At 39.6% G+C, this 57,671-nt stretch carries 51 protein-coding genes and 4 pseudogenes (1 of these 55 running past the window's edge); 18 read left to right on the forward strand and 37 right to left on the reverse strand.

What is annotated here, in order from left to right:
* Positions 1-54 precede the first annotated feature (54 nt).
* The 5 genes and pseudogenes from HT698_RS03410 to HT698_RS03430 all read left to right on the forward strand — a co-directional run bounded on the left by HT698_RS03410 (position 55) and on the right by HT698_RS03430 (position 12,689).
* Positions 55-5,760, forward strand: coding sequence for a ZmpA/ZmpB/ZmpC family metallo-endopeptidase (locus HT698_RS03410; protein ID WP_240147374.1), 5,706 nt, complete (start codon positions 55-57; stop codon positions 5,758-5,760).
* Positions 5,761-5,904: 144 nt separating this feature from the next.
* Positions 5,905-6,597, forward strand: coding sequence for a phosphoglycerate mutase (locus HT698_RS03415; RefSeq protein ID WP_000240129.1), 693 nt, complete (start codon positions 5,905-5,907; stop codon positions 6,595-6,597).
* Between the two features lie 52 nt (positions 6,598-6,649).
* Positions 6,650-9,061 (forward strand): annotated as a pseudogene (locus tag HT698_RS03420) (glycoside hydrolase family 95 protein).
* Between the two features lie 216 nt (positions 9,062-9,277).
* A complete protein-coding gene (locus HT698_RS03425; protein ID WP_049494632.1) occupies positions 9,278-9,979 on the forward strand; it encodes an ABC transporter ATP-binding protein in 702 nt (233 codons plus the stop codon).
* Between the two features lies 1 nt (position 9,980).
* Positions 9,981-12,689, forward strand: a complete 2,709-nt coding sequence (locus tag HT698_RS03430; RefSeq protein WP_173219867.1) for an ABC transporter permease — start codon at positions 9,981-9,983, stop codon at positions 12,687-12,689.
* A 209-nt stretch (positions 12,690-12,898) separates the two neighbouring features.
* On the opposite strand, the gene tpx is transcribed toward HT698_RS03430, so the two are convergent.
* The 4 genes from tpx to HT698_RS03450 all read right to left on the reverse strand — a co-directional run bounded on the left by tpx (position 12,899) and on the right by HT698_RS03450 (position 16,343).
* Complete coding sequence (tpx, locus tag HT698_RS03435; protein ID WP_000256026.1) at positions 12,899-13,390, reverse strand: thiol peroxidase; 492 nt, start codon at positions 13,388-13,390, stop codon at positions 12,899-12,901.
* Between the two features lie 421 nt (positions 13,391-13,811).
* A complete protein-coding gene (psaA, locus tag HT698_RS03440; RefSeq protein WP_023933209.1) occupies positions 13,812-14,741 on the reverse strand; it encodes a metal ABC transporter substrate-binding lipoprotein/adhesin PsaA in 930 nt (309 codons plus the stop codon).
* A 34-nt stretch (positions 14,742-14,775) separates the two neighbouring features.
* Entirely contained in the window at positions 14,776-15,624 is an 849-nt protein-coding gene (locus tag HT698_RS03445; RefSeq protein WP_000559787.1) for a metal ABC transporter permease, read from the reverse strand.
* Positions 15,621-16,343 carry a metal ABC transporter ATP-binding protein gene (locus tag HT698_RS03450; protein WP_000619146.1) on the reverse strand — a complete coding sequence of 241 codons (723 nt, stop codon included), beginning with the start codon at positions 16,341-16,343 and terminating at the stop codon, positions 15,621-15,623. The genes HT698_RS03445 and HT698_RS03450 overlap by 4 nt, the downstream gene beginning before the upstream one ends.
* A 176-nt stretch (positions 16,344-16,519) precedes the next feature.
* On the opposite strand from HT698_RS03450, the gene pepO reads away from it, so the two are divergent.
* A complete protein-coding gene (gene pepO, locus HT698_RS03455; RefSeq protein ID WP_173219870.1) occupies positions 16,520-18,412 on the forward strand; it encodes an endopeptidase PepO in 1,893 nt (630 codons plus the stop codon).
* A gap of 127 nt (positions 18,413-18,539) precedes the next feature.
* Here the strand turns inward: pepO and HT698_RS03460 are convergent, their stop codons facing one another.
* The 3 genes from HT698_RS03460 to HT698_RS03470 form a co-directional block, all read right to left on the reverse strand.
* Positions 18,540-19,169: an MBL fold metallo-hydrolase gene (locus HT698_RS03460; protein WP_173219873.1), complete on the reverse strand. Its 630-nt coding sequence runs from the start codon at positions 19,167-19,169 to the stop codon at positions 18,540-18,542.
* Positions 19,170-19,291: 122 nt separating this feature from the next.
* Entirely contained in the window at positions 19,292-19,519 is a 228-nt protein-coding gene (locus HT698_RS03465) for a hypothetical protein (protein ID WP_316043872.1), read from the reverse strand.
* Between the two features lie 86 nt (positions 19,520-19,605).
* Positions 19,606-19,920, reverse strand: a complete 315-nt coding sequence (locus HT698_RS03470) for a hypothetical protein (protein ID WP_016397434.1) — start codon at positions 19,918-19,920, stop codon at positions 19,606-19,608.
* Positions 19,921-20,199: 279 nt separating this feature from the next.
* Between HT698_RS03470 and HT698_RS03475 the strand changes: the two genes are divergently transcribed.
* Positions 20,200-22,422 carry a bifunctional (p)ppGpp synthetase/guanosine-3',5'-bis(diphosphate) 3'-pyrophosphohydrolase gene (locus HT698_RS03475; protein ID WP_173219876.1) on the forward strand — a complete coding sequence of 741 codons (2,223 nt, stop codon included), beginning with the start codon at positions 20,200-20,202 and terminating at the stop codon, positions 22,420-22,422.
* 29 nt (positions 22,423-22,451) lie between these two features.
* Positions 22,452-22,895 (forward strand): D-aminoacyl-tRNA deacylase, encoded by a 444-nt coding sequence (gene dtd, locus HT698_RS03480; protein ID WP_173219879.1) that lies wholly within the window; start codon positions 22,452-22,454, stop codon positions 22,893-22,895.
* Positions 22,896-22,933: 38 nt separating this feature from the next.
* Here the strand turns inward: dtd and HT698_RS03485 are convergent, their stop codons facing one another.
* From HT698_RS03485 to HT698_RS03495, 3 genes are all read right to left on the reverse strand, one after another.
* On the reverse strand, positions 22,934-23,347 hold the full coding sequence (locus tag HT698_RS03485) for a hypothetical protein (protein ID WP_173264377.1): 414 nt from the start codon (positions 23,345-23,347) through the stop codon (positions 22,934-22,936).
* Between the two features lie 276 nt (positions 23,348-23,623).
* Positions 23,624-24,841, reverse strand: a complete 1,218-nt coding sequence (locus tag HT698_RS03490) for a tyrosine-type recombinase/integrase (RefSeq protein WP_001291561.1) — start codon at positions 24,839-24,841, stop codon at positions 23,624-23,626.
* A gap of 81 nt (positions 24,842-24,922) precedes the next feature.
* On the reverse strand, positions 24,923-25,126 hold the full coding sequence (locus tag HT698_RS03495; RefSeq protein ID WP_000814511.1) for an excisionase: 204 nt from the start codon (positions 25,124-25,126) through the stop codon (positions 24,923-24,925).
* On the opposite strand from HT698_RS03495, the gene HT698_RS10280 reads away from it, so the two are divergent.
* Positions 25,110-25,361, forward strand: coding sequence for a hypothetical protein (locus HT698_RS10280; RefSeq protein WP_001845478.1), 252 nt, complete (start codon positions 25,110-25,112; stop codon positions 25,359-25,361). The genes HT698_RS03495 and HT698_RS10280 overlap by 17 nt on opposite strands.
* 225 nt (positions 25,362-25,586) lie before the next feature.
* Here HT698_RS10280 and HT698_RS03500 read toward each other — a convergent pair whose 3' ends face one another.
* Positions 25,587-25,817: a helix-turn-helix domain-containing protein gene (locus HT698_RS03500; RefSeq protein ID WP_000857133.1), complete on the reverse strand. Its 231-nt coding sequence runs from the start codon at positions 25,815-25,817 to the stop codon at positions 25,587-25,589.
* Entirely contained in the window at positions 25,814-26,236 is a 423-nt protein-coding gene (locus HT698_RS03505; RefSeq protein WP_000804885.1) for a sigma-70 family RNA polymerase sigma factor, read from the reverse strand. Before HT698_RS03505 ends, HT698_RS03500 begins: the two co-directional genes overlap by 4 nt.
* A 504-nt stretch (positions 26,237-26,740) precedes the next feature.
* Here HT698_RS03505 and HT698_RS03510 point away from each other — a divergent pair.
* A pseudogene (locus HT698_RS03510) lies at positions 26,741-26,962 on the forward strand (helix-turn-helix transcriptional regulator); the annotation flags it as partial.
* 73 nt (positions 26,963-27,035) lie between these two features.
* On the opposite strand, the gene HT698_RS03515 reads toward HT698_RS03510, so the two are convergent.
* From HT698_RS03515 to HT698_RS10475, 5 genes and pseudogenes are all read right to left on the reverse strand, one after another.
* On the reverse strand, positions 27,036-29,954 hold the full coding sequence (locus HT698_RS03515; protein ID WP_001240982.1) for a Tn3 family transposase: 2,919 nt from the start codon (positions 29,952-29,954) through the stop codon (positions 27,036-27,038).
* 3 nt (positions 29,955-29,957) lie between these two features.
* Positions 29,958-30,512: a recombinase family protein gene (locus HT698_RS03520; protein ID WP_000576156.1), complete on the reverse strand. Its 555-nt coding sequence runs from the start codon at positions 30,510-30,512 to the stop codon at positions 29,958-29,960.
* Between the two features lie 354 nt (positions 30,513-30,866).
* A complete protein-coding gene (erm(B), locus tag HT698_RS03525; RefSeq protein WP_001038790.1) occupies positions 30,867-31,604 on the reverse strand; it encodes a 23S rRNA (adenine(2058)-N(6))-methyltransferase Erm(B) in 738 nt (245 codons plus the stop codon).
* Between the two features lie 124 nt (positions 31,605-31,728).
* The gene (locus HT698_RS03530) at positions 31,729-31,812 is read right to left on the reverse strand and encodes a 23S rRNA methyltransferase attenuation leader peptide (protein WP_001814874.1); all 84 of its coding nucleotides are present in this window, start codon (positions 31,810-31,812) and stop codon (positions 31,729-31,731) included.
* Positions 31,813-31,860: 48 nt separating this feature from the next.
* Positions 31,861-31,944, reverse strand: a pseudogene (locus HT698_RS10475) (MLS leader peptide); the annotation flags it as partial.
* 283 nt (positions 31,945-32,227) lie between these two features.
* Between HT698_RS10475 and HT698_RS03535 the strand changes: the two are divergent.
* Positions 32,228-32,365: pseudogene (locus HT698_RS03535) on the forward strand (XRE family transcriptional regulator); the annotation flags it as partial.
* A 59-nt stretch (positions 32,366-32,424) separates the two neighbouring features.
* Here HT698_RS03535 and HT698_RS03540 read toward each other — a convergent pair.
* The 16 genes from HT698_RS03540 to HT698_RS03615 form a co-directional block, all read right to left on the reverse strand.
* Complete coding sequence (locus tag HT698_RS03540) at positions 32,425-32,592, reverse strand: cysteine-rich KTR domain-containing protein (protein WP_000336323.1); 168 nt, start codon at positions 32,590-32,592, stop codon at positions 32,425-32,427.
* A gap of 118 nt (positions 32,593-32,710) precedes the next feature.
* Entirely contained in the window at positions 32,711-34,630 is a 1,920-nt protein-coding gene (gene tet(M), locus HT698_RS03545) for a tetracycline resistance ribosomal protection protein Tet(M) (protein WP_002843300.1), read from the reverse strand.
* A gap of 15 nt (positions 34,631-34,645) precedes the next feature.
* Positions 34,646-34,762: a tetracycline resistance determinant leader peptide gene (locus HT698_RS03550; protein ID WP_001814923.1), complete on the reverse strand. Its 117-nt coding sequence runs from the start codon at positions 34,760-34,762 to the stop codon at positions 34,646-34,648.
* A gap of 244 nt (positions 34,763-35,006) precedes the next feature.
* Complete coding sequence (locus HT698_RS03555) at positions 35,007-35,942, reverse strand: conjugal transfer protein (protein ID WP_001224320.1); 936 nt, start codon at positions 35,940-35,942, stop codon at positions 35,007-35,009.
* The gene (locus tag HT698_RS03560) at positions 35,939-36,940 is read right to left on the reverse strand and encodes a bifunctional lysozyme/C40 family peptidase (RefSeq protein ID WP_000769868.1); all 1,002 of its coding nucleotides are present in this window, start codon (positions 36,938-36,940) and stop codon (positions 35,939-35,941) included. The genes HT698_RS03555 and HT698_RS03560 overlap by 4 nt, the downstream gene beginning before the upstream one ends.
* On the reverse strand, positions 36,937-39,114 hold the full coding sequence (locus tag HT698_RS03565) for a hypothetical protein (protein ID WP_050199214.1): 2,178 nt from the start codon (positions 39,112-39,114) through the stop codon (positions 36,937-36,939). The genes HT698_RS03560 and HT698_RS03565 overlap by 4 nt, the downstream gene beginning before the upstream one ends.
* Before the next feature lie 2 nt (positions 39,115-39,116).
* Entirely contained in the window at positions 39,117-41,564 is a 2,448-nt protein-coding gene (locus HT698_RS03570; protein ID WP_000331160.1) for an ATP-binding protein, read from the reverse strand.
* Entirely contained in the window at positions 41,548-41,940 is a 393-nt protein-coding gene (locus HT698_RS03575; RefSeq protein ID WP_000723888.1) for a conjugal transfer protein, read from the reverse strand. The genes HT698_RS03570 and HT698_RS03575 overlap by 17 nt, the downstream gene beginning before the upstream one ends.
* Positions 41,941-42,028: 88 nt before the next feature.
* A complete protein-coding gene (locus HT698_RS03580; RefSeq protein WP_000342539.1) occupies positions 42,029-42,526 on the reverse strand; it encodes an antirestriction protein ArdA in 498 nt (165 codons plus the stop codon).
* Positions 42,527-42,642: 116 nt separating this feature from the next.
* Positions 42,643-42,864, reverse strand: coding sequence for a hypothetical protein (locus tag HT698_RS03585; protein WP_001009056.1), 222 nt, complete (start codon positions 42,862-42,864; stop codon positions 42,643-42,645).
* A gap of 42 nt (positions 42,865-42,906) precedes the next feature.
* Positions 42,907-44,112: a MobT family relaxase gene (gene mobT / locus HT698_RS03590; protein ID WP_000398284.1), complete on the reverse strand. Its 1,206-nt coding sequence runs from the start codon at positions 44,110-44,112 to the stop codon at positions 42,907-42,909.
* A gap of 22 nt (positions 44,113-44,134) precedes the next feature.
* Positions 44,135-44,287, reverse strand: coding sequence for a hypothetical protein (locus HT698_RS03595; protein WP_000879507.1), 153 nt, complete (start codon positions 44,285-44,287; stop codon positions 44,135-44,137).
* A gap of 2 nt (positions 44,288-44,289) precedes the next feature.
* Positions 44,290-45,675: an FtsK/SpoIIIE domain-containing protein gene (locus HT698_RS03600; protein ID WP_000813488.1), complete on the reverse strand. Its 1,386-nt coding sequence runs from the start codon at positions 45,673-45,675 to the stop codon at positions 44,290-44,292.
* 28 nt (positions 45,676-45,703) lie between these two features.
* On the reverse strand, positions 45,704-46,090 hold the full coding sequence (locus HT698_RS03605; protein WP_000985015.1) for a YdcP family protein: 387 nt from the start codon (positions 46,088-46,090) through the stop codon (positions 45,704-45,706).
* 15 nt (positions 46,091-46,105) lie between these two features.
* The gene (locus HT698_RS03610) at positions 46,106-46,420 is read right to left on the reverse strand and encodes a YdcP family protein (protein ID WP_000420682.1); all 315 of its coding nucleotides are present in this window, start codon (positions 46,418-46,420) and stop codon (positions 46,106-46,108) included.
* Positions 46,421-46,822: 402 nt separating this feature from the next.
* Positions 46,823-47,473 (reverse strand): metal-dependent transcriptional regulator, encoded by a 651-nt coding sequence (locus HT698_RS03615; protein WP_054384446.1) that lies wholly within the window; start codon positions 47,471-47,473, stop codon positions 46,823-46,825.
* A gap of 111 nt (positions 47,474-47,584) precedes the next feature.
* Between HT698_RS03615 and HT698_RS03620 the strand changes: the two genes are divergently transcribed.
* Together HT698_RS03620 and HT698_RS03625 are read left to right on the forward strand one after the other, a co-directional pair.
* Positions 47,585-48,427 (forward strand): metallophosphoesterase family protein, encoded by an 843-nt coding sequence (locus HT698_RS03620; RefSeq protein ID WP_164226489.1) that lies wholly within the window; start codon positions 47,585-47,587, stop codon positions 48,425-48,427.
* A 75-nt stretch (positions 48,428-48,502) separates the two neighbouring features.
* The gene (locus tag HT698_RS03625; protein ID WP_001166796.1) at positions 48,503-48,940 is read left to right on the forward strand and encodes an Rrf2 family transcriptional regulator; all 438 of its coding nucleotides are present in this window, start codon (positions 48,503-48,505) and stop codon (positions 48,938-48,940) included.
* A 170-nt stretch (positions 48,941-49,110) separates the two neighbouring features.
* On the opposite strand, the gene HT698_RS03630 is transcribed toward HT698_RS03625, so the two are convergent.
* On the reverse strand, positions 49,111-50,184 hold the full coding sequence (locus HT698_RS03630) for a DUF2974 domain-containing protein (RefSeq protein WP_001273811.1): 1,074 nt from the start codon (positions 50,182-50,184) through the stop codon (positions 49,111-49,113).
* 154 nt (positions 50,185-50,338) lie between these two features.
* Between HT698_RS03630 and HT698_RS03635 the strand changes: the two genes are divergently transcribed.
* Positions 50,339-51,016, forward strand: coding sequence for a response regulator transcription factor (locus HT698_RS03635; RefSeq protein WP_173218535.1), 678 nt, complete (start codon positions 50,339-50,341; stop codon positions 51,014-51,016).
* Entirely contained in the window at positions 51,009-51,983 is a 975-nt protein-coding gene (locus HT698_RS03640) for a sensor histidine kinase (RefSeq protein ID WP_173218537.1), read from the forward strand. Before HT698_RS03635 ends, HT698_RS03640 begins: the two co-directional genes overlap by 8 nt.
* A gap of 46 nt (positions 51,984-52,029) precedes the next feature.
* Here the strand turns inward: HT698_RS03640 and thrS are convergent, their stop codons facing one another.
* The 3 genes from thrS to HT698_RS03655 all read right to left on the reverse strand — a co-directional run bounded on the left by thrS (position 52,030) and on the right by HT698_RS03655 (position 54,980).
* A complete protein-coding gene (gene thrS / locus HT698_RS03645) occupies positions 52,030-53,973 on the reverse strand; it encodes a threonine--tRNA ligase (RefSeq protein WP_000608345.1) in 1,944 nt (647 codons plus the stop codon).
* 53 nt (positions 53,974-54,026) lie between these two features.
* Complete coding sequence (locus tag HT698_RS03650) at positions 54,027-54,350, reverse strand: MazG-like protein (RefSeq protein WP_173218539.1); 324 nt, start codon at positions 54,348-54,350, stop codon at positions 54,027-54,029.
* Positions 54,351-54,635: 285 nt separating this feature from the next.
* Complete coding sequence (locus HT698_RS03655) at positions 54,636-54,980, reverse strand: hypothetical protein (RefSeq protein ID WP_173218541.1); 345 nt, start codon at positions 54,978-54,980, stop codon at positions 54,636-54,638.
* A gap of 202 nt (positions 54,981-55,182) precedes the next feature.
* Between HT698_RS03655 and rpsO the strand changes: the two genes are divergently transcribed.
* The 3 genes from rpsO to HT698_RS03670 all read left to right on the forward strand — a co-directional run.
* Positions 55,183-55,452 (forward strand): 30S ribosomal protein S15, encoded by a 270-nt coding sequence (rpsO, locus tag HT698_RS03660; RefSeq protein ID WP_001018251.1) that lies wholly within the window; start codon positions 55,183-55,185, stop codon positions 55,450-55,452.
* 753 nt (positions 55,453-56,205) lie between these two features.
* Complete coding sequence (locus HT698_RS03665) at positions 56,206-56,826, forward strand: CadD family cadmium resistance transporter (protein WP_045611205.1); 621 nt, start codon at positions 56,206-56,208, stop codon at positions 56,824-56,826.
* 233 nt (positions 56,827-57,059) lie between these two features.
* Positions 57,060-57,671, forward strand: the 5' portion of a protein-coding gene (locus tag HT698_RS03670; RefSeq protein WP_173218543.1) for an iron ABC transporter permease. Its footprint extends 435 nt past the window's final position; the window shows 612 of its 1,047 coding nt (coding positions 1-612); its start codon is at positions 57,060-57,062; the stop codon falls past the right edge of the window.

The raw sequence follows: 57,671 nt of genomic DNA on the forward strand, positions 1-57,671 counted from the left end.
AAGATTGTCATCAAAGAAAGTGGTGCAAGTGGCGAAGTTCGCACTTACGAAGTCTTGCTCAAGAAAGATCAGGAAACAAAAGCTGTTACCTTTGAATTAACAGATGTCACTGAGAAAGTTGAAAAAATGACTGTGAACTATAGCCTAGTTTATCAGCCTGTATCAGCACCAGTAGTGGAAAGAGCGGAAGAATCGGGTGAAGAACCTGCTTCAGAAGCACCAGCAGAGACAAGCCCAGAAGTTAAAGAAGAAACAGAAGCTCCAGTAGCACCAAAAGCAGAAGAGCCAACTGTAACAACGCCAAAAGCAGAAAAACCAGTGTCTCCAGCACCAACAGAATCAGCGCCAGAGGTAGAAAAACCAGCTGAGCCTAAAGAAGCAGAATCAACACCTGAAGGAACATTTACAGGAACAGCAGAATCAGCACCAGATTCAACAGAATTAGTGGCAAATGGAGCTTCAGGAAGAACAGAAGGGGCTTCAGAAGTAACTCCAGGAGTAACAGGAAAAGAAACTGAAGAATCAGGAACAGAAGCACCTACAACTCCAAAAGAAGATACACCTGAAGGAACAGTTTCAGAAGGAGAAACAGGAACAGAGTCAGCAGAATTGGCTGAACCAAAAACAGAAGCACCTACAACTCCAGAAAATAAAGAAGAACAACCAGGTGCAACAGAAGCACCGGAACCAAAAGTAACAGAGTCCGAGGCAGCGAAACCAGCTCCAAAAGAAGCAGGAACAACAGCAGGAAATGAAGTAAAAGAAACTGAAGAAGCAGGAACAGGTTCAGAAGTAGCTACAACAGGTGCACCAGCAGCGGAAGGAAGTTCAGAAGCGACTCTAGGTTCAACAGAAGAAGCTTCAGGAACAACACCAAAAGCAGAAGTTTCAGAAGCACCAGTGGTAGAGGCTACAACTTCAGGAGAACAAAGCCAACCAGCAGAAGAAACTCCAGCACCATCAAAACCAGAAACCCCAGCTTCAACAGAAGCAGCTACAGAGGCTACAACTTCAAGTGAAGTAGGCAATGCAGAAGAAACCTCTGTTGAGGAGACAGGAAAACAAGATAGCGCAACAAATACACCGTCAGCTGAGTCTAAAGAAGAAGCGGTAACAACACCAGAAGCAACAGAAAAAGAAGCAAAAGCAGAAGAGTCAGCAGAACCAGGAACATCTGCAACTGTGGAATCAACACCAGCAGGAGAAGAAGGTAAAGCCGAAGCAACGGAAGAAGCTGAAGAACCAGGAATAATAGCAGAAGCAACCCCAGCACCAAAAGAATCAGGAGAAGAAGGTAAAGCGGAGGATTCAGTTTCTTCAACTGAATCTTCATCAACTGCTTCTGAAGGGGAGTCAACAGCTACGCAGCCAGCTGTAGAAGAAGAAACAGATTCAACATCGGAAGCTGAAGAACTTGCAACTACGGAAACAGCAACAGCACCAAAAGCGGAAGAGCCAGAGGCGGCAACCCCAGCTTCAGAAGTACCATCAGAATCAGAGTCGAAAGAAGAAGATTCATCTGCAGGGGATACAACAGTTACAGAAGAACAGCCGGCTTCAGAAACTGTCTCTGAAGGTGGGTTACCAGCTACACAACCAGCTGGAGAAGAAAATAAATCCGAACCAACGTCAGAAACTTCAACTATTCCATCTGTAGATGCTACAAATGATTCAGGTAATTCAGAGTCATCACCTTCAGTAACAGAAGGCAATAAAGAAGAAACAAATTCACAAAATACTGAAGCTTCGACTGTGAACGAAAACTCAGAATCATCTAATTCAGATTCAGAAAAACCACAGGGTGATGAACCAGCTGTACAAGTAGGATCAGACCCAACAGCGTCAACAGAAGGAACATCTACAGGAAAAGAAGAATCAGCACCAAAAGCAGAAGAAAAACAAGTCGACAAGAAACTAGAGCTTAGGAATATTTCAAATGTGGAATTATTTACAGTAGAAAATAATAAATATCGACATGTAACCTCATTTGATACGGTTCCAAATAATCCTAGCAACTACTTTATGAAAGTAAAATCAGAGAAGTTTAAAGATGTGATGTTACCTGTCTCAAGTATTACAAGTGTCAGAAGAGATAATCAAGAAGTATATAAAATTGTTGGTCGAGCAAATGATTTAATTCAACATGAAAATGATAGTACTGTAGAAAATTATACTTATTATTTACCAAAAACTATTAATAGTGAAAACGAAGTTTATACATCATTTAAAAATCTAGTAGAAGCAATGAATAGAAATTTACATGGTACGTTTCGTTTAGGAGCAACTATGGATGCTCGTGAAGTAGAACTTTCGGATGGTCAAGAAAGTTATATAAATCAAGAATTTAGTGGTACATTAATAGGTACAAACAATGATAAGAACTATGCTATATATAACTTGAAAAAACCGTTATTTAAAGTTTTAAATCATGCTGCTATTCAAGATCTTTCAATAAAAGAAGCTAATGTTTCTTTGAAAGAAGATGCTGCTACAATAGCGAAAGAGGCGAATAATGGTACTACAATTACAAATGTTCATTCATCAGGTGTAATTGCTGGTGAGCGTAGCATTGGTGGTTTGGTTTCAAAAGTAACTGACTCTACAATTTCTAATAGTAGTTTTACAGGTAGAATAACAAATACTTATAATACAAATGCTACTTATCAAATAGGTGGTTTAGTTGGCAAACTTTCAGGTGTTGGTGCTTTAATAGAAAACTCAATTTCATCTATCGATATGGCGACAAACGCTAATCAAGGGGACCAAACAGTTGGTGGTATAGCTGGGGTTGTTGATAGAAGTGCTAGAATTAGTAATAGTTACGTTGAAGGAAATCTTAACAATGTGAAGCCTTTTGGTAAAGTAGGAGGAGTTGTAGGTAATCTTTGGGATAATTCAGGTGAAGTTGAAAATTCAGGTCGACTATCTGATGTATTAAGCGATGTCAATGTTACTAACGGTAATGCTATTGCTGGTTATGATTTTAATGGTATAAAAGCAACTAACACTTATAGTAATAAAAATAATAAGGTGGTAAAAGTAGTTCAAGTAGATGACGAAGTACTTAGTAAAGATTCTGAAGAGCAAAGAGGAACTGTGCTAGAAGCGGATGAGATTAATGTGAAAAAAGCTCAACTTGTTCCTAAAAATAATATTAAAACTGAGGACTTTAATTTCTCTTCTAAATATGGAACGGATTATAGTAAATTAAAAGATGTTGATGTTTCTAGGTTAAGGGTATATAAAAATATAGAAAAATTACTGCCATTTTATAACAGAGAGACTATTGTTAAGTATGGTAATTTAGTGGATACTAATAATGCTTTATATACTAAGGATCTTGTGTCTGTAGTTTCAATGCATGACAAAGAAGTAATTTCTGATATTAATAAACATAAAGCTAGTATTAATAAGTTGTTACTACATTATTCAGATAATACTTCTCAAACATTAGATATAAAATATCTACAAGATTTCTCTAAAGTAGCAGAATACGAAATAACTAATACAAAATTAATATACACACCTAATACGTTATTACATAATTACAATAATATTGTAAAATCTGTTTTAAATGATCTGAAATCTGTTCAATATAATTCAGCTGATGTTAGAAAAGTATTAGATATTTCTAATGATATAAAATTAACAGAATTATATCTAGATGAACAGTTCGATAAAACAAAAGCAAATATTGAAGATACTTTATCAAAACTTCTTTCTGCAGATGCGGCAATAGCTGTAAATAATAATTCGATAATAGATAATTATGTAGTAGAAAAAATTAAGAATAATAAAGAGGCGTTGCTTTTAGGTTTAACATATCTTGAACGTTGGTATAATTTTAAATATGATAATGCAAGTGCAAAAGATTTAGTATTATATCATTTAGATTTCTTTGGTAAATCAAATAGTTCAGCTCTAGATAATGTTATTGAGCTAGGTAAATCAGGATTTAACAATTTATTAGCTAAAAATAATGTAATTACTTATAATGTATTATTATCAAAAAATTATGGAACTAAGAGTTTATTTGAGGCATTGGAAAAATATAGAAAAGTTTTAGTGCCGAATAAAACAAATAACGAATGGTTTAAAGAACAATCTAAAGCTTATATAGTAGAAGAAAAATCTACAATTCCTGAAGTAAGCGAAAAACAATCTAAGGAAGGGACGAAGTATTCTATTGGAGTATATGATAGATTAACTAGCCCTTCTTGGAAATATCAAAGTATGGTGTTACCGTTATTAACACTACCTGAAAAATCAGTGTTTATGATAGCGAATATTTCAACTATAGGATTTGGAGCCTATGACAGATATAGAAGTTCAGAATATCCTAAGGGAGAAAAATTAAATAAATTTGTAGAAGATAATGCAAAAGAAGCGGCTAAACGCTTTAGAGATCATTATGATTATTGGTACAAAATACTAGATACGAAAAATAAAGACAAATTGTTTAGAAGTATTTTGGTATATGATTCTTTCAGATTTGGTAATGATAAAGATAAAAATACTAGTCAAGCAGATTTTGAAACTGATCATCCAGCAATAAAACATTTCTTCGGTCCTGCGGGGAATAATGTTGTTCATAATGGACACGGAGCATATGCTACGGGAGATGCGTTCTACTATATGGCTTATCGTATGCTTGATAAGGCTGGCGCAGTAACATATACTCATGAAATGACACATAACTCAGATAGAGAAATTTATCTTGGAGGATATGGAAGAAGAAATGGGCTTGGACCAGAGTTTTATGCAAAAGGATTATTACAAGCTCCCGATCATCCAGATGATGCAACAATCACGATAAACTCTGTATTGAAATATGATGAAGCGGAAAATGCTAATAGACTACAAGTGAAAAATCCAACTCAACGATTTAATAATGCAGAAGACTTGCGTAAATATATGCATAACTTATTCGATTTAGTTTATACACTTGAAAAATTAGAAGGAGAAGCAGTAGTTAACTTAGGTGCCAATGAGAAAGGTGAGCTATTAAGGAAAATAGAGAATGAGTATAAACCTGATCCTGATGGAAATGATGTTTATGCAACGAATGTAGTCCGTAGATTAAAACCTGATGAGCTTAATAAGTTAACCTCTTTCAATAGTTTAATAGAAAACGATATAATCACAAGAAGAGGGTATATTGATGAAGGTGAGTATAAACGAAATGGATACTACACAATCAATCTTTTCTCGCCAATATATTCTGCCTTAAGTAGTGATAAAGGGACTCCGGGTGATTTAATGGCTCGTCGTATGGCATTTGAACTATTAGCTGCAAAAGGATATAAAGAAGGTATGGTACCATATATTTCTAACCAATATGAAAATGAAGTGAAAGCTAATGGAAGTAAAATTAATTCATACGGTAAAGAAGTAGGATTGGTAACTGATAAATTAGTGCTTAATAAGATATTTAATAACCAGTATTCATCTTGGGCTGATTTTAAAAAAGCTATGTATAAAGAACGAGAAAATAAATTTAATAACTTAACAAATATTAGCTTTATAAATCCTAATAATTGGGGACGTCAAGAGACGATAACTATTGATAGTATTGCTAAGTTAAGAAATATAATTAAAGAAGCGGTTCAGGCGGATGCTACTAATTATGCTTCAATATTATATCCAAAAGAAAGTAGTAAAGTTTACAAACTTAAAAAAGCTATTTTCAAAGCTTATCTAGATAAAACTGATGATTTTAGAAGTTCAATTTTTGATGAGGAAAATAAATTTACTAATTAGGGTAGCACATGAAGATAGGTTTCGTTTCTTCATGTGTGAAACTCTTTCCTTTTTGGTTTTGACTAGCTTTTTTGTGAAAAATTGTGTAAAATAGAATAGATAAACGAGGGGAAACCTCGGAAAATTTAAAGGAGAATCCATCTAATGGTAAAATTGGTTTTTGCTCGCCACGGTGAGTCTGAATGGAACAAAGCTAACCTTTTCACTGGTTGGGCTGATGTTGATTTGTCTGAAAAAGGTACACAACAAGCGATTGACGCTGGTAAATTGATCAAAGAAGCTGGTATCGAATTTGACCAAGCTTACACTTCAGTATTGAAACGTGCGATCAAAACAACTAACTTGGCTCTTGAAGCTTCTGACCAATTGTGGGTTCCAGTTGAAAAATCATGGCGCTTGAACGAACGTCACTACGGTGGTTTGACTGGTAAAAACAAAGCTGAAGCTGCTGAACAATTTGGTGATGAGCAAGTTCACATCTGGCGTCGTTCATACGATGTATTGCCTCCAAACATGGACCGTGATGATGAGCACTCAGCTCACACTGACCGTCGTTACGCTTCACTTGACGACTCAGTTATCCCAGATGCTGAAAACTTGAAAGTGACTTTGGAACGTGCCCTTCCATTCTGGGAAGATAAAATCGCTCCAGCTCTTAAAGATGGTAAAAACGTATTCGTAGGAGCTCACGGTAACTCAATCCGTGCCCTTGTAAAACATATCAAAGGTTTGTCAGATGACGAAATCATGGACGTGGAAATCCCTAACTTCCCACCATTGGTATTCGAATTTGACGAAAAATTGAACGTAGTTTCTGAATACTACCTTGGAAAATAAAAAATTGTAAGTCTAGAATTGATTTCTAGGCTTTTTATGTTAGTATGGTAGTATGATAAGGAATAAAAAACAAGATTATGTACTGGCCTACAAGCAACCAGCGTCAACAACATATAAGGGCTGGGAAGAAGAGGCCTTACCGATAGGAAATGGTTCTTTAGGGGCAAAAGTATTTGGGCTTATAGGGGCTGAGCGGATTCAATTCAATGAAAAAAGTCTCTGGTCTGGATGTCCACTTCCTGATAGTTCAGATTATCAGGGTGGAAATCTTCAAGAACAGCATAACTTTTTAGCTGAGATTCGGCAGGCTTTGGAAAAGAGAGATTACAATCGGGCTAAGGAACTGGCTGAACAGCACCTGGTCGGGCCCAAAACGAGTCAATATGGGACCTATCTGTCCTTTGGGGATATTTTCATTGAGTTCAGCCAGCAAGGTACGACTTTGTCTCAGGTGACGAACTATCAGAGACAGCTGAATATTAGTAAGGCACTTGCGACGACTTCTTATGTCTATAAGGGAACGAAATTTGAACGTGAAGCCTTTGCCAGTTTTCCAGATGATCTCTTGGTTCAGCGCTTTACTCAGGAAGGGTTGGAAACTCTAGATTTTACTATAGAACTATCCTTGACCCGTGATTTGGCTTCTGATGGAAAGTATGAACAGGAAAAATCTGATTACAAGGAATGCAAGTTGGATATTACTGATTCTCATATTTTGATGAAGGGGAGGGTTAAGGACAATGACCTGCGGTTTGCTAGCTGTTTAGCTTGGGAAACGGATGGAGACATTAGAGTCTGGTCAGATAAGATTCAGATATCAGGAGCCAGTTATGCCAATCTCTTCTTGGCGGCTAAGACAGATTTTGCCCAAAATCCTGCTAGTAATTATCGCAAGAAACTAGATTTAGAGCAACAGGTGATAGACTTGGTGGACACAGCTAAAGAAAAGGGCTATGCCCAATTGAAATCAAGGCATATTGAGGACTACCAAGCATTATTCCAGCGTGTTCAATTGGATTTGGGAGCTGATGTAGACACATCCACTACAGATGATTTGTTAAAAAATTATAAGCCACAAGAGGGGCAGGCTTTGGAGGAGTTGTTCTTCCAGTATGGACGGTATTTATTGATTAGTTCTTCTAGAGACTGTCCGGATGCTCTACCAGCTAACCTACAGGGAGTCTGGAATGCGGTCGATAATCCTCCTTGGAATTCGGACTATCACCTGAATATCAACCTGCAGATGAATTATTGGCCAGCCTATGTTACCAATCTCCTAGAGACGGCCTTTCCGGTTATCAACTATATCGATGTTTTGCGTGTCTATGGTCGCATAGCGGCTGCAAGGTATGCAGGAATCGTCTCTCGGGAAGGAGAGGAGAATGGTTGGTTGGTTCATACTCAAGCGACTCCTTTTGGCTGGACGGCACCTGGTTGGGATTACTATTGGGGTTGGTCACCAGCTGCCAATGCGTGGATGATGCAAACTGTTTATGAAGCCTATTCATTTTATAGGGACCAAGACTATCTCAGGGAGAAAATTTATCCCATGTTGAGGGAAACGGTTCGTTTTTGGAATGCCTTTTTACATAAGGATCAGCAGGCGCAGCGTTGGGTGTCTTCTCCGTCTTATTCGCCAGAACATGGGCCGATTTCGATTGGCAATACCTATGACCAATCTCTGATTTGGCAGTTATTTCATGATTTTATTCAGGCTGCTCAAGAATTGGGACTGGATGGGGCTTTGTTGACTGAGGTCAAGCAGAAGTTTGACTTGCTTAATCCTCTTCAAATCAATCAATCTAGTCGAATCAGGGAGTGGTATGAGGAGGAAGAGCAGTATTTTCAAAATGAGAAAGTGGAGGCCCAACATCGGCATGCTTCCCATCTGGTGGGACTCTATCCTGGCAATCTCTTTAGCTATAAGGGGCAGGAGTATCTTGAAGCCGCGCGTGCTAGTCTCAATGATCGTGGAGATGGGGGCACAGGTTGGTCCAAGGCTAATAAGATCAATCTCTGGGCGCGTTTGGGAGATGGCAATCGAGCCCATAAATTATTAGCAGAGCAGTTAAAGTCATCCACCTTGCCAAATCTTTGGTGTAGCCATCCTCCTTTTCAGATAGATGGTAATTTTGGTGCTACTAGTGGCATGGCAGAAATGTTGCTCCAGTCTCATACAGCTTATCTGGTACCTCTAGCTGCCCTACCTGATGCATGGTCAACAGGTTCCGTTTCAGGCTTAATGGCACGTGGACATTTTGAAGTGAGCATGAGGTAGGAGGATAAAAAACTCTTACAGATGACCATTTTATCAAGAAGTGGAGGAGAATTGAGAGTCTCTTATCCAGGTATTGAGAAGAGTGTGATTAAATTGGATAAAGAAACAATAAAAGCGAAATGCATAGAGAAAGATTGTATTTCGGTAGCAACAGCAGAAGGCAATCTGGTTCAATTTTATTTTTAAGAAGATGTTAGAAGGCAGTGGTTTGAGACTGCCTTTTAATAAGGATTTGAGAATGTAAGCAGTTTCCAACTAGTTGAAAAAGCGTTATAATGGTAATAGGAAGTAATACTCAATGAAAATCAAAGAGCAAACTAGAAAGCTAACCGCAGGTTGCTCAAAACAGTGTTTTGAAGAGATTTTCGAGGAGTATAATTTGTTTAAGAGAGGGTGGGTCTGATGGCTTATATTGAGATGAAACACTGTTACAAGCGTTATCAGGTTGGGGACACGGAGATTGTGGCCAATCGTGATGTGAATTTTGAGATTGAGAAGGGTGAATTGGTTATTATCCTTGGTGCATCTGGTGCAGGTAAGTCAACAGTTCTCAATCTCCTAGGGGGAATGGATACCAATGATGAGGGGGAAATCTGGATTGATGGTGCCAATATTGCAGACTATAGTTCCCACCAGCGAACCAATTACCGCCGCAATGATGTCGGTTTTGTTTTTCAGTTTTATAACCTAGTTTCCAATTTGACTGCTAAGGAAAATGTGGAACTGGCTTCTGAAATCGTGACGGATGCCTTGGATCCTGAACAGGTCTTGACAGATGTAGGTCTGGCTCATCGTCTCAATAACTTTCCAGCTCAGCTTTCTGGAGGGGAGCAACAGCGAGTCTCCATTGCACGCGCGGTAGCCAAAAATCCTAAAATTCTCCTTTGTGACGAACCGACAGGTGCCTTGGATTATCAGACGGGCAAGCAGGTTTTGAAAATCCTCCAAGATATGTCTCGTCAAAAGGGAGCGACGGTGATTATCGTGACTCACAATGGAGCTTTGGCGCCCATTGCTGATCGCGTGATTCATATGCACGATGCCAGTGTCAAGGATGTGGTGATCAACCAGCATCCTCAGGATATCGATAGTTTGGAGTACTAGCATGATCAAGCGAAAAACCTATTGGAAGGACTTAATTCAGTCCTTCACAGGCTCCAAGGGGCGTTTTTTATCCATCTTGACCTTGATGATGTTGGGTTCTTTAGCCCTAGTAGGCCTCAAAGTGACTAGCCCCAACATGGAGGCGACAGCTAATGCTTATTTAAGAGCTGCTCAAACCTTGGATTTGGCAGTTATGTCTAATTATGGTTTGGATCAAGAAGATCAAGAAGAACTAAAACAGACGCAGGGCGCAGAGGTTGAGTTTGGCTATTTGACAGATGTGACTATGGATAATGGGCAGGATGCCATTCGGCTGTACTCCAAACCAGATCGAATTTCAACCTTTCAGCTAAGAAAGGGACGACTTCCGCAGTCAGATAAGGAAATCGCCTTGGCAAGTCATTTGCAAGGTCAATATCGTGTGGGACAGGAGATTAGCTTTAAAGAAAAAGAAGGTGGTCATTCCTCTTTAAAAAATCATACATATACCATTACTGGTTTTGTGGATTCAGCTGAAATCCTCTCCCAGCGAGATATGGGCTACGCAGCAAGTGGAAGTGGGACTCTGACAGCCTATGGAGTGATTTTACCTAGTCAGTTTGATCAGAAAGTTTACAATATAGCTCGTTTGAAATATCAAGATTTGGCAGGTTTAAATGTTTTTTCAGAAGCTTATGAAGAGAAATCCAAGCAACATCAGGAAGAGCTTGAACAAGCTTTGTCAGATAATGGCAAGGCACGTCTGCAAGTGTTGAAAAAAGAAGGGCAAGAGTCTCTCGATAAGGGGCAAGAGACCCTTGACAAGGCTGAGACTAATTTGCAGGAAGGCAAGCGTCGTTTAGCAGCTACTCAAGCTCGTATACAGGCTCAAGAAAGTCAACTAGCCTTGCTTCCTCAAGCCCAGAGAGAGCAGGCCAGTGCTCAACTTACCCAAGCCAAGCAGGAATTGAGCAAGGAAGAGGATAGGCTAAAGCAGGCTGAACAAAATCTAGACCAAGAAAAGGAAAAATTAGAAAAACATCAGCAAGTCTTGGATGATTTGGTGGAGCCAAGGTATCAGGTCTATAATCGTCAGACCATGCCAGGTGGTCAGGGCTATCTCATGTATAGCAATGCTTCATCCAGTATTCGAGCAGTGGGCAATATCTTTCCTGTGGTGCTTTATGCCGTAGCAGCCATGGTGACCTTTACGACCATGACTCGCTTTGTGGATGAAGAGCGAACACATGCTGGGATTTTTAAGGCCTTGGGTTATCGTAGCAAGGATATTATCGCCAAGTTTCTCCTCTACGGCCTAGTAGCTGGGACTGTCGGAACAGCTCTAGGTAGTATACTTGGCCATTATTTACTAGCCAGTGTGATTTCAAGTGTCATTACAAAAGGCATGGTGGTGGGAGAAACCCAGATTCAGTTCTATTGGACCTATAGCTTACTGGCTCTTGTCTTAAGTTGGTTGGCGAGTGTGTTACCAGCCTACTTGGTAGCTCGGAGGGAACTTCATGACGAAGCAGCCCAGCTTTTACTGCCTAAACCTCCTGTTAAAGGAGCTAAAATCTTACTGGAGCGCATCGGTTTTATCTGGCGCCGTCTCAGTTTTACTCATAAGGTAACAGCCCGCAATATCTTCCGTTATAAGCAGCGGATGTTGATGACGATCTTTGGTGTGGCAGGTTCTGTAGCCCTTCTCTTTGCAGGTTTGGGAATCCAATCCTCTGTGGCAGGAGTTCCGTCCAGACAGTTTCAACAAATCCAACAGTATCAGATGATTGTTTCTGAAAATCCTAGTGCGACCAATCAGGACAAGAAAGAGCTAGAAGGAGTGTTGAAAGGGCAGGACATCAAAGCCTATCAGAAAATCTATTCTAAAACGCTAGACAAGGATTTCAAAGGTAAGGCTGGTCTTCAAACCATTACGCTTATGATGACAGAGAAGGAGGATTTGACTCCCTTTATTCATCTGCAAGACCATCAGCAAGAGTTGACATTAAAAGATGGAGTTGTCATCACAGCTAAACTCGCCCAGTTGGCAGGTGTCAAGCTTGGACAAACTTTAGAAATTGAAGGTAAGGGGCTAAAGGTCGCTGCTATTACTGAGAACTACGTTGGTCACTTTATTTATATGAGTCAGGCTAGCTATGAGCAACTTTACGGACAGCTACCCCAAGCCAACACTTATTTGGTCTCGCTAAGGGATACCAGTGCTACTAGTATCGAAAGGCAGGCAGGCTTGCTTATGAATCAATCTGCGGTGTCCAGCGTTGTCCAAAATGCTTCAGCCATTCGACTCTTTGACTCGGTCGCAAGTTCACTCAATCAGACCATGACCATCTTGGTCATCGTATCGGTTCTGTTGGCTATTGTTATCCTCTACAATCTGACTAACATCAACGTAGCTGAGAGAATCCGTGAACTCTCTACTATCAAGGTTCTCGGTTTTCATAATAAAGAAGTCACTCTCTACATTTACCGTGAGACGATTGTGCTGTCCCTTGTGGGAATCGTACTTGGTCTGGTAGCTGGTTTCTATTTACACCAATTTTTGATTCAAATGATTTCGCCTGCGACTATTCTCTTTTATCCGCAGGTAGGTTGGGAAGTCTATGTAATTCCAGTGGCAGCAGTAAGCACCATTCTGACCTTGCTTGGTTTCTTTGTCAATCGCCATCTGAGAAAGATTGATATGCTTGAAGCCTTGAAATCTGTAGAGTAATACTCAATGAAAATCAAAGAGCAAACTAGGAAGCAAGCCGTAGGTTGCTCAAAGCACCGCTTTGAGGTTGCAGATAAAGCTGACATGGTTTGAAGAGATTTTCGAAGAGTATAAGGTAGTTGTTTTTAGCTGATTGATCTTGTATTTACTTGTAAACAAAAATCCTCCGCTTCAAAGAGCAGAAAACTCTTTGTGACAGAGGATTTTTTCTATAGGGCTTTAGCAGCTGCAATTGCGGCTTCGAAGTTTGGTTCAGAGTTGATATTGTCCACGTATTCAACGTAGCGAATTGTATTGTCAGTATCGAGGACAAAAACTGCGCGTGCCAATAGATGCCACTCATTGATTAAGAGGGCATAATCACGTCCAAAGGAATGGTCGAAATAGTCTGAGAGCATGATGGCATTTTCAATACCTTCAGCACCGCACCAACGTTTTTGGGCAAAAGGGAGGTCCATGGAAACAGTCAAGACAACCGTATTATCCAGTCCAGCCAGTTCTTCATTAAAACGACGTGTTTGAGTTGAGCAGATACCTGTATCGATAGAAGGCACGACACTCAAGACTTTTTTCTTGCCATCAAAATCAGCCAGAGATTTTTTAGAAAGGTCTGTTGTAGTGAGTGAAAAATCAAGCGCCTTGTCGCCGACTTGTAGTTGTTTACCTGTAAAGCTCACAGGATTTCCGAGAAAAGTTACCATAGGATACTCCAATCTTTTTTCTTCCATTGTAGCTGAAACAGTCGAAATTTTCCAATGATTTGACCGGAAATGTGGGCATAGAAAAAACGCCAGCTCATGTGAGAATGACGTTTTTCAGATTTTTTATCTATTTGATATTTCTCGAAGGTAGTGCGGACGGGAGCAACTTCCTTCGGAATTTCATCCCTAATTTTTGAGCCCTAGGTCTCAAAAATTCCGTCCTAGATAAGATCAAAGTTCTTATCTAGGATACCACTACAGTGAGAAATATCTGGTAAAAACTCACTTCGTTCGTACTGATTTAAGAAATCTTTATTCTTATAAACGCTGTTTTGTAGCTAGAGATAGAACTAACAAAGCTAATATTAGAAGTAATGTAAAGAGAGACAAGAACCTAGTAATAGATAAACTAATATCTAGATTATTTAGCCAATCCTTCAGCAATCTTGTCAAGGTTGTATTTCATCATGCTGTAGTAGCTGTCGCCTTCTTTACCTTGTTCTGCGATAGAGTCAGTAAAGATTTGTGCGTAGATTGGGATGTTTGTGTCTTGAGAAACAGTTTTCATTGGACGGTCATCCACACTTGATTCTACAAAGAGTGATGGAACTTTTGTTTGGCGAAGTTTTTCAACCAAGGTCTTGATTTGTTCAGGTGTTCCTTCTTCTTCAGTGTTGATTTCCCAGATGTAAGCACTTGGGACACCATAGGCTTTAGAGAAGTATTTGAATGCTCCTTCGCTGGTTACAATGAGTTTCTTTTCAGCAGGGATATTATTAAATTTATCCTTACTTTCTTTATCAAGTTTGTCTAACTTATCAGTATATTCTTTGAGATTTTTTTCATAGAATTCCTTGTTGTTAGGATCTTTAGCGCTCAATTGTTTGGCGATATTTTTAGCAAAGATAATTCCATTTTCAAGGTTAAGCCAAGCGTGTGGGTCTTCTTTACCTTTTTCATTTTTTCCTTCAAGGTAGATAACTTCAACACCTTCACTGACTGCAAAGTAGTCTTTGTTTTCAGTTTTCTTAGCATTTTCTACCAATTTGGTGAACCAAGCATTACCACCTGTTTCAAGGTTGATACCGTTATAGAAAATGAGGTCTGCCTCAGAAGTTTTCTTAACATCTTCAGGAAGTGGTTCGTATTCGTGTGGGTCTTGCCCAATCGGAACGATACTATGAAGATCAATTTTGTCACCAGCAATATTTTTAGTAATATCAGCGATGATTGAGTTTGTAGCAACAACTTTTAGTTTTTGACCAGAAGCTGCATCTTTTTTTCCACTAGCACATGCTACAAGAGCAATGACGGAAAGAAAGAGAACGAGTAATGTACCTAATTTTTTCATTAGATCCTCCAATTTATTATTGGGGCTTTGCCCCTTATTTTAACAAATGTTTATTTTTTAGTTTCAAATATCGTTGTTTTGGAGCGATAAAGAAGCTAATGAGAAAGAAACTAGCAGCTGTGAGCACGATACTAGAACCTGCCGCAACGTTAAAGCTATAACCGATAAAGAGTCCCAAAACTGAAGCAGTAGCTCCAAAGGTTGAGGAAAGGAAAATCATACTTTTCAGGCTATTAGCATACAGATAAGCAGTTGCAGCTGGGGTAATCAGCATGGCTACAATCAGGATAGTTCCGACACTTTGCATGGCTGTCACAGACACGAGAGTCAAGAGTACCATGAGAAGGTAGTGATAGAAATTGACAGGCATTCCCATGGCTTTAGCCAAGAGTTCATCAAAGGATGTTATCAAGAGTTGCTTGAAGAAAATCCAGATTAACAAGAGAATGACTGCCCCAACACCCATAGTAATAAACATATCCGTATCTTGGACGGCTAGGATATTACCAAAAAGGATATGGAAAAGGTCAGTTGAACTTTTAGCGACACTAATCAAGATGATACCGAGGGCTAAGAAAGAAGAAAAGGTAATGCCGATGGCGGTATCGCTTTTGATAATCGAGTTCCCCTTGATGTAGGTAATGATGATGGCAGCTAGCAGTCCAAAGACAATGGCTCCGATAAAGAAGTCAAGGCCCAAGATAAAGGAGAGGGCTACACCTGGCAAGACAGCATGTGAAATAGCATCTCCCATGAGTGACATCCCGCGTAGAATGATGAAACATCCTACAGCTCCAGCTACGACCCCGACGACAATGGCTGTTATCAAGGCATTTTGTAAGAAATGGAATTTTTGCAATCCATCGATAAATTCTGCAATCATAGGTCACCTCCATTGAAAAAGAGTCGATTACCGTAAGCTTCTTTGAGATTGGCTTCGGTAAAGGTTTCTTTGGTTGGACCAAAGGCAATCACTTCTCGATTGACAAGCAAGACTTGATCGAAGTAGTGGGGAACCTTGCTGAGGTCGTGGTGGACGATGAGAACCGTCTTCCCAGCTTTTTTCAGATCTCTCAGCGTATTCATGATGATTTCCTCACTGACAGAGTCAATCCCAACAAAGGGTTCATCCAAGAGGATATAGTCGGCTTCCTGTACCAAACATCTGGCAATCAAGACCCGCTGGAATTGACCTCCAGACAGTTGACTGATTTGCCGTTCAGCATAGTCAGCTAGACCGACGATTTCAAGGGCTTCTTGCACTTTCTTCCAATGTTTAGCCTTTAAACTTCGAAAGAGAGGGATAGAGGGAAAGAGTCCTAACGAGACACATTCCTTGACCTTGATGGGAAAGTTGTAGTCGATATTGATTTTTTGTTCGACATAGGCGATTCGATGTAAGGATTTTTTAACTTCCTTGTCATCGAGAAATGCCTGACCTTGATGTGGGATAATGCCCAGCATACCTTTTAATAATGTTGATTTTCCAGCACCGTTTGGGCCAATGATACCTGTAATTGTCGGTCCATGGAGCACTAGTGAAATATCCTTAAGTGCCAACGTTTCTTTGTAGGAGACACTGAGGTTTTCGATACGTATCATAAACTTATATTCCTCCTGTCTCTTAATATACATTAAAAAAAAAATTAAGTCAAGTTAATTTTTAAAAAAATTAAAATAATAACTGAAAAATGATGGAAACATCCATTCATTTTTAATTGCATTCCCAAGCAATTTTTGTTAAGCTAAAAACAAGTACAAATGAAAGCGAGAACAAGATGACACGTTATCAAGACGATTTTTATGATGCTATCAATGGAGAATGGCAGAAAACAGCTGAAATCCCAGCAGATAAGTCTCAAACAGGAGGTTTTGTTGATTTAGACCAGGAAATTGAAGACCTGATGCTGGCGACAACAGACAAGTGGTTGGCAGGAGAAGAGGTGCCTGAGGATGCTATCTTGGCAAACTTTGTCAAATACCACCGCCTAGTTCGTGATTTTGACAAGAGAGAAGCTGATGGTATCACACCTGTCTTACCACTTCTTAAAGAGTTCCAAGAATTAGAGACTTTTGCGGATTTTACAGCTAGACTAGCAGAGTTTGAACTTGCAGGAAAACCTAACTTCCTTCCTTTTGGTGTATCGCCAGACTTTATGGATGCTAGAATCAATGTTCTATGGGCTAGCGCTCCAAGCACGATCCTGCCAGACACAACCTACTATGCAGAAGACCATCCTCAGCGAGAAGAGCTCTTGACTCTTTGGAAAGAAAGCAGCGCAAATCTTCTCAAGGCTTATGATTTCTCTGATGAAGAAATTGAAGACTTGTTAGAGAAAAGACTAGAATTGGACCGTCGAGTTGCGTCAGTAGTGCTCTCTAATGAAGAAAGTTCAGAGTATGCTAAACTCTACCATCCATATGCTTACGAAGATTTCAAGAAATTTGCGCCTGCCCTACCTTTGGATGACTTCTTCCAAGCCGTTCTTGGACAAGTGCCAGACAAGGTTATCGTAGACGAAGAACGTTTCTGGCAATCCGCAGACCAATTCTATAGTGAAGAGGCCTGGCCTCTTCTCAAGGCAACCTTGATTTTGAGTGTTGTCAATCTTTCAACCAGCTATTTAACAGAAGAAATACGTGTCTTGTCAGGTGCCTATAGCCGTGCGCTTTCAGGAGTTCCAGAAGCTAAAGACAAGGTCAAGGCAGCCTACCAGCTAGCACAAGGTCCTTTCAAACAAGCCTTGGGTCTCTGGTATGCCCATGAAAAATTCTCTCCAGAGGCCAAGGCAGACGTAGAGAAAAAAGTGGCAACCATGATTGATGTCTATAAGGAACGCTTGGCTAAAAATGACTGGCTGACTCCTGAAACTCGTGACAAGGCCATCGTCAAACTCAATGTCATCAAGCCTTATATCGGTTACCCAGAAGAATTACCAGAACGCTATAAGGACAAGGTAGTGGATGAAAATGCTAGTCTTTTTGACAATGCTCTAGCCTTTGCGCGTGTGGAAATCAAGCACAGTTGGAGTAAGTGGAATCAGCCTGTAGACTACAAGGAGTGGGGCATGCCTGCTCACATGGTCAATGCCTATTACAATCCACAGAAGAATCTGATTGTCTTCCCAGCGGCTATTTTACAGGCGCCTTTCTATGACTTGCATCAGTCATCTTCTGCTAACTACGGTGGTATTGGTGCAGTTATTGCCCATGAAATTTCTCACGCCTTTGATACCAACGGAGCTTCCTTTGATGAAAATGGTAGCCTCAAGGATTGGTGGACAGAGAGCGACTATGCTGCTTTCAAGGAGAAAACACAAAAAGTTATTGACCAGTTTGATGGACAGGATTCTTATGGAGCAACCATCAACGGTAAATTGACTGTATCAGAAAATGTGGCTGACTTGGGAGGAATCGCTGCAGCGCTTGAAGCTGCTAAGAGAGAACCAGACTTCTCAGCAGAAGAATTCTTCTACAACTTCGGTCGCATCTGGCGCATGAAAGGTCGTCCAGAATTTATGAAACTTTTGGCTAGCGTCGATGTGCACGCGCCAGCCAAACTCCGTGTCAATGTACAAGTACCAAACTTCGATGATTTCTTTACAACCTATGATGTCAAAGAAGGAGACGGTATGTGGCGTTCACCAGAAGCGCGCGTGATTATTTGGTAAGGCAAAAAATTTAGTCATCAGAAAAAAGGCATCCAATCAGGTGTGAAAACCTTGATAGGATGCCTTTTATAGTGGAAAGACTGCTGGATAATGTACTTAAAATGCGATAGTCATTGTCACCATCTTACTAGAAAAAGGGATTGAAGGTCTTTTCATGGGCGATGGTCGTAGCTGGACCATGTCCTGGATAGACATCGTAGTTTGGTAGGGTGAAGAGTTGAGTCTGGATACTATGGAGGAGTTGTTCCATGCTACCAGTTGGAAGGTCGGTCCGTCCGATTGTTTCACGGAAAAGAGCATCACCTGTCAAGACTAGGTGAGCATTAGGAAAGACGATAGAAACACCGCCGATGGAGTGACCTGGTGTTGGCAAGACAGTGAAACGAAATTCCTCCAGTTGGTATTCTTCGTGAAAGACAAAGGTGCGTTCAGCCGGTTTTGCGACCACATCTGCCATATCATCGTGGCGGGGAAGTCCAGAGAGATTGTCGACAGGAGTATAGAGCCAGCTGGCTTCGCTCTCTGCGATATAGACAGGAGGATTGCCAAAAGTCTCGCGAACCAAGTCCAGACTCATGATATGGTCATAATGGGCGTGGGTCAGGAGAATAGCGCAGATCGGTTTGTTGAGGTTCTCGATTGTCTGACGAATGGCTTCCCAATGACTACCAGGATCTACTACGATAAGGTGATTTTCGCCTTCCAGGTAATAGGTGTTTTCATAGGCAACAGGATTGACGGTTTTATGGATTTTCATATTAGCTCCAATCTCAAAGAATGTACTAAATAAGTATAGCACAGTTAGGGAGAATAGGTAAGGATTTAGGATGAACTTAAAAACCAGCATGACTAGATGAAGACAGGCTGGTTATCAATTTATCAATATTGGAGAGGTGTCAATTGCCCTTCATAGGTTGCATAAACTCCGTCATTAGCTTGTTTGATAGATGTGATGTTTAGAGTGCCACCGTAGTTGGCTTCTCGTTTGTCACTATATTCACTATAAGTTATTCTATTGGGCAGGTTCTGGTCGTTAGCATAGTATTGAACGACTGTTTTTTTATAGCCTTGCTGGCTGAATAGGAACAGGCAGCAAACTCCTAACACTAGGAGAGAAAAGATAGAAATAGCAGTTTTTTTCATAGGCGTTCTCCTTATAAACTAAAGGATAAAAGAAAGCATCTTGAGGATTTTTAATTCCAAAATCCAGTCAAGGTACCAGTGTATGTGACACGAGTCCCACCGTTTGATCTTCGTACACTGTCTATTTCAAGTGTTCCTTTGAAGGTTGAGTGGAAACTATCATTATATTCTGAATAGTAGATAGTTGGTGGGATGTAACCATCATCGTTATAGTATTTTGTTACTGTTTTACTATAACGATGAGAATATATACGCTCATAACGAGGACCTTCAAAGTTATTTGTTGTACTAGTTTCAGCAGCAGTGATTGGAACGGTAATAGATAGAGCAGTAGCTCCTAATAGTGTTAGTACAGTTTTTTTCATAGAATACTCCTTTGTAAAACGACGTCATTCAACTATATTGACTTGAATGAAAAGGTGATAAGGATAGGGAGTTAAATTATATTTAGGTTACAATATGGTTTCCGTTCTTCTATCTCTCCTTCTATCACCTAAATAGAAAATCTAACTGTACAATGTATTATAAAAAAATATTTCAGAATTGTCAAGCAATTCTGAAATATTTTTTTCCTATTCTGTTCCAATCTAGTTTTCATATTCTTAAAAAAGTGATAAAATGGTAGGAAGAATTGGAGAGTAGAGATGCCAAAAGAAGTGAATTTAACAGGCGAAGAAGTTGTCGCTTTAACCAAAGAATATTTAACAGAAGAGGATGTCCATTTTGTCCATAAGGCCTTGGTCTATGCGGTGGATTGCCACAGTGGTCAGTATCGCAAATCAGGCGAGCCTTATATCATTCACCCTATCCAAGTGGCAGGTATTTTAGCCAAACTCAAGCTAGATGCTGTAACGGTAGCTTGTGGTTTCTTGCACGATGTGGTGGAGGATACAGATGCGACCTTGGACGATTTGGAAAGAGAGTTTGGTCCTGATGTGCGGGTAATCGTAGATGGGGTTACCAAGCTTGGTAAGGTCGAGTACAAATCAATCGAGGAGCAATTAGCGGAAAATCATCGTAAGATGCTCATGGCCATGTCTGAGGACATCCGTGTTATCTTGGTTAAACTGTCTGACCGTTTGCACAATATGCGGACCCTAAAGCACCTTCGAAAAGACAAGCAGGAGCGCATTTCCAAAGAAACCATGGAAATCTATGCCCCACTTGCCCACCGTCTGGGGATTTCCAGTGTCAAATGGGAATTGGAAGACCTGTCTTTCCGTTATCTCAATCCAACGGAGTTTTACAAGATTACCCATATGATGAAGGAAAAGCGCAGGGAGCGTGAAGCCTTGGTGGATGAGGTGGTCACAAAATTAGAGGAATATACGACAGATCGTCACCTAAAAGGGAAGATTTACGGTCGTCCCAAGCATATTTACTCGATTTTCCGCAAAATGCAGGACAAGAGAAAACGGTTTGAGGAAATCTATGACCTGATTGCCATTCGTTGTATTTTAGACACCCAAAGTGATGTTTACGCCATGTTGGGTTATGTGCATGAACTTTGGAAACCGATGCCTGGTCGTTTCAAAGACTATATCGCTAACCGCAAGGCCAATGGTTACCAGTCTATCCATACGACAGTTTATGGGCCAAAAGGACCGATTGAGTTCCAAATTCGGACCAAGGCCATGCACGAGGTGGCTGAGTACGGGGTTGCGGCTCACTGGGCTTATAAGAAAGGCGTTAAGGGGCAGGTTAACAGCAAGGAATCTGCTATTGGGATGAACTGGATCAAGGAGATGATGGAGCTCCAAGACCAGGCTGATGATGCCAAGGAATTTGTGGACTCTGTCAAGGAAAACTATCTGGCTGAGGAGATTTACGTCTTTACCCCAGATGGAGCTGTCCGTTCTCTTCCCAAAGATTCAGGACCGATTGACTTTGCCTATGAAATCCATACCAAGGTTGGTGAAAAAGCGACTGGTGCCAAGGTCAATGGTCGTATGGTTCCTCTGACAACCAAGTTAAAAACTGGGGATCAGGTTGAAATTGTCACCAACCCGAATTCATTTGGTCCTAGCCGTGACTGGCTCAATATGGTCAAGACCAGCAAGGCGCGTAACAAGATTCGTCAGTTCTTTAAAAACCAAGATAAGGAACTGTCAGTCAACAAGGGTCGTGAGATGTTGATGGCCCAGTTCCAAGAAAACGGCTATGTGGCAAATAAATTCATGGACAAGCGCCACATGGACCAAGTTCTACAAAAGACCAGCTACAAGACAGAAGAATCCCTCTTTGCGGCTATTGGTTTTGGAGAAATTGGAGCTATTACTGTCTTTAACCGTCTGACTGAAAAGGAACGTCGTGAGGAAGAACGTGCCAAGGCCAAGGCGGAGGCAGAAGAACTTGTCAAGGGTGGCGAAGTCAAGGTTGAAAACAAAGAAACCCTCAAGGTCAAGCATGAGGGTGGTGTGGTCATTGAAGGTGCCTCAGGTCTCCTAGTGCGGATTGCCAAGTGTTGTAATCCTGTTCCTGGTGACGATATTGTCGGCTATATTACCAAGGGCCGTGGTGTGGCTATTCACCGTGTGGACTGTATGAACCTGCGTGCCCAAGAAAACTACGAGCAACGTCTCCTTGATGTGGAATGGGAAGACCAGTACTCAAACTCAAATAAGGAGTATATGGCCCATATTGATATTTACGGTCTCAACCGTACAGGACTGTTGAACGATGTACTGCAAGTTCTTTCAAACACAACCAAGAATATATCAACAGTCAACGCCCAACCAACTAAGGATATGAAGTTTGCCAATATCCATGTGTCCTTTGGCATTGCCAACCTCTCTACATTGACCACGGTTGTGGACAAGATTAAGAGTGTGCCAGAAGTCTACTCTGTCAAACGGACTAACGGTTAATTGCCCGAGCTCTTACTAGAAAGGCTATTATGAAAATCATTATCCAACGGGTTACAAAAGCCCAAGTGAGTATCGAAGGTCAGATTCAGGGGAAAATCAATCAGGGGCTCTTATTGCTGGTTGGTGTAGGACCAGAGGACCAAGAGGAAGATTTGGACTATGCTGTGAGAAAGCTTGTCAACATGCGGATTTTTTCAGACGCAGAAGGCAAGATGAACCTGTCTGTCAAAGATATTGAAGGAGAACTCCTTTCTATTTCTCAGTTTACCCTCTTTGCGGATACTAAGAAAGGCAATCGTCCAGCCTTTACAGGTGCAGCCAAGCCTGATATGGCATCAGACTTCTATGACGCTTTCAATCAAAAATTAGCGCAAGAAGTACCCGTTCAGACAGGTATCTTTGGAGCGGATATGCAAGTTGAGCTGGTCAATGACGGACCAGTTACCATTATCCTAGATACTAAAAATAGATAAGAAAGACCAAGCCCAGTCGGCTTGGTTTTTCTCATCTATCATAAAATACTCCAAAATGAAATCGTTTCTTGATAGGCTTTTGGGAAGTCTCTTTTCAGTCTTTGGCTTATGCGATAGGAAGAGATGAGATGTCCTAGGATTAGGAGAGTTCCCTGAAGGAGAAGTGGCACACCACTCAAACATATCAAGGAGACAATCATCAGGCTATCCCATAGAAGGATTTGTAAGGCAAAATGCCAGAATTTTGGTCTAATCTGGGAATAGAGGTGACTAAAGTGGTCACAAAGCTGGTTTGAAAGATAGGCCAATAGCACAGGGTGAAAGAAAATGAGCCAACCACTATAAATTAAAATCCAATCCCAAGTGAGCCCCTCTTTAAATGTCAAAAATGCCAGCATAATTCCATCGATGGCAAGGAGCTCAATGGTTTTGATGAAGATGATTTTTTTCATGCTAAAACCTCCTTTTTTCATCTGTTAGTGACGTAATATTGAATATAATTATTATACAATATTTAGTTGGAGTGTGAAAGCGTTTACTATCTTTTTTCTTTGAAACAAAGTATAAATTTCTAATTATCTTTTTATATTTTCTTAAATGCTCGTAAAGCCTTATTCTATGTGCTTTCGAGTATTTTTACTGTAGGAAGATACTTCACGTTTCTTTGCATATTTCCTCATGTCTTAGCTGTCAGAAGTGGTAAATAAGTAGTAAATTCATTTGTACTACTAAGCAACAAGACGCTCCTGTTGCTTCTCTTTATTCAAGCGTTTCATTTCTGCCATTGCAGAATCGAATGTTGCATGTGCGTAATAGTTCAGCGTCATGGCTATATTAGCATGTCCCATAATGTACTGTAATGCCTTTGGATTCATTCCTGCATTTGCATAGTTGGTACAGAATGTATGTCGCAAACTATGTGGAGTGATGTGTGGCAATTTATCCTCGTTATACTTATTGTATTTCTTAACAAGACCTTTCATCATGCCGTTGTAATCACTTGCCACTTTTGGATAGTTCTTTCTATTAAGAAAGAGGAAATCACTATATCCATCAATCTCAACACGCTTATCATTCTTTCGATTCGCTAACACTCGCTTAAATGCTTGATAGGCTTCTTCAACCATAGGAACTTGACGTTCGCCACTTTTGGTCTTTGGTGTTTCAATGTAGTACCCAATTTCAGTATCTCTCAATAGCTGATGGTCTATATTGACAAGACGATTCTCAAAATCTAAATCTGGAAGTGTCAAACCACCAAACTCTGAAATACGAAGACCTGTTTTTAAGAGTATCAGAATTTCATCATAATTTTTGCTGTAGGTTTTATCAGCTTTTGCAAAGGCTAACAGTTTTTCTTCCTGTTCTTCTGTTAGTACGGTCTTAGGGACAGTATCATCATCAAGAACTGCTTTCAGTTGAAAGTCAAATGGATTCTTCCGAACACAATCATCTTGTATAGCAATATAGAATGAAGCCTTTAAAGAACGTTTGTAGTTATTGATGGTTTGATAAGCATAACCATTTTCACTCATTCTAATAGCCCATTCTTTAGCGTCTGATGGCTTAATACTGTCAATACTTCTTACACCTAACTTGTCTTTCTTCAAAATATCCATAAGATATTTGCGTCCAGTTTCAGTGTTTTTTCTAACCTTTGGTCTTTGAGCGTTCTGTTTTGCGTAAAGCTGGCAGAGTGTCATTTTCTTTCCTACAACATCAATACCATCATGAATGTCTTTCTGTAACTCTGCGATTTTCTCTCTAAGTGAGATACAATCACGCTTTCCTGCTGGTACTCGGTCTGTAGCCACAAGTTTCCACGAGTAAACAAATTGCGGTTCTCCAAATGAATCTATATATTTGTATAAGTATCTTCCGTCTTTTCGTTGGCTCTCTCCAGTCTTTAAGATTCGACCTTTATTGTCACGTCTTTTTTCTGACATGGCATTTGCTCCTTTCCTTTATGGAAAGAGCCTTGATACGACTTAATACTATTTTATCATATACAAGACCCTTTGGCGACGCTAGATTGCGTCCAATGTATCTATAATTTTTTCAAATTGTTTTCGTTTAATCTGAATACGATTGCCATTCATAATCAGCCAATTTGCATTTTTATTTTCCTCTGCCAAGCGTCGTAGCTTGTTTTCGCCAATACGAAAATATTTTGACGCTTCTTCAATGGTTAGGGTATAACGTTCCCAAATAGGAATGTCAGTCTGCTTCATAAAATCCTCCTTTCCAAATCACTTATTTGGATTTCATAAAAGTTGTTTTACCAGCAATCGAACAGCTTTAGCAAAGCTCACGGGAGTTCCACCCCTGCATGGTTCTCATGTAGCCATACTCATTGCCTGCGACGGTTTTATCACGCTCGGACTATTGACTGTATGGGAGTATCATTATCACGATAAGAATGTCGTTGCAGGCAATCCTGCTAAAGATTGCTTCTCGGATCACTAACATGAATCGCTCGCTATCTTTATAAGATAGGTCATGGCGGTTAGTTCCGTTGGCTCTTTTCTTATCGAAACGTATTCGATTACTTTTATTCAGTTTTCAAAGAACAATGGCTCGTTAGCCTATCAAAACACATTGAAAGCTCAATATGCTTTGGTGGAATAACAAACCTCCCTGTTCGGGAAGCGTGGAATGGTTTAGCACGCTTCCACGAAAGGAGAGAGGATATTACTTAATTTCAAATGACAAAATCTTTGTAATCAGTCTGGTTTCCATTCTTCCACGTAAGACTTCATCAACGACCATACTTTGATTGCCATATTCATCTTTCATAAGTCGTAGGGAACGCTTCGTTATGTACCCTCTGTAATGATGTAGAATCTGGTTAATCGCTTCGGTATCGCCATCTGTTGCCTTTACAATGAGAGGAAAGGGAATCATAGGATATTGTGTTTTCATTCTTCAAATTCCTCCATAAACTTTTTAATTAAGGCTAGTCCACTGGTTCTATGCCGATAGACAGTAGAACGGTTCAATTTCAACAGGTCTGCAATTTCTGAATCGCTCATGTCCATAAAGTAAAACAGCAGTAGAATTTCACGTTTCTTGTCTGGCAACTCACGTAATGCTTCACTCAACAAATCATTTTCAACGCCTACTGATAACCCATTGAGTGTAAAAATCTGAAAGTCAGTTGAATAGTTATCTGTTGTCGCAAACTGGCTAACAAGATAATCGCCAACATCCGAAAAGGACACCTCACGCTTTGCAATCCTTGAAAGATAAAGCATATAATTCTTTCGCTCGTCTTCCATAGCACGTTTACAGATATAGTCAAACTGATTTTCTATTGTGGTCTGAAAAGAAGATGGTTTCATGTTTCTCACCCCCTTTCTGTCTAGGAAAGGAAGTGAGCCTTGCTCGTTTATCTCCTTTCACTCTTAGTCCCAATGTGAAAGGGGGATTTGTTGCATTACTGATAAATAAACTTTGTAAAAAAGTTCTGAATAGCCAAAAAAGCATATAAACAGATTTATTTCTCTGTTTACATGCTTCTGTTATTCTATCTATATGATTTATAAAACCACATTGGTGGACGTACTTATCTATTGCAGATAGACGACTTTTTTTGACAAGAACCCAATGTAAGGAAATTTATTGTATATGATGTACTTCATGGCGACGTTGACCTCCAACAAACCGCCATTTGGAAGTAATATACAATATTTTAACAGCGTAAATAGCACTACCATATAACGGTTTTTTTTATTGGCGTTTAGTAGTGCTTTTTATTAAATATAAACCTATAAACCATATAACACGTTTTTCTATACCTGTTTTTAATTCAGTAGGAACAATAAAATGTATAGAGGTGGTCTACTATGCGTAAAAAAGAAGATAAATATGATTTTAGAGCCTTTGGTTTAGCCATTAAAGAAGCTCGATTGAAACGAGGTTTAACTCGTGAACAAGTGGGAGCATTGATTGAAATTGACCCACGGTACTTAACTAATATTGAAAATAAAGGGCAACACCCCAGCATACAAGTTCTTTATGACCTTGTATCGTTACTTCATGTTTCCGTTGATGAATTTTTCTTACCTGGGGTCCCGAGCGCTTAGTGGGAATTTGTATCGATAAGGGGTACAAATTCCCACTAAACCAATGTTTCAAGGCCTATTTATTTTTTATATTCAATTCTCTTAAGTGTTTAGGAATAGATAACAAGTCAAATTTATACTCTCCAAGAAAAGTGATATGCTCCCAATTAATAGGAGATACATGCTTCATATACTTAGTTACTTCGGGATCTATTTTGACGAGATAATTATAAGCTGCTTGTAAGTAGACGGCGTTCCATATACTTATTGCATTTATTAACACATTAAGCGCACTAGCACTTTGAAGTTGTCGGCGAATATCGCGCTCCATAAATTTTCCGCGTCGCCCAAAAAATAGTTCTCTAGCTAAAGCATTAATCGCTTCTGTCTTATTTAGTCCATGAGTGATCCTTCGCCGTAGCTCACTATCTGTAATATAATCTATCATAAAAATGCTCTTTTCAATGCGACCTAGTTCTCTCAGTGCAAGAGCTACTCTATTCTTACGTGCGTATGAGCCTAGCTTTCCTAATAGTAAAGAACTAGATACTTTTCCTGTTTGAATCGAATAGGCGATTCGTTTAATTTCATCATAGTTTTCTTCAATAATTTTTACATTGATTTTTCCGCTTATATCTTCTGATAAGTTAGGGTAGTAGGAAGGTGATTTGATAGAAAATAATTGTGATTTTTTTATATTTCTGATGCGAGGTTCAAAATCAAAGCCTAGTAATGCGGTCATTCCAAACACCTGATCAGAATACCCATTTGTATCAGTAAAATGTTCCTCAATATCTAGATCTGTTTCATGATAAAGTAGGCCATCAAGGGTATGAGTAGCTTCCCTTGTATTAGTTGAAGCAACCTCGATATGATGAGTCGTATGCCTATCATTTATTGATCGAATCATTGTAGCTCCTTTTTCCATACTTTTGTAATGTGGATTAACATCGGATTTTAGAGCTGAGACGCCCACTGGGACGCGCATTCCGTCTGAAGCAGTGGTTTTTCCTTCACCCCAAAAGTCTGCAACAGGAAGCTTTAACTGATAATTAACCAAAACAGATTGAGCACGAGTCAGAGCTTCTTTATAAAAGCGCCATTGTTTGGCATTGGCTAACTGAGAATAAGAAATTCCAGGAGTTGATTGGGCCATTTTTTCAAGACCAATATTCATCCCTAAACCCAGCAAAGCAGCAAAAATAATTTTTCTTTCTTGTTCACTCGGCGGTTTCCCTGTAGAATCATGACTAAATTCTTGTGAAAAGTTGGTCCAACTGTCCACCTCAATTAAAAGATCACTAAGCCTTATCTTAGGAATTATTGAATAAAGTTTTTTTCTATATATTTCTGCTTCGCTAGGTGTAACTTTTTCCAACTTTTTAAGGTTTGCTCTTGAAATTCTCTTATCAACTGTCGAATAAAATTGAAGCTGTAAATCTAAAATTATTTCCCGATCCTTTAAATAGTCCTCAAACGTGTCTGGAATAGTTTCTGAATCAATACAAGCAGATAAATCAACTAAGTAATCATCAATATTTCGATGGATCATACTTCCTTCAACTGAAATATCTCCTGATCGAATATTGTTCTTTAGCTCGGTGAAAGCTACTAACTCATAGTAAGACCGATCTATTTTCCCCTCTTCTGGCCGAACAAGGCTTTTCCATTTTTTACTCACAAAATCAGTAGAAGTATCTGCCGGTATTTTTCTTTTACCACTATTGTGTAAATCAGTTAGTTGAGTTAGGGCCATGAGGACTGGATTTGCTGCCGGAGTTGCTTTGAACGAAAGGGTCCTCAATAACATTGGCGTGTATCTTCGGAGGTAATTAGCTTTATTTCGAACCATTTCTAAATAGCCATGATTTTTATTACCTGTAATTTTTTTAGCTTCTTCTCCATCTTGTACTAAATCTTCCCAAGGCATGATTCGTTCAATTTCGTCAAAAGGATTACTATCATTATCTTTTGCAAAGTGAAGAGCATCAATTAAAGAAGCATAATGTTCCAATTTTTTAGTAGCCAATTTTCCTTTTTCTTTTAACTGTTCTTGTGAATCACGTGTCCCTTTGCGTTTAATACTTGCTAAAATGCGGTCATTAATCTCAATCAGTTGATCGATCAGATATTGATGATGATTGACTAAAAAAGCAATAAGTAAAGAGTATCTTTTTTCAAGCTCAAAACGGGAGAAGTCATATGCATCATAATTTTCCCCTAGTCTAGCTAGCTGAAGAAACCTGTTCCGATTAATATGGGAGACATTAATTGTCCCGAGTCCCATGGAAGCAATCACTTCCACTTTTTTACAAATACTCATAAAGCTTTCTGGATTTGCCTTACCTGGAATGTCTTTTAGCCAAGCGAGTTTAGTTATTTTCGTCTCTTCATAAATTTGAAACAAACTCTCTAGTTTTTCAATTTGTATATCTGTTAATGAACAGAGTAATATTGAAAATAAGTTGTTTTCTGCTTTATCTCGACAGCGGCTTATAATGTCTTCAAGTGTAGCTATAGATGGAAAAATAATTCTTTTTCGAGTTAAGAAATCAATTGTTTTTTTCATTAGATAGATAGAGTCATCATTTTCTAAAGCTAGTTCAATTAAATATTCTATTAACTGTTTTTGTGTATTAGCACTACCGAATCGATGATAGTTGAATACTTCTAAGATCTCGTTGAAGTGATTTGCACGTGTATTTCTATGATCATATGAATTTAAATCAATTGCATCAAGATGGAGCTGTCGACTCACATAAGAAGTTAGTCTGGTTGATTTAATCGGCCAATTACTTAAAGAACACCCAGGATACCGGGCCAAACAAAGTTGTATCGCAAATCCTAGTTTATTGACCTTTCCACGGTGTTGATTAATAACCTCCAGATCATAATCAGAAAAACTAAAATACGCTTTAAAATCCTCTTCTGATAAGTGGTCTACAGAAAGAAGTTGTTCACGCTGTGAAGTAGTTAAAATTCTTTTCATAGCCATATCTTAAGCATTCCTTTTATTGAGGTAACGGTAAAAGGTTGTTTTGCTTAATTTAGAGGCATCAAGAATTTGACGAATAGAATACTCTTTGCTGTCATACATTTTTAAAGCTAAATCAATTGATAGCTTACCTTTACTTGGACGGCCCCCTTTTTTTCCTCGGACTCTGGCTGCCTTAAGACCAGAGTTAGTTCGTTCAATAATAATATCCCGTTCCAGTTCTGCTAAACTAGCCATAACTCGGAAAAAGAATCTTCCCATAGACGTTGAAGTATCTACGTTATCTTGAATAGATATAAAATTGACACTAAGTTCTTCAAATAATTCAGAAAGTTCAATCAAATGTTTAGTTGATCGTGAAATTCGATCTAACTTGTAAATGACAACAGAATCTCCTTCACGTAGTAGGTTGATCATTTCTTCTAATTGCGGTCGGTCTTTTTTCGCACCAGTTACTTTTTCTTGAAATAATTTATCAATTCCATAATGAGTAAGTGCATCAATTTGTAAACTAAGATTTTGATCATCCGTACTCACTCGAGCATAGCCAAAAATCATAAAAAAACCTCCTTAATTTTATAATTTAAATGTACCATAACTCATTAAGTATAACTATATAGGAACTATGAAAAAGGAACGGATTTTGGTACTTGATTTACTTAAAAAACATTTAGAAAAAGCAGGAAAATGAAAAGGTACCATAAACGGTCGTTTATGGTACCATTCAAATTTATCCTTATTGTACAAAATAACAGCGAAATTTTTAAATCTATTCCTTATCGATACAAATTCCCCGTAGGCGCTAGGGACCTCTTTAGCTCCTTGGAAGCTGTCAGTAGTATACCTAATAATTTATCTACATTCCCTTTAGTAACGTGTAACTTTCCAAATTTACAAAAGCGACTCATAGAATTATTTCCTCCCGTTAAATAATAGATAACTATTAAAAATAGACAATACTTGCTCATAAGTAACGGTACTTAAATTGTTTACTTTGGCGTGTTTCATTGCTTGATGAAACTGATTTTTAGTAAACAGTTGACGATATTCTCGATTGACCCATTTTGAAACAAAGTACGTATATAGCTTCCAATATTTATCTGGAACATCTGTGGTATGGCGGGTAAGTTTTATTAAGACACTGTTTACTTTTGGTTTAGGATGAAAGCATTCCGCTGGCAGCTTAAGCAATTGCTGAATCGAGACTTGAGTGTGCAAGAGCAACCCTAGTGTTCGGTGAATATCCAAGGTACGCTTGTAGAATCCTTCTTCAACAATCAGATAGATGTCAGACGCATGGCTTTCAAAAACCACTTTTTTAATAATTTGTGTGCTTAAATGGTAAGGAATATTCCCAACAATTTTATACCTCTGTTTGTTAGGGAATTGAAACTGTAGAATATCTTGGTGAATTAAAGTGACACGAATGTTCAGTTTTAATTTTTCTGACGATAAGTTGAATAGATGACTGTCTAATTCAATAGACGTTACCTGTTTACTTATTTTAGCCAGTTTCGTCGTTAAATGCCCTTTACCTGTTCCAATTTCGTAAACGGTATCGGTTTCTTTTAAATTCAATTGTTTTATTATTTGGTTGAGTACTTTTTCACTCGTTAAAAAGTTTTGAGAATATTTTATATTTTTGTTCATGTAATCACTCCTGAAGTGATTACATCTATAAATAAATACAGAAGTTAAACGATTTGTTTGTAATTTTAGTTATCTGTTTAAAAAGTCATAAGATTAGTCACTGGTAGGAATTAATCTAACGTATTTATTTATCTGCGTAATCACTGTTTTTAGTCTGTTTCAAAACAGTAGATGTTTTATCTACATTACGCATTTGGAATACCAACATGACGAATCCCTCCTTCTTAATTACAAATTTTTAGCATCTAATTTAACTTCAATTCCTATTATACAAAATTTTAAGATAATGCACAATCAACACACTCTTAAGTTTGCTTCTAAGTCTTATTTCCATAACTTTAGGGTTAACCATACGCAAGACCAATCACTCTCGGACAATACTCATGATTTTAATGATAAAATCCATGTTAAACCCATAGATAAGAAATACACCTGCAATAACCGTTACCTGTTTGTGCCAATTTAAAAATGCACCACTTTTTTATAATTAAAACGGTTGAAAACTGTACCACTAATAACTCACAATAGAGAGATGTCACCGTCAAGTTAAATGTACAAAATAACAGCGAAATTTTTAAATCTATTTCTTATCGATACAAATTCCTCGTAGGCGCTCGGGACCCCTACCTGCTAATAACTTGGTAAAAAGCACCCGACGATTACAGATAGAGAAATACATGGATAGCTTTACAGACAAAGAACTATCCTTAATGGAATCTTTAGCCAGCGGTATCAACGAAGCAAGAAACATCGAAGACTAATTAAAAGAATCCATACATAACGGAAAGAGCCGATAAAATGAGATTGTATTAATCTCATTTTATCGGCTCTGCGTCTTTGCGTCTGGCTCTGTAATCACAGTTACTTTGAACTGCTTTATTTCAATTAAATTTTCTTGTCTGCATTTCGGACAATAGAGGGGGAATTTTTTTAATTCAGTATCTTCCCTTATCTTTAATCGTGTTTTATTTCCACATACAGGACACAATATCCACTTGTAGTTTATAATAACTATCTCCTCCTTTACACTTTAATTCAAATCTTTATTAAAAAATATTTCATCTTATTTAACAAGAAACCATATTTATATAACAACATAAAATACACTAAGTTATTTTATTGAACATATATCGTACTTTATCTATCCGACTATTTGGACGACGGGGCTGGCAAACAGGTTCACCGGTAGTAACATGGTACCCTTTTAACTCTGTTAAACAAACACTACGTCCATTTGTAAAGAAAGTTAAATCACTACGATATTCTTGAATACACCGAGCAGGGATTTCTCCACTAAGAATGACCTCATTATTTTTCAATTGAGTGTCTACGATGTTCGCACAATATTTAGGAGCATCGTTGTATGCTCGTGAAAGATATTCCTGTGGCGCATAAATTTTAAAACTAAGATATGGCTCTAACAATTCTGTTCCAGCTTTTTTTAAGACTTGTTCCAATACAATAGGAGCAAGCATCCGAAAATCTGCTGGAGTACTAACAGGGCTATAGTATAAACCGTACTTAAAACAGATTTTACAATCCGTCACATTCCAACCATATAATCCTTGTTCGCAACCATAGCGTATCCCTTCCATAACTGCATTTTGAAATGATTGATTTAAGTATCCAAGAGAAACCGAGCTCTCATACTGCATTCCACTTCCCAACGGAAGCGGTGATACAGATAAACCAATGGAAGCCCAGAAAGGATTTGGCGGCACTTCGATGTGAATGGTATATTCTGCATTTTTTAACGGTCTCTCCATATAAATGACTGTAGGCTCTTTTAGTTCTATCTCCACATGATACTTTTCTTGCAACAGTGCACTAATCACTTCCATTTGTACTTTCCCTAAGAAAGAAAGTATAATTTCATGTGTCGTAGAATCCACGTAATATCGTAGAAGCGGATCACTATCTGAGATTTCCAAAAGGGCATCAAGCAACATTTCTCTCTGTTCAGGTTTACTCGGTTCAACAGTTGTTTGTAGTAGAGGGTGCGGATTTTCAATCTTTTTTCTCTGTGGCAATAGTTTTGTATCTCCAAGAACACTATTTAACTTCAAAAACTCATTCTGCAAAATAACAATTTCCCCGGAATAAGCCTTATCAATTTTACATAATTCACCATTTATTGAAGTATACATTTCTGTAATTTTTATTTTTTCCTTTTCCGATATTCTAACCGAATCTCGCAAATGCAGTACGCCACTATAAAGACGTATATATGCAAGACGCTGTCTTTTTTCCGAATACTCAATTTTGAAAACTTTTCCGCAAAGTTCAGACTGACCTCGATGTGTTGATGAATAAAATTTATTCGTAATCACTTCTATAAGGTTATCAATCCCTATATTGTTTTTTGCACTTCCGTGATAAACAGGGAACAGAGAACAATTCTGAAATCTTATGCTTTCCTCTTGTTCGAGTTCCAATGCTTCTAATGATTTACCGGACATATATTTCTCTAAAAGGTCATCGTTTCCCTCTATTACCGTATCCCATTGTTCAGATTCGGTAAAGTTCGTCACACACATATTAGGATACAGTTCTACCTTCTGTTTGATTACAATTTCGGCAGAAAGTTTCTCTTTAATATCCTGATAAACCGTTGATAAATCAATTCCATTTTGGTCAATCTTATTGATAAAAAAGATTGTGGGAATCCCCATTTTCCTAAGTGCATGAAATAATATACGAGTTTGTGCTTGTACGCCATCTTTTGCAGAAATCAGTAGAATTGCCCCATCTAAAACTGATAATGAACGATATACTTCTGCTAAGAAATCCATATGTCCTGGCGTGTCTATGATGTTCACCTTCGTATTTTCCCACTGAAAAGAGGTTATTCCTGTCTGAATTGTAATTCCTCTCTGACGTTCTAAAAGCGTATTATCCGTCCTCGTTGTACCTTTGTCCACGCTTCCTAATTCTGTAATCGCTCCACTGTTATATAATAAGCTTTCTGTTAAGGTAGTTTTTCCTGCATCAACATGAGCTAAAACTCCAATATTAATAATTTTCATGTGATTTTCCTCCATTCAAAAACCCAAAAGGGCATAAAAATCCCAGTGATAAATACTTTTATCACTGGGATTTTTATGCATAACCATAGGCATACAAAGCATACAGATATTCTCCGGATACTTTAGAATCACATGATAAAGGTATTCTTAAACTGGGTACAAAAAACTAAGCCCTCCTAAAAAAGGACATCCAATTATTTGTTCCCACTATCAAATTGACAGTTTATTTAAGAATACCTTGCCGCATATTTATTAACTCCTTTTAAATAGATACTTAAATAATAGCACGTAAGAGCATATTTGTCAAGGAATCTCCAATTTTTTATCAAAGAGAGTACGTGATTACAAAATAGCTGTAATAATGTACCAATATTTGTTATTCTATAATCTTCCAATTACTCCCGTTCTTTTCAAGTACCAAATCAAATTGAGATACCTGCGTTGCTTTGGTCTGCTGGTCGATATACTCCACTGTCAGCGATACCGTGACTTGATTATCCTTACGATTGTGAATAGGATTTACCAGTTCTTGAAAGATGTACTCTTTTCCGATTGGTTTTAATATCCCGTCATTCACATAGTAGGAAAGTTCACTGGCTGTCGCTGTAGGATAGAGCTTGAAGAACGTCGTTAAAAACTCATTGATTTCATTGGTTGTAATGGAATCAACCGTCCCCTCACTTTCAATGGCTTTTGGTTTATAACTTGATTTCTTAGGTATGTTGGTAATGGTCGGATTCTTAACCAGTACCATATTTCCAGAACCATCTACATAGACACTCACTATATAAGCAGAGTGGACGGTCTTTGTATTTTCTCCCTCTGTAATGAGCTGGTCTACACTGTAGGTTACATTAAACTCATTGTCGCCAGTTGGCTCTACCGTCCATATCTGAAATCCTCTTACAGAAGACGATACAGGAATATCTTTGCGTACTGTATCAACATTGAGAGCTTGAAGTTCATCTGTCAGATAGCCTTTTAGACTTTCCATTCGATTATCAATGGACTTATCGGATTGCTCCCATGAATAGTAGACTTTCGCAAAGTTCTCTACAAAATTTTCTACATGATGAGTATCAACGTATTCCTTTTCTATGATAGTTGTTTCGTGAATAGTATGAGTATCTATAGCTGTAAAGTGCTTGAATATCGCAAAGCTGAAACTAAGCCCTAAAAGTACCCACAAGGCAATCACAACCTTTTTATGAGGATTGACCTTATAGTAGACACGAGGTTTCTTTTCCTTTGGTATCTGTTTTTCTTTATTCTGATTTTTTCTAAATTTCATCATTAAATCTTCCTTTCTCATTGTTTGATTCGTCCTGCTCCCACTAAATGCTGTTGCCAGTAGGGGCTTGTTAAGTCGGCATAACCGATTGGGTCGCCTGCATGAAACATACGGTTATTGCCAAGGTATATCCCAACATGAGTAATATAAGAGCCAGCGTTATAGGTAGAATGAAAGAAAACCAAATCGCCAGCTTGTGCTTCCGATAGTGGGATATGCTGGGTCACATCATATTGCTGTTGTGCGGTTCGTGGTAAGTTAATTCCAGCTTTTCCATACGTCCATTGTGTCAGTCCGCTACAATCAAAAGAAGTAGTCGGGGAAGCTCCACCGTAAACGTATCGCCAGCCCTCATATTTCAGTGCTTCGTCCATGATGGCTTGTACCGTATCATCATCAAACTCTGTTGTGACAAGATACTGCGTTACCAGTTGCACATAAAACATATTGCCATAGTTGTATCGCCAGCCCCCATTGATAGGTATGGCTATGGGATTGGGGTAAGACACTTTTTCGCCACCTGAATACTCTTTTGAGAAACTTTGAGCCAGTTCAAAGGTATATTTATTTCCACGATTAGCCACATACCCTAAGAAACCACCACCATAATTGTAGGACTGGATAACCGATTCTAAATCTACACTGAGCCTTTCGCTACTGGCTAATAATTCACTGAAATACTTCACACCTTGCTTAATGGATTCTTCTGTACTCAATGAATTAGGTGGAAGACCGAGGGATTCCGAGGACTGCATAACATCTTCCGCAGTACCGCCCGATTCCACCTGTATAATCGCAAGAAGTATGTTGACATATTCTTCAACGCCATATTCTTTGGCATATTTTTCTACCATAGGCTTATGAGCCAGCACTTCTGCGGAAACATTCACACCTCCATAATGAATATTGGAAATTCCGCTGTCCTGTTCATCTGAAAATAAAATGGCAACAAACAGAAGCAGTGAGAAGACCATCAAGAATAATCCAGAACCACCAATCACTAAAGTTTTCAACTTCATGGTTTCTTACCGACTTTCTTAATGGTGGCGGTTTTGATTGGTGGTCTACTTCTTGTATTTTGTAGTGGTACTCTTTGAACAGTAGACGGACGTTCTTTTGTGATTGGACGTTGTGAAGTTCTATCTGCTGTAGTGGTTGAAGTTGCTGGCTTTTGAACGATTTTTTCTTGAACGGTATTGCCTTGGCGTTCCACTTTTGGACTTGAAAAATCGGACTTAACTGCTGGACGCTCTTGTTTGGCTTGTTGAGATTCCTTATATGAAGTCTGAATATTAGACTGTTTTGAGGTCTGTTCATCATGATATTGTTCTTGTCTTGTAGTCGGTCTTTCATGAACAGAAGAAGCAGGCTGTTTTTTCTGTTTGACCTGTTCCATTTCAGAGCGACGCTTCGCAATGGTTTTTCGCCTTTGTTCCTGCTGTTCCTTGCGTCCACTGGCTCTGTCCGCTTTGGTTTGAGAAATACTACTGGTTAAATCACGGACATTCTCTTTTACTTTGGATTTTCCTTGATATACTGCATATCTTGCATTGGTCGGCAAATCTTTAACCTGTTCTTTCAAACCACTAGCAGTGTCTACCATTCTGTCTTTGGTATCAGCTACTGTACCGATGGTTTGACCGATACGTTTTCCAAGTGTTGATTTTTCCTTTCCGTCTGGTCGGGAGTGATCTGCTTGTGTCCTTGCAGAACTCCCCGAACCCGACTGTCCTTTTTTACCTGTAACAATGGCAGACCCAGCCCCTAGAGTAGTCATGGAACGTCCAAGTTTCCGCTGTAGACGGTGCATGTGAGCGTGCATAAGCATACGAGGTTTTCTCATCACACGACTTCCCACACTTTGAGAATCGTTACTCTGTAGAGAAAACATACTCATTAAATCGCCCAGCTTGAAGTAGATTCCTGCAAAGGTCACAATCTGTAGAAAAGCAATCAAAAAGAACGGATAACCAGCCGATAAGGTATAGAGCATGGTTGAAATACTAAATGCTGTCGTAATAATCAATGTGATTCCAGCTCGTGTCAAAATGGTATTAAAGAGCTTTGTTATGGCTCGTTTTGACATACCATCAAATGATGGAATCATGCTTAAAATAAAGCTCACAGGCAGAAACATAGCATAGATGATAAAAAGTACCTGCGAGAAAATCATGATTCCTGTTAATAGGAATACAAATATGGAAATCCCAATATTGAAGACAAATAGGAAGAAGACTGTACCTAAACGGTTAATGGTCTTTGTAATGGTTAGATTGGTATTGCTTCTGTCTTCAATTTCTTCCGCAACAATTTTTTCTCTGTCTTCGCCATTGTTGGAATCTGGGCTGGTGGAGAGCAGGCTTTCCACACGGTCAATACCGATACTTTCAATGTCTGAACTGTTGTATTGAAGCAGTAGCCACGGTTGCTGAACCTGTATGGAAAACAGGCTATCTCTGATTAAGTCCACGCTGTCCTTGCCTTGACTATCGGAATGGGGCATGACAATCTTCGTGCCAAGTGATAAACTGGCATTACTGATGTCTGATGAAAAGTCATTGATTTTTTTAATGTAGTCGGGAGCGTAGGCAATAAAGGAAGCCGATAGGATAAACACCAGCACAAAATTCATAATGGCATGAATTGCCTTTGTGGTTTCTCTCTTTATCAGTCCCGTATAGGCAACATAAACCCCAAGAACCAAAATCAAGAGTAAGAGGAATCCAACATAGAAACCCTCTGTTGAAAATCCGTTTGCACTCACACCAGCTAAGGTCTGCATATTCTTACCAATGGAATCTGCTGTAGCGGAAATGAAGTCTAAGGAATAGGCTTCCTGTACTAAGTAACCTGTCGCATTGGAAACATACAAACTGATTGTCCAAATAAAATTGGTAATGGCATATAGTCCATACATGACCTGTTTTCCAATCCCGTCCGACCAGTTCCACGGAAGCCAGCCCCAGCTATTATCCACATAAAAATCCAGTTGATAGTTTTCAAGTGGGTATCGGCTGTATTCATTTGCCACATTGACCGTATCATCTACCAAGCCCGCAGCTTGAACCACCGTTCCCAGCATGGCTAAAAGAAAAATGGCAATCACAAGTGTGAAAGCCACTGTCATTGCCACTTTACCTAGACGTTTCAGCGTCCAGTTTGATTTTATTCTGTTTACTATTGATGGTTTCACATTTACACCTCTTTTCGCACAGGTGGTCTGGTATCAAAGGCATGGAGCAGTTCTTCAAATACAGGGTGGAACTGTATCACACCGACACGACCATATAAATCACTGATAAGGCATTGCCCGTTTTCCAAATCACGCAATCGCTTCTGATTGTTTTCGTCCTCTGGGTCTACACCAAAAAAGGCTAAGGTCTTTTTAATCTCGTTAAGGTCAGTGGAACGAAATGCAAATTTTAAGCCGAGGTTATTTTTCAGTTTTTCATCTAAGAGGTCGTCTGTATTTTGGGTCACGAAATATACCCCAGCGTTCATAGCACGACCAGCCCGAACCAGCTTCATAGATAGTGTTTTTCCTTGTGCTACCTGTAAAAAGCTCCATGCTTCGTCTAAATCTACAATCTTGAAAATGCTTCGGTCTGTATGGATAAAGTCTAAAGCAAAGGTACTAATGACAATCAGCATAGCAACGGATAAAAGCTCCATAGTGGTATATTCCTCAAAGGAAGTTTCCTTGTCGGGAAGTACCAAGTCCGCAACCTGTATAATGTTCAGTTGTTTTTCTAAGCTGATAGACTGCTCCACATAACCATTACTGAATAATAAATGTGCAAAGTCATAGTCTGTAAAACTTTCGATATGGTCGGCTATACTGGTACTTAGTGGCGTATTCTCAACCCGTAATTCCTCAATCACTTTCATCAACCCTCGTACTTCACTATTGGTTACTGCACGAATGGCTTTTCTAAGGATTGGGAAGCGTTCCCCATCACGAGAGGAAATCCCCGTAAGGAATGTCAGAATATCAATAGCCAGTGATTCAGAATCTTTGGGATTTTTCATAATCACATAAGGGTCAAGTAAGCCTTTGTTTTTCTCATCAGAAGTCAGAGTGACGATATTGATTTCATGGGAAATCTCTGGCAAGGTTTCTTTCCATCTGCCACGTTCTGCTTTTGGGTCTACAATCACTGCTTGTGCCCCATAAAGCACCGCATAATAGACGATAAGGTTATTCGCAAAGGATTTACCACCACCCAGCGAACCAACAAAAGCCGACGCTAACGCATTGGTTACTGAACCCTTAACCCCTTGACTGGCAAGAGCAGGTTTCAGATAGACATTGCGTCCAGTATCTAAGCTGTAGCCAACATAAATCCCCTCATTTTCCCCCAGCATTTGAGTAGCACCAAAACCTAAACCAGCGAGGAAATCAGAGGTCACGTATTGAATATAATCATTCATATAACGCTTGCTGGCAGGTAAAAATTCTTCATGTAAGCCGAGCATATCCCCAAATGGTCGTACCAGTTTTACGCTTAAATCGTCATAAAAATCTTTCACTTCATTACAACGACGTTTGAGTTCGTCAAGATCATTTGCTGATACCCTTACCACATAAGACAGCTTGTACATAGATTCCTTGCTTTGGTCTAAATTGGTTTCCAGCTCATTCACACTTTCCAGAGCTTCCGCCACATTGGAGCTGGTTTCATTATCACTTTGCCAAGCGTGGTTATCCAAGTCTTTCAGTTCTTTCTTTTTATTGCGGACAGTAGATAGGGCTTTACGATTCGCTACAATTTCCACATTCATTGACGTATCAATCGGGAATGTAAATTGCTGTTGCTGGTAGTAGAAGATTTCAGAGGACGGGAAGTCCAGTTCTCCGACAATGCTGTTAATGGTAAAGTAAGCTACATAGACGGTTTCATCTTCCTGCTGGATTTTCAAATATCGCTGTTTTTCTTCCACCAAACAGCGAGTAGGCTTAATCAAGTCATAGTATTTAATCAGCGTTTCATTATCCAGCTTTTTCTTTGATAGATGGTACTCATACTCTTCATAGGCAGTGCCTGTCTGTCCGTAAAGGTGTTCAATCAGATAGCCGAAGTCGTCCTTATCTAACCTGCGGATTTTGAAACGACGAGAGATTTTATTTTCTAAGAGCTTTTCCATCTTCTGAAAACGCAGGATTTCATCATTACTCATACTAACAAAATCGCCCATCAGCTTATGGTTCACATCATAGACAAAATCAGACAAAGCATTTTTTGCTTCAACGGTAAGACTTTTCATAGAAAACTCCTGATCGTTGAGAAGCAACTTAAAGCCGATAAAGAAACGGTAGTTCACTTGATTTTCGCCAATCATGGATATTAAAGCGTCTGTCTGTTGGTCGATTTTGTCATAGGCAACCGCTTTGAGCTTGCCAGTGACTTCATTTTTGGAACGCTCTTGTGCAGAACGTATGCTGGATTCTGTACTGATTTGTAAAGCATGAATTTTGCCATCACGATTTTGTGCGATAAGCTGTCTGAAAGAATCATGCACTTGTATTTTCTGTTCTGGACTTAGAAATGAGTAATTGTAAGGAACAAGCTCATAGTAAGCATAACATTCCCCGTCTTTATTCCAGACGAGATTGTTTTCAATGTATTTAATTGGATATGCCATAAAATTCACTCCTAACTGCTGTAATGGCTTCTTGTGGCTGGTTTCTGCCAAGCGTTACTTTTTTTCCTGCATAGGTCAGCTTTGGTCGCAGTGCATAAGCAATGACAGACTTCAAAAATCCATAAGGCTTTTTACCATCAAAAGTTTTTGTAGACATAAACCATGTGAAAGCCACAGGAATCCCAAAGTATTTGAGAAATGCTCCCTCTATCATGGAAAGAGGGGGCAAGTTGCCAAGTATCATCACTGCAAAGAGTGACACGACAAACCATGTCATTTGCGTAAAGGTTATGGGAAACGGAAGTCTAAAATCATTGATAGAATACAGTACCTTTTCCACAGACCAGATACTGGTATAGCTTCGTATTTTCTTCATGTAATCAATCCTTTCATAAAAAATAGGGGTAGCTGATTGAGCCACCCCGTAAAATAGAAAATCTGCCAGTAGTAATGTACCGACAGATTTAATAGACGATTTCAAAAATCCCATGATTGGTTGAGATAAACGTTCCTGAAAGGTCTAAATCCCGACCATAGGCTTGATAATCAATATAGTTTTGAAGACTAGCTGGTACTTCGCCTAAAGCACCCGTTTCTTCAATGTAGTAGCGTGCCACGTCATACATATCATCACAATCGGAATGAATGATAATATCCTCTTGATGTTCGCTTAGTTCTTCAATGCTTGAAAAATGAGTGAGCAGAGCAGATAGCTCCGATTGTAATTCTTCGGGTAATTCCGATACCATTTCCCATAGTCGATTGAGTTCGCCAATGGAAGTGTATTCGTCAACCGTAAAGGGTAACTCGTAGTCATGAATGGCGTATTCCTCATATTCATCATTCAAGCCGATTTTCTCTTTGACTTCCTCAAAGTCAATGGGAAAGGTAAACCACGCACCGACCAATTCGCCCTCATTGTATTTGCCTAAATTCGCAATATAGACTTGCATATCGTCCATATATTCACGTCCTTTCTTTGTAGAGATTCAAAAATCCCTACCGCACTTCGTTTGGTGTACCATTCCTTTGCGGAACATAAGAAAACCACTTATATTCCACAAAAGAACGGTTTTATTTAAGCACCAATAATGCGATTGAATAGCTCTAGTAAAATGTCTTTTACTCCAGCAGCGTTGAAGACTAAGCCAACCGCAATAATCGCAATAATTAAAAAGCCAATCAGTTTGCTAAACTCACGCTTGAAGCCAAGATACAAGCCAATCACAACGATTGCTAAAAGCACCAGTGATTGAGCGTTTGATAGAAACCAGTTATAAAGGTTTTGTCCAAAATTCATAAAAATGTTCTCCTCTCTATATTCAATGAATTTGTATTTGAGTTATTTTTTTGTTGTTATCACGTCCTGTTCTTTTACTGACTGTTGCTTCAAAATCTGCTTGTGTCGGTCTGTCAGTTTCGCATGGTCGAGAATGTCTTTTACAACCTGCGTCTGGTTGATTTCATCAAGTTTAATCGCAACCTTTAAGGTCGGGGCAACTTGATGAGATAGCCAGTTCAGCGTCCTTTGGAAGGAGTAAGGCTCTGGTTTTGTGGTTAGTTTTAATCGTTCACGATTGTTCCCAATAAACCAAGCCCATTCTTCATTCAGTTTCCAATCAGAACGAGGTTTGGAATCGTCTTTATCTACAAAACGGATATACCGATTGATAATTTTAAAGGCGGTATGCTCTGGATTGTCATAGACGAGTAAATCACGGACTGCATAATAGGCACGCTCATTTTTCAATCGAATCTCAAAACGGTTTTTTACTTCTGCGTCTTCAATGGGAATATCATTTTTCTTGTACTGCTCGTAGTCCTTTTCATAGATACAGAAATAAACTTCACTTTGTAATGAACCGATATAGAGGGTGTTTCCCATACATTCCTTTTCCTCTTTGCGTACCAGTTCGCCACTGCGATAGCTTTTAAAACTGCGGAAGACGGAGATACATTCTTCCTGTTGGCACTTTTCAGTGAGTACAGGGATATTCAAAATCCCTGTCTTATCGTTAATGGCAAGGTCAAGGCGTTTCATCACACCGCCAGCCACCAAAACGTCCATAAAGAACTCATACCAGCTTCTTTGTTGTGCCAGAAGATAGCTTTCAAATTGTCTGCACCCACGACCTTTCAATTCCACCAGAACTCCTTTGTCCAGTTCATGGGAGCAAAGGACGAATATGTCGCCTAAAGCATAATGCTCTGAATAAGAATAGAAACCATAGTCCTCATGAAGAAAATAGGACAGTTTCAGTTGTAAGATGTTTTCGACCACCTGCTGTACGTCTGTTGTCGGAAAGCGAATCCTTACATAATCAAACAGCATTTCAAGGGGAGCGTCGGGATTGAAGCGTTCCAGAGCTTCCCAAAGGGACTGCTGTAAATCCTCTGATGGCTTGACTTTTCCTGTTTCAATATCGCTTAGATACTGCCTTGTAATACCAGTCGCAACAGCTAAACGGTTTTGAGATAGTCCATAAGCCAAGCGTTTTTCTTTTAAATGCTGTAACCAAGTTTGTTCATTCAGTAAAAATCCCTCCAATCAAAAAGGCGTATGTCAACTTTTAAAGCCCATTTGACATACGCTGAAATTTTGTAAATCCCTTGTAACCAAAGGATTTTCTAATGTTTTTTTGACTGTTTCCTGTCGATTTGTACCCCCCTGTTAGATACGGGGGGTTAAGTGCTGGCGTGGCTATTGCCACACCAGCCAGCAAGATCAGTCCACACCTGCGACTTCCGCTTCGCACGTCGCCTGCGTGGACTGTCTGCTGTTGGATAACTTTTTAATTTCCTCCAAGAAATCATATCCTTTTGGTACAAGGGGAGTATAAAACTCTGATATGACACTTGTTCCTACATCAACATAGCCACGACCTTTGATTCGCTTTAAGAAGAAATCCTTTTGTACGTCACTGCCAAACATCATGCCATAGCCCATTTCAGACATACGACCTAAAGCCACTCTGAAATTAAACTGATCACGGATTCCGTCGCCTAAATATTTTGCGTCTGGACGTTGACAAGCCAGTATTAGAAAGAAGCCAGCTTGACGACCTAACATGACAATCTGTTTCAGCTTATTCATAACTGCGGTGTTTTCTTTTGTTCCCAGCATTTCCATGAAAGCGACGTATTCATCAAAGATTAAGAAGTGTGCCGGGAGACCTAAGTAAGCATAATTTTTGCCAGTCTTATAGTTCTTCATCTGCTTCATTTCCTCACTACGTTTCATCATTTCTTCATAGAATGTTTCAATGCAAGAAAGCAAGTCTTCTTTTCTATAGTAGACATTTGCCATCACAGAACCTAAGTCCGCAAGGTCAGCATTTTTCGGGTCAAGAATATACAGTTTTGAATCTGTATGAAGCAAGGCTTCAATCAGTGTCAGTATAAAGTAAGTTTTACCGCCACCTGTACCACCAGCAATCAACATATGAGGGAGCTTATCATATTCCCACCATACGTTTTTCATTAAGCGAAGTTTACCATCTTTAGCTTCTACTTCATCAATAGAAATACGACTGGCTATGGTGTCATAGAGCAAAGTATATTCCACATAGGAATCCTTTAACTCTTTATCCGTCAGCTCACAGTACAAGCCACTCTCTAATTTCTTTTCCAAGTGTAAGAGTTGGTCTTGATATTTTCCCAGCGTGATTTCCACCCGTATCTGTATCAAGCCATTTTTAAGTCGATAATACATTTTAGGGAAGTAGGTTATCTTTTCCTTTGTACGACCAGCACTATCTTTAAAGAAACCCTCTGTTTTGACCTGTTCAGATTCATACCACTTGTTTTCAAGTATCATCTTTGCCAGTTTTTGACGGTGGTAAAGTTGTTTAACCGTATCATAGCGAACCCGTTTGAATACAAACGCTACCAGCAAGCAGATAAGAATTGCGACACTGAAACTGATAATTAAATAGGGAATGTCAATCTTATCTGCTTGTGATAGGTTAAAATCCTGCCAGTTGATCTGCTGGATTGTCTTCACATGAAACAGTCCGACAACCAGCAGGAAAACAGGCAGGAGTGACGCTATCGTAAAATGAAAGACTAAATCTTTACCAGATGGGCGAATCCTTTTACCACGCTGTTTCATGCGAAAAAGTCTCCTTTCTACCTAGCGACTATTTGTCTTGTGTCGGTTCTTTCTTTGCTTGTGGTTGAGCTTTGAATGAACTAGAATCCTTTGTCAGCACAATATCGTCTGCCTTGATATACCAGTCAACATCTGCTCCTTGATAGGTGGCAGTAGCAACGGTGTCCGCAATGGGATTGATAAGTTCCACCCGTGCGTTATAATCAAACTCTTTCAAAGGCACGCTGGCAGGAATACTTACTTGAATCATGCGTCCTTGTCCTTTGGATTTTAAGTCATAGGTACGTTCCTTGATTTCATCTGAAACCGACCCGTCTTCATTTTGGATTCTCACTTCACGACGTAGAGCAGAGAATTTCAATTCTCCAAAAGTCGTGTCTTTATCTAATACAATGCCATTTGCTAATCTCATCATTTTTCCTCTCTTTCTTTATTCTTTTATCATGTCGTCAGCATGTAAAAGGTAATTTGTAAAACCACGAGTGCCGATTTTGTAGCCCTCTGCGGTAATACGTGGATTGACTAACTTCACACGTTCCTCAAAGCCGAAATGTTTTTCGCCAGCTTCAGCAGGAAGCACCACCACAATATCATCTGCTCTTTGAACATCAGAATAGAGATTATAGCTTCTTGATAAGACAGTTAGCCGTCCGTTGATTCTTCGCTGAACGACTTTATCCTCGCCAGCAAATTCTAAATTGCCGAATGTTTTTTCCATGTTGGGAATCACAAATTTAAGTTCCATATTTTTACCTATCCTTTCTTTTTTATTGGCTGAATGAATGTTTGATGGTCTTAAAGAGTGGGGAACGACCTTTTGATTCTTGATTTTTTGTTTTCATAAGTTCACTTCCTTTCAAAATCGGGTAAAAAAATAGACACCTCATTTTTTGAAGTGTCTACCTATTAAATATTCAAATTTTATTGGAAGTATCTTTATATCTTCACTTTTCAAGGATAAATCGTCGTATCAAAGCTCATTCATAAGTAGTAAATTAGTAGTAAATTGAGTGGTTTTGACCTTGATAAAGTGTGATAAGTCCAGTTTTTATGCGGATAACTAGATTTTTATGCTATTTTTGATATAAAAAATAGATAAGAAAACCCTGAAAATCAAACTTTCAGGGTTGGTAGGGGATTGGAGAAATTAGTTGATTTTCTCGACATAGAGTTGTTTTGCAATGTCCATACTTACTTGTAAGTCCTCGTCTTTACTAAGGATAGTGAAGGTGTTGCTGAAGCCATCAAACTGCTTGACTTGGAGCTGATCACCGATGTGAAGTGAGTGCTTGTCCAGATAATGGAGAATGTCAAAACTATCATGCACCCGAGTCAGGCGGTAGGAGCCAGCTTCCTTGATGTCAGCTAGTGGGAGGTTATTGATTTCAACTAGGAGTTCTCCCTTGGCAGGAATGGTTCCTCCGTGAGGGCAGGTCTTGGGAAATCCAAGCAATTTATCCAGTCTTTCCACGAAGAGGTCAGAGACAGTATGTTCCAATACCTCAGCTTCCTCGTGAATCTGGTCACTCGTATAGTTTAAATGATGAACCAGAAAAACTTCAATCAAGCGGTGTTTACGATAGAGCTCAGAGACCAATTTGAGGCCGAGGTCAGTCAGTAGATAGCCACATTCCTTGTCCTTGAGGATGAGATTTTCGCTCTTCATCCGTTTAATCATTTCAGTTACGGCAGGGGGAGAGACTTGCATGCGGGCAGCAATTTCCTTGTTGGTAATCTTATGCAAATCTATGCTAATTTCATAAATACATTTTAGATAGTCTTCTTTATTCGGGGTCATTCGCTTCCTCTTGTCTAATATCTTTATCTAGTATATCAAAAAAAGCTAGATTTCTCTAGCTGTGACTTTTTATGTTATACTTATTGCAAGAGAAAAAACGAGGAGATGGATATGACGAAAATAGCTCTTCTTTCAGATATTCATGGAAATACCACCGCCTTGGAGGCTGTTTTGGCAGATGCTCGGCAGCGAGGAGTGGATGAATACTGGCTTTTGGGAGATATTCTCATGCCAGGGACAGGGCGTAGAAGGATTTTGGACTTGTTGGCTCAACTACCGATTACAGCTAGAGTTTTGGGAAATTGGGAAGATAGTCTGTGGCATGGTATCCGTAAGGAATTGGATAGTACTCGTCCCAGCCAACGCTATCTCTTGCGCCAGTGCCAGTATGTTCTAGAGGAGATTTCCCTAGAAGAAATTGAACTGCTCCATAATCAACCACTCCAGATCCATCGTCAGTTTGGGGATTTGACGGTAGGAATTAGCCACCATCTTCCTGATAAGAATTGGGGACGAGAGTTGATTCATACTGGAGCGCAAGAGGATTTTGATCGCTTGGTGACCAATCCGCCTTGCGATATTGCTGTTTATGGTCATATTCACCAGCAGTTGCTTCGTTACGGGACTGGTGGACAATTGATTGTCAATCCTGGTTCGATTGGGCAACCTTTCTTTTTAGACGCTCAGCTACGGAAGGACTTGCGGGCCCAGTATATGATTTTGGAGTTTGATGACAAGGGCTTGGTAGATATGGACTTCCGACGGGTAGACTACGATGTGGCAGCTGAATTGCAGTTGGCTAAAGACCTCAAACTTCCCTATTTTGAGGTTTATTATGAAAGTCTGGTCAATGGGATCCACCATACTCATCATCAGGAATTTTTGAGAGAATTGGCCCAGAAAGAGGGTTATGATAGGGAATTAGATGCTTGGTTGAAAAGTGGTAACGATTGACATTACAACTGAAAAGGGTATAATAATAGAAAAAGAAGAGTAGAGGCAGGCTAGCCTCATAAAAAGGAGAAGAGGATGCAAATTCCAAGTAGATTTACCATTGCGACTCATATGCTGATTATTATTGCCCTCAAGGGGAAGGAAAGCAAGGTGACCAGTGATTTTCTGGCTGCTAGTGTCGGGGTCAATCCTGTCATTATCAGAAAAACCTTGTCCCAGTTGAAGAAGGCAGAGCTGATTTCAGTAGCGCGTGGAACGGGCGGAACAGAGATTGTCAAGGATCTCAAGGACATTAGTCTTTTAGATGTTTATCAAGCGGTTGAGTGTCTTGGTAAGACCGGTCAACTCTTTAGTTTCCATGACAATCCAAATCCAAATTGCCCAGTTGGAGCTCATATTCATGATGTTTTGGATCAAAAATTGGAGAGAATTCAGCTGGCTATGGAGGCTGAACTTGGTCAGACCAGTTTAGAGCAAGTCGTGGCTGATGCAGAGAGTCAGATGAAGGAGTGATTTTTTCTTTAAAACAAAAAAGCTTATGAAAAGGTTTTTATACTCAATGAAAATCAAAAAGCAAACTAGGAAGCTAGCCGCAGGTTGCTCAAAGCACAGCTTTGAGGTTGCAGATAAAGCTGACGTGGTTTGAAGAGATTTTCGAAGAGTATTACCTTTTCATAAGCTTTTTATCTATTTTTCCAGGCTTGGTAACGGGTATCAATCAATAACTGGGTGAGGCGTCCCATGGTTTCTCTTTTTTTTGGAGTGAGGGATTGAGCTTGGACGAAGAGATGACGAATGTGTTCGATAGCCTTGAAGGAAGACAGGTCATTGATGGATCTAATCCCAGCATCTAGAATGGTGCCAAAGAAGAGGTCGAAGTAGAGCTGGAGTTCTTCATCAGGGACTGTGGCCACCCACTCCTTGAAGGTTGTGTCGACTTGTTGACTATCACTATTAGTCTTATCTAGTTGAACGAAGTGTTTGTCCTCAATTTGCCAACTAAAGGTATCGTGCTGGGCAATACCACCCAAGGCAGTACTGTGAACGATGATTTGGTGGGCAGGGATTTCCAACATCATACCGATAATGGAACCTTGTGGAATAAAGACCTTGGTTCTATCCATTATCCTTTGATAGCCCTCGGTTTGTGTCAATTCTTTGTGGAGACCAGGCGCATCAAAGGTATAAACTGCTGTGATTTGATTTTGCAAGCTTTGCTCAATTTGACTAGCAGCATAGATGGCTAGATTTCCTCCCTTGGAATGCCCAGCCAGAATGACCTTTTGCTTAGGATGTTGGGCAAAAAAGTTCTTTAAATAGCGAATGGCGTGCTTTTGAGCAGGAATTTCCTTCATATAGGTCAGGTGGAAATCTTCCTTCCAACCAATAATACTATCATCTGTACCTCGAAAAACAATCAGATAGGTATCGAGAGTGAGGCGGTATGTCATAGCAGCAAATTGCTTTTGCAGCTCAGGGTCGATGTCGTTGATAAAATGGGAGAGTTTGCAATTTTTGAAGCGTTTGTGTTGAGCTAGTTCATCTAATAGCTGGAGGCGATTTTTGCTGGTCAACATGTTAGGTTCTCTTGGAACCTGAGGTGCCAGTTCTAAAAGTCGCTGAGGAGCTGTGGAGACCAGATTATCAAAGGAGAGGTAGGTGATTTCTGTTAAGGCTAGAATGTCTAACTCATTCAAAGGAAGGTCGTAAAAGGAATCGTATGCGACATCTTTCAGATAGTCAAAAATATTGGCCATAAGAGCTCCTTTCTTTTCTTTATCTTATCAAATTTCCCTCAAATTAGCTAGTCGGCTTGCCTATATCTGCTGGTTAAAAACAAGCTCTTTCAAATTCAGTTTCAGACCTTCGAGCATGGAAAAATCTGTTATAATAATAGAAAAGGAGGAGCGCATGCACAAGATTTTATTAGTAGAAGATGATCAGGTCATTCGTCAACAGGTCGGGAAAATGCTCTCTGAATGGGGATTTGAAGTGGTCCTGGTAGAAGACTTTATGGAAGTTTTGAGTCTATTTGTTCAGTCGGAACCTCATCTGGTCCTAATGGATATTGGACTGCCTTTGTTTAATGGCTATCACTGGTGTCAGGAGATTCGCAAGATTTCCAAGGTACCCATCATGTTTCTGTCTTCGAGAGACCAGGCTATGGATATCGTCATGGCAATCAATATGGGGGCGGATGACTTTGTGACCAAGCCTTTTGATCAGCAGGTTCTTTTAGCCAAGGTTCAGGGCTTGTTGCGTCGTTCCTATGAGTTTGGGCGTGACGAGAGTTTACTGGAATATGCTGGTGTTATCCTCAATACCAAATCCATGGATGTGCATTATCAAGGCCAAGTCTTGAATTTGACCAAGAACGAATTCCAGATTTTACGCGTTTTGTTTGAGCATGCGGGCAATATTGTAGCGCGTGATGACCTCATGCGGGAGCTTTGGAACAGTGACTTTTTCATTGATGATAATACTCTCTCTGTCAATGTGGCTCGTTTGCGTAAAAAATTGGAAGAGCAGGGCTTGGTAGGATTTATCGAGACCAAGAAAGGAATAGGGTACGGACTGAAGAATGCTTGATTGGAAACAATTTTTTCTAGCCTATCTGCGCTCCCGTAGTCGCCTGTTTGTCTATCTGCTTTCTTTGACGTTTCTGGTTTTGCTCTTTCAGTTTTTATTCGCAAGTTTAGGAACTTACTTTCTCTACTTTTTCCTCTTGTGTTGCTTTGTAACCATCTTATTTTTCACTTGGGACATATTGGCGGAGATGCAGGTCTATCGTCAGGAACTTCTCTATGGTGAGAGGGAAGCCAAGTCTCCTTTGGAAAGAGCCTTGGCTGAAAAATTAGAAGCGCGTGAGATGGAACTTTATCAGCAGAGATCAGATTCAGAAAGAAAACTGACGGATTTGCTGGATTACTATACCTTGTGGGTCCATCAGATTAAGACCCCCATTGCAGCTAGTCAACTCTTAGTTGCAGAAGTAGCCGACCGCCAACTGAAGCAGCAATTAGAACAGGAAATTTTCAAGATTGATTCCTATACCAATCTAGTTTTACAGTACCTGCGTTTAGAAAGTTTCCATGATGATTTGGTCTTAAAGCAGGTTCAAATTGAGGATCTGGTTAAGGAAATAATTCGTAAATATGCTCTTTTCTTTATTCAAAAAGGCCTAAATGTCAATCTACATGACCTTGATAAAGAAATCGTAACGGATAAAAAGTGGCTACTAGTGGTCATTGAGCAAATCATTTCAAACAGTCTCAAGTACACTAAGGAAGGTGGTCTGGAGATTTATATGTACGGGCAAGAGCTTTGTATCAAGGATACAGGAATCGGGATAAAAAACAGTGATGTCCTCCGAGTCTTTGAACGTGGCTTTTCAGGGTATAATGGACGCCTAACCCAGCAGTCATCTGGACTTGGACTTTACCTATCTAAGAAAATTTCTGAAGAACTGGGGCACCAGATTCGCATCGAGTCTGAGGTCGGAAAAGGAACGACAGTGCGGATTCGGTTTGCTCAAGTGAACCTAGTCCTTGAGTGAGAAGAGACGAAAAAGCCTCCGGACTGGAGGCTTTTGTGCTAGGTTCTTATTTCTCAACGCGTGATTTGTTGGCGATATCAGCTAGGATAGCTTGAACAAAATCATCTACTGAGACAGTTTGTGTTTCTTTTTGACCGTAGCGACGAACGTTAACAGTTCCGTCTTCCATTTCCTTGTCCCCAACAATCAATTGGTAAGGAATCTTGCTTGTTTGTGAAGCACGGATCTTGAACTGCATTTTTTCATTGCGCTCATCTACGTCTGCACGAACACCACGGTCACGGAGTTTCTTCGCTACTTCCCATGCGTAGTCCACGTGTTTTTCGTTAGATACTGGGATGAGGGTTACTTGGTGTGGTGCAAGCCATGTTGGGAAAGCACCTTTGTAGTTCTCAATCAAGATAGCTGTGAAGCGTTCCATAGTTGAGATAACTCCACGGTGAATCATAACTGGACGGTGCTCTTCGCCATCAGCTCCGATGTATTTAAGGTCGAAGCGTTCTGGAAGCAAGAAGTCAAGTTGGATAGTAGAAAGGGTTTCTTCTTTTCCAAGAGCGGTCTTAACTTGAATATCCAATTTTGGTCCGTAGAAGGCTGCTTCACCTTCGGCTTCAAAGTAGTCCACGCCCATTTCATCAAGGGCTGCACGAAGCATGGTTTGAGCATTTTCCCACATTTCATCGTTATCAAAGTACTTGTGAGTATCTTGAGGGTCACGAAGAGAGAGGCGGAAGCGGTATTCAGTCAAGTTGAAGTCTTCATAAACATCGATAATCAACTGAAGAGCACGTTGGAATTCTTCTTGGATTTGTTCTGGAGTCACAAAGAGGTGACCGTCGTTAAGAGACATTTCACGCACACGTTGAAGACCAGTGAGGGCACCAGATTTTTCATAACGGTGCATCATACCGATTTCGGCGATACGGATTGGCAATTCACGGTATGAGTGAACATGGTGTTTGAAGACTTGGATGTGGTGCGGGCAGTTCATTGGACGAAGGACAAATTCTTCCCCGTCACCCATATCCATAGTTGGGAACATGTCTTCTTGGTAATGATCCCAGTGACCAGAAGTCTTGTAAAGTTCAACAGAAGCAAGTGGTGGAGTGTATACGTGTTGGTAGCCAGAAGCTAGCTCTTTGTCTACGATGTAGCGTTCCAACTCACGACGAATAGTCGCACCATTTGGCAACCAGAATGGCAAACCTTGACCAACCTCTTGAGAAATCATAAAGAGGTCAAGCTCTTTACCAAGTTTACGGTGGTCACGTTCCTTAGCTTCTTCACGCATTTGAAGGTAGTTTTTCAAGTCTTTCTTGTCAAACCAAGCTGTACCATAGATACGTTGCATCATAGCGTTATCGCTATTTCCACGCCAGTAAGCACCTGCTACATGGAGAAGGTGGAAGATTTGGATACGACCTGTTGATGGGACGTGTGGGCCACGGCAAAGGTCTACATATTCACCCTGACGATAGATAGTCAAACCGCCTTCGTCTTCTGAGTGTTCTTCAATCAATTCCAACTTGTAAGGGTCGTTTTTGAAGATTTCACGTGCCTCGTCTTTAGTAACTTCTTCACGGATTGATGGGAAGTTTTCTTTGACGATTTTTTGCATTTCTTCTTCGATACGAGGAAGGTCTTCGTTAGAGATTTGACCAGCTGTGTTGTCAGTATCGTAGTAGAAACCATCTTCGATGGCTGGACCAACTCCCAAGTGAATGTCTGGGAAAAGACGACGAGCTGCTTGGGCGAACAAGTGAGCGGCTGAGTGACGCAAGATTGGAAGGGCATCTTCATGATCAGGTGTCACAATTTCGATGCTTCCATCTTCAGTGATCGCACGAGTAGTGTCGATGAGTTTGCCGTTGAATTTACCAGCCAAGGCTTTTTTAGCTAGGGAATTGCTGATCGATTGGGCAATTTCAAAAGTTGTAACGCCAGATTCGAATTCACGAACAGCGCCATCTGGGAAAGTAATGTTAATCATGATGTTCTCCTTTTTATTATTTCATAGTTTCTAAGCATTGACTTTTTTGCAGACTACTTCCTAGTCTTAATGTTCAATTGCTTTTCTTTATCAGAGAGGAGGTTTTCCATTTCCGTCAGAATGTCTATATCCAGACGTTGAGAAAGTTCTACTAGCCACCAGATATTTTCTGAAAGTTTTTGTTCCAGTGTGTAAGGTGTTTCATCATAGTAGCGTCCTTGCTTGGTCATCACTAGTCGTTGGAAATTTCCAATATCATTAGACAAAGCCAAGAGGTCTTCTTCTACCGTCCACTTGGAATCATGATGCTTAACTTCCAGTTTGTGATAAGCTTGTCGGATTGCACAACTGCGCTCCACTAATTCTTGCAACTCCATAGTTAGCCTCCTCATAAAAAATTGCGACATCCTCGAAAGGACGTCGCAACGTGGTTCCACCTTCATTTATGTACCTCAAAAGAGAGGGACACCTCTGATTGGCTCTAACGTGGCCACCGTTTTATGTTTTCATAAAAAACTCAAGAGTAGTATCAGTTTAGGCTCTCTATGCGTTTCCAGCAACCACGCACTCTCTAGTAGAAAGGGACTAAGTGACTTGTCTCTATGAATTATTATAGCATGATTGTGAGATTTTTCAAGGATTTTGTGAAAGTTTTTTGTTTTTCATTTTTGTAGAATATGCTTGATGCCAATACCAGAAGCCATGCCCACCAGAGCCAAGGTTTCATAGATTAGCAAGTAAATTAGTATAAACTCACCAAAAGTTATGATAGTAAAGCAAAAGAGCAGTCCGTTACCAATTAACCACCAAAGTGTGAAACGGAAACGGTAGCTATAGAGTAACGATACAATCAAGATTACCAGAGGTGTAAAGAAGAGAATATTATTTACGTAGAGACTCTTGAGAAAAAGGGGGTCAGAAATGATTAGTGATAACAACTCATAAAGTGGCCAATAAAAGAAAAATATGACCAGATAGTAGGGGAGATGGGAATAGAATCTAGGCATGATAATCACCTCGTTTAACAACAGATAACTTAGATTTCTTGCTATGATTATTATAGCATGTTTAAAACAAGAAAGTAAATCTGTTGACAAAGAAGTTAGTTATTGGTAGAATAGTGAATGTCGTAAAGACAAATAACTTCTTCTTGGTTACAGGCATGCCAACCTGTCACTCGGATGAAGCCAAATAAAAAGGAGAAACATCATGGCAATCTCAAAAGAGAAAAAAAATGAAATCATCGCACAATATGCACGTCACGAAGGTGATACAGGTTCAGTAGAGGTTCAAGTTGCTGTCCTTACTTGGGAAATCAACCACCTTAACGAACACATCAAACAACACAAAAAAGACCACGCTACTTACCGTGGATTGATGAAAAAAATCGGTCGCCGTCGTAACTTGCTTGCATACTTGCGTAAAAACGACGTTAACCGTTACCGTGAGTTAATCAACTCTCTAGGACTTCGTCGTTAATCTTGCGTCTAAACCGTTTCTATACTTCGTTGGCTTCGGCTCGATGTACCATTAGTACAATCTTCGCCTCGTCGCCTAGTCTATAAACGGTTTATCCAGCAAGACTGGAGCTCTCTGATTTTCAGAGGGCTTTTTACTTTTGTTACCTTACTTCGATATACTCAAGTATAATCTTCGGTTACAGTTCCTAGCACTGTAAGGTAAAATAAACCAGAATGATCTCCCTTCGGGGAGATTTTTTGTTTCACTAAAAATTTTGTACAATCTTCTCCTCGCCGTCTAGTCTATAAACGTTTTATCCAGCAAGAATCATGATGCTAAGGGCGTAAGAAATCCGTATGAAAATAGGGAAATGACACAGTGTTCGATGAACACAAGGAGTTTCATCTTTTTCACTAGGATTTTAGCCCGAGCTCAAATCAGCTCTCTGATTTTCAGAGGGCTTTTTTATTGAGGTTTTATCGGTCACAATTTTGGAGACTACAAAAACCTCAAATGGTATCAGCTAATTACACCATAAAGGTGCGTAGCTACTCGGAGAGCCCACACTTTACGAAGTAAAGTATAGTATGTTATACTTTACATAGAAGTAGTCACCTAATTCCAGTTAGAAATTACTTTGTAACTACGTTTTGAGGAGGAGTAAAATGCTTTCCTATGTTCGAAATTACCCACTAGCGATAGCTAAATTAATGTGTCTGTGCTCTCCTAAAATCTGCTGATTTATTACTGACTAATACAGGAGGGTTTTTTATGGGACAGACAATCATATCTGCTATTGGTGTTTATATTTCCACCAGTATCGATTATTTAATTATTTTATTTATTTTATTTGCACAGCTATCACAGAATAAACAAAAATGGCATATTTATGCGGGGCAATATCTAGGCACAGGCTTACTTGTAGGGGCGAGTTTAGTTGCTGCTTATGTCGTTAATTTCGTGCCTGAAGAATGGATGGTTGGATTGCTTGGTTTAATCCCTATCTATTTAGGGATTCGCTTTGCAATTGTTGGAGAAGGTGAGGAAGAAGAGGAAGAAGAGGAAGAAATTATTGAAAGATTAGAACAAAGCAAGGCAAATCAACTGTTTTGGACAGTTACATTGCTAACAATTGCGTCTGGCGGAGATAATTTAGGTATCTATATACCTTATTTTGCTTCATTAGATTGGTCACAGACCCTCGTGGCCTTGCTTGTGTTTGTAATCGGCATAATTATCTTATGCGAGATTAGTCGGGTCTTATCCTCTATTCCCTTAATATTCGAGACAATTGAAAAATACGAGCGAATCATTGTGCCCTTAGTATTCATTCTACTTGGACTATATATCATGTATGAAAATGGCACGATAGAGACTTTTCTGATCGTGTAGATTTTTTTGTTTCACTAGGATTTTAGCCCGAGCTCAAATCAGCTCTCTGACTTCAGAGGGCTTTTTATGTTGTCACTTTGCCTCGATATACTCAAGTATAATCTTAGGTTACGATTATTAGCACTGTAAGATCAACTATATTTATTTTTCTTATCTTGTTCCATTGTTGAAAATATGGTATACTTTTCATGAGAATTTTCTAAATTTTTAAGATTCTATCAAAGGAGGTTTGCATGCTTTCCAAATTTTCTGGAAGCCGACAAGACCAGCAATTTGTGTTACTTTTAGTTATTTTGCTAGGTATTTTAGGGATTTCTCTCTTTCTAGCAGTTTCAATGGGATCTGTTGCGATTGATCTAGGAGATACCTATCGGATTATTTTGAGAAGGTTGGGATTTCCTCTTGAGATAGGAGAGGTTTCCAAGTCTACTCTTGCCATTGTATGGAACATGAGATTTCCTCGAGTATTGTTAGGTCTGATAGTAGGAGCAGGCCTTTCTATGTGTGGTAGTGTGATGCAGTCCACGGTAAACAATCCCATCGCTGAGCCCTATGTCTTAGGAATCTCTGCGGGTGCAACTCTAGGGGCAACCTTAAGCATCATTCTTGGTTTAAAAGTGATGATTAGCCTTGGAGCTTTTCTTGGAGCTATTTTGGCAACAATTGCTGTCCTCATCATTGCCTCTATGCAGGGAAGGATGACAACATCTAGTCTGATCTTATCAGGAACGGTGGTCAATGCTCTCTTTCTAGCTTTTTCCAACTTTATTATCTCAGTTGGCGCTAATGCGGACAGTGTGATGACCATTAAGTTTTGGACCATGGGCTCGCTCGCTGGGACTTCC

Origin of the sequence: Streptococcus sp. 3109 (assembly GCF_013276905.1) — a bacterium.
GTDB lineage: Bacteria > Bacillota > Bacilli > Lactobacillales > Streptococcaceae > Streptococcus.

What these genes read in the sequence shown, in the direction of transcription:
- HT698_RS03415 (WP_000240129.1), top strand. Translation starts at nt 5,905, where the DNA reads ATGGTAAAATTGGTTTTTGCTCGCCACGGTGAGTCTGAATGGAACAAA.
- HT698_RS03425 (WP_049494632.1), top strand. Translation starts at nt 9,278, where the DNA reads ATGGCTTATATTGAGATGAAACACTGTTACAAGCGTTATCAGGTTGGG.
- HT698_RS03430 (WP_173219867.1), top strand. Translation starts at nt 9,981, where the DNA reads ATGATCAAGCGAAAAACCTATTGGAAGGACTTAATTCAGTCCTTCACA.
- tpx (WP_000256026.1), bottom strand. Translation starts at nt 13,390, where the DNA reads ATGGTAACTTTTCTCGGAAATCCTGTGAGCTTTACAGGTAAACAACTA.
- psaA (WP_023933209.1), bottom strand. Translation starts at nt 14,741, where the DNA reads ATGAAAAAATTAGGTACATTACTCGTTCTCTTTCTTTCCGTCATTGCT.
- HT698_RS03445 (WP_000559787.1), bottom strand. Translation starts at nt 15,624, where the DNA reads ATGATTGCAGAATTTATCGATGGATTGCAAAAATTCCATTTCTTACAA.
- HT698_RS03450 (WP_000619146.1), bottom strand. Translation starts at nt 16,343, where the DNA reads ATGATACGTATCGAAAACCTCAGTGTCTCCTACAAAGAAACGTTGGCA.
- pepO (WP_173219870.1), top strand. Translation starts at nt 16,520, where the DNA reads ATGACACGTTATCAAGACGATTTTTATGATGCTATCAATGGAGAATGG.
- HT698_RS03460 (WP_173219873.1), bottom strand. Translation starts at nt 19,169, where the DNA reads ATGAAAATCCATAAAACCGTCAATCCTGTTGCCTATGAAAACACCTAT.
- HT698_RS03470 (WP_016397434.1), bottom strand. Translation starts at nt 19,920, where the DNA reads ATGAAAAAAACTGTACTAACACTATTAGGAGCTACTGCTCTATCTATT.
- HT698_RS03475 (WP_173219876.1), top strand. Translation starts at nt 20,200, where the DNA reads ATGCCAAAAGAAGTGAATTTAACAGGCGAAGAAGTTGTCGCTTTAACC.
- dtd (WP_173219879.1), top strand. Translation starts at nt 22,452, where the DNA reads ATGAAAATCATTATCCAACGGGTTACAAAAGCCCAAGTGAGTATCGAA.
- HT698_RS03485 (WP_173264377.1), bottom strand. Translation starts at nt 23,347, where the DNA reads ATGAAAAAAATCATCTTCATCAAAACCATTGAGCTCCTTGCCATCGAT.
- HT698_RS03490 (WP_001291561.1), bottom strand. Translation starts at nt 24,841, where the DNA reads ATGTCAGAAAAAAGACGTGACAATAAAGGTCGAATCTTAAAGACTGGA.
- HT698_RS10280 (WP_001845478.1), top strand. Translation starts at nt 25,110, where the DNA reads ATGTCAGTCTGCTTCATAAAATCCTCCTTTCCAAATCACTTATTTGGA.
- HT698_RS03495 (WP_000814511.1), bottom strand. Translation starts at nt 25,126, where the DNA reads ATGAAGCAGACTGACATTCCTATTTGGGAACGTTATACCCTAACCATT.
- HT698_RS03500 (WP_000857133.1), bottom strand. Translation starts at nt 25,817, where the DNA reads ATGAAAACACAATATCCTATGATTCCCTTTCCTCTCATTGTAAAGGCA.
- HT698_RS03505 (WP_000804885.1), bottom strand. Translation starts at nt 26,236, where the DNA reads ATGAAACCATCTTCTTTTCAGACCACAATAGAAAATCAGTTTGACTAT.
- HT698_RS03515 (WP_001240982.1), bottom strand. Translation starts at nt 29,954, where the DNA reads ATGGCTATGAAAAGAATTTTAACTACTTCACAGCGTGAACAACTTCTT.
- HT698_RS03520 (WP_000576156.1), bottom strand. Translation starts at nt 30,512, where the DNA reads ATGATTTTTGGCTATGCTCGAGTGAGTACGGATGATCAAAATCTTAGT.
- HT698_RS03530 (WP_001814874.1), bottom strand. Translation starts at nt 31,812, where the DNA reads ATGTTGGTATTCCAAATGCGTAATGTAGATAAAACATCTACTGTTTTG.
- HT698_RS03555 (WP_001224320.1), bottom strand. Translation starts at nt 35,942, where the DNA reads ATGAGAAAGGAAGATTTAATGATGAAATTTAGAAAAAATCAGAATAAA.
- HT698_RS03560 (WP_000769868.1), bottom strand. Translation starts at nt 36,940, where the DNA reads ATGAAGTTGAAAACTTTAGTGATTGGTGGTTCTGGATTATTCTTGATG.
- HT698_RS03570 (WP_000331160.1), bottom strand. Translation starts at nt 41,564, where the DNA reads ATGGCATATCCAATTAAATACATTGAAAACAATCTCGTCTGGAATAAA.
- HT698_RS03575 (WP_000723888.1), bottom strand. Translation starts at nt 41,940, where the DNA reads ATGAAGAAAATACGAAGCTATACCAGTATCTGGTCTGTGGAAAAGGTA.
- HT698_RS03580 (WP_000342539.1), bottom strand. Translation starts at nt 42,526, where the DNA reads ATGGACGATATGCAAGTCTATATTGCGAATTTAGGCAAATACAATGAG.
- HT698_RS03585 (WP_001009056.1), bottom strand. Translation starts at nt 42,864, where the DNA reads ATGAATTTTGGACAAAACCTTTATAACTGGTTTCTATCAAACGCTCAA.
- HT698_RS03600 (WP_000813488.1), bottom strand. Translation starts at nt 45,675, where the DNA reads ATGAAACAGCGTGGTAAAAGGATTCGCCCATCTGGTAAAGATTTAGTC.
- HT698_RS03605 (WP_000985015.1), bottom strand. Translation starts at nt 46,090, where the DNA reads ATGATGAGATTAGCAAATGGCATTGTATTAGATAAAGACACGACTTTT.
- HT698_RS03610 (WP_000420682.1), bottom strand. Translation starts at nt 46,420, where the DNA reads ATGGAACTTAAATTTGTGATTCCCAACATGGAAAAAACATTCGGCAAT.
- HT698_RS03615 (WP_054384446.1), bottom strand. Translation starts at nt 47,473, where the DNA reads ATGACCCCGAATAAAGAAGACTATCTAAAATGTATTTATGAAATTAGC.
- HT698_RS03620 (WP_164226489.1), top strand. Translation starts at nt 47,585, where the DNA reads ATGACGAAAATAGCTCTTCTTTCAGATATTCATGGAAATACCACCGCC.
- HT698_RS03625 (WP_001166796.1), top strand. Translation starts at nt 48,503, where the DNA reads ATGCAAATTCCAAGTAGATTTACCATTGCGACTCATATGCTGATTATT.
- HT698_RS03630 (WP_001273811.1), bottom strand. Translation starts at nt 50,184, where the DNA reads ATGGCCAATATTTTTGACTATCTGAAAGATGTCGCATACGATTCCTTT.
- HT698_RS03635 (WP_173218535.1), top strand. Translation starts at nt 50,339, where the DNA reads ATGCACAAGATTTTATTAGTAGAAGATGATCAGGTCATTCGTCAACAG.
- HT698_RS03640 (WP_173218537.1), top strand. Translation starts at nt 51,009, where the DNA reads ATGCTTGATTGGAAACAATTTTTTCTAGCCTATCTGCGCTCCCGTAGT.
- thrS (WP_000608345.1), bottom strand. Translation starts at nt 53,973, where the DNA reads ATGATTAACATTACTTTCCCAGATGGCGCTGTTCGTGAATTCGAATCT.
- HT698_RS03650 (WP_173218539.1), bottom strand. Translation starts at nt 54,350, where the DNA reads ATGGAGTTGCAAGAATTAGTGGAGCGCAGTTGTGCAATCCGACAAGCT.
- HT698_RS03655 (WP_173218541.1), bottom strand. Translation starts at nt 54,980, where the DNA reads ATGCCTAGATTCTATTCCCATCTCCCCTACTATCTGGTCATATTTTTC.
- rpsO (WP_001018251.1), top strand. Translation starts at nt 55,183, where the DNA reads ATGGCAATCTCAAAAGAGAAAAAAAATGAAATCATCGCACAATATGCA.
- HT698_RS03665 (WP_045611205.1), top strand. Translation starts at nt 56,206, where the DNA reads ATGGGACAGACAATCATATCTGCTATTGGTGTTTATATTTCCACCAGT.